Here is a 57034-nt window from a genome sequence, read left to right as displayed (position 1 = left end):
CGAGCGCTGGCCGCTCAGCGTGTCGGTACTGGATGTTCGCGAGGATCACTTGCGCAGCTACCTGCCCGACAGCTTCGCCGGCAGTGTGCTCGGCCAGCTCGGTTTCGTGTGGAACGAGCAGGGCCGCAATGCAAAGGGCGTGTCCATCAAGCTCAGCAGTCGGGAAAGCCTGCCGGTGGTGGATGCCGACGTGTTCTTCGTTTTCGGGCGTGCCGACAGCCCGGGCGTACAGCGTCACTACCAGAGTCTGACCGCGCATCCGCTGTGGCAGCGCATGGCGGCGCCACAGGCAGGGCGGGTCTGGTGGGTGGATGGGGTGGCGTGGATCTTCTCCGGCGGCATCCTTGGCGCCAACCGCATGCTCGACGATATCGAACGCACGATTCTGCAGGGCGACCACTCATGAGTGCCGCCGTCAAACTCGGCATCGCGCTGCTGATGCTGCTGGCCTGCTGTGCGCTGAGCCTGTCCATCGGCGCCACCTGGATCGCGCCACGCACGGTGTTCGCCGCGCTGCTGCATGCCGACCCGCTGAACATCGAGCAACTGCTGGTCAGCACCACACGGCTGTCGCGTACGCTGATGGCGGTGGTGGTCGGAGCCAGCCTGGCGGTGGCCGGTGCACTGATGCAGGCCATGACCCGCAACCCGCTGGCGTCGCCGGGGCTGTTCGGCATCAACGCCGGGGCCACCTTTTCGCTGATTCTCTTCCTGTCGTTGTTTTCCATCAGTTCTCCCGAGCAATGGCTGTGGAGCGCCTTCATCGGTGCGGCGGTGGCCGGGGCGCTGGTGTGGCTGGTGGGCAATAGCGGGCAGGGCGCGCTAAACCCTTTGCGCATGGTGCTCGCCGGTGCGGCGATCACCGCGCTGTTCACCGCCTTCAGCCAGGCACTGCTGGTGATCGATCAGCAGGGCCTGGACACGGTGCTGTTCTGGCTGGCCGGTTCGCTTAGCGAGCGCAGCCTGGAAACCGCTCAGCCGTTGCTGATCTGCGCGCTGCTGGCCTTGCTGGTCGCCTGCCTGCTCGGTGCCCAGGTCAATGTGCTCAACGCCGGTGTACAGATTGCCATCGGCCTGGGCCAGCGTACCGGGCTGATTCGCCTGCAACTGGGCGTGCTGGTGGTGATGCTGGCCGGTAGCGCGGTGGCGCTGGCCGGTAGCATCGGTTTCATCGGCCTGATCGTGCCGCACGTGGTGCGTCGCCTGATCGGCATCGACCACCGGGTGATGCTGCCCGGCTGCGCGCTGCTCGGTGCCACGCTGCTGCTGGTGGCCGACATCCTGGCCCGGGTGGTGATTCTCCCGCAGGAAGTGCCGGTCGGGGTGATGACGGCCCTGTTCGGTGCGCCGTTCTTCATTGCATTGGCCAGGCGCGGAGGTCGTCATGAGTAAGCCAGTCGTGCTGCGCTGGCGCGGTTTCTCCCGCAGCATCGAGCGCAAGGGCTCGTTACGTCTGCTGCTGGCCGTGCTGTTCAGCGTAGCGGTGATGCTGCTGAGCCTGTGTCTGGGCAAGGTCGTGCTGTCGCCGCAGAGCGTTTTGCAGATGTTGGCGGGCGAGGGCAGTGCGGCCTTGTCGTTCATCGTCGAGCAACTGCGCCTGCCGCGCCTGCTGCTCGGTGCGCTGATCGGCGGTGCCCTGGCGGTGTCCGGGTTGATCCTGCAGGCCATCGTGCGCAACCCGCTGGCCTCGCCGGACCTACTCGGGCTGTCCAGCGGTGCCAGTGCGGCGGCGGTGCTTTATCTGTCCGCCTTCGCAGCGACCTGGGGCATGGGCGGCTTGCCGCTGGCCGCAATGCTCGGTGCGGGCTGCGCCGCGCTGGCGGTCTACGGCCTGGCCTGGAAGCAGGGCACCTCGCCGCTGCGACTGGTGCTGATCGGGGTCGGCATCTCGGCGATGCTGGCCGCAGCCACCACCTTCATGCTGGTGTTCAGCCCGTTGACCACCACCTTGTCGGCCTATGTCTGGCTGACCGGCAGCGTGTACGGCGCTGGTTGGCCCGAAGTGCGTGCCCTGGCGACCTGGCTGCTCTGCCTGCTGCCGATCCTGATCCTGCTGTCGCGCCATGTGGTGGTTCAGCAACTGGACGAAGGGCTGGCCCGCGGCATCGGTGTGCGCGTGCAGTGGCTGCGCGCCGCGCTGCTCGCCGTCAGCGTGGCGCTGGCGGGCTCCGCCATCGCCTGGGGAGGTGCCATGGCCTTCGTGGGGCTGATCGCCCCGCATATCGCCCGGCAACTGATCCCCATCGGCTTCGCCGCCCAGGCCTGCATGGCGGCGCTGGTCGGCGCCAACCTGGTGATGCTCGCCGACCTGGCGGGGCGCACCCTGTTTCTGCCGCTGGATCTGCCTGCCGGCATTTTCGTCGCCGTGTTCGGCACCCCGTATTTTCTGTACCTGCTGATCAAGCAGCGGCAGTGAGGAATCATCGACATGACCGCGATCGCGAGCCGTAACCTGACCCTGGCGTATCAACGTCAGACCATCATCGATTGCCTGGACTTGGAATTGCCACGCGGGCAGGTCTCGGTGCTGATCGGCAGCAACGGCTGTGGCAAGAGCACGCTGCTCAAGTCGTTCGCGCGATTGCTCAAGCCCCAGTCGGGAACGGTGATCCTCAATGGCGCCGACATCCAGCGCAAATCGACCGCAGCGGTGGCTCGGGAGCTGGCGATCCTGCCGCAGATGCCGGTGCCGCCCGAGGGCATCAGCGTGCGCCAGCTGGTCGCGTTGGGCCGCTATCCGTACCAGAGCTGGATGCAGCAGTGGTCGCTGAAGACGAGGCCGTGGTGGCCCGCGCTCTGAGCCGCACCGGCCTGAATGAGCTGGCAGAACGTCCGGTGGACGCCCTGTCCGGCGGCCAGCGGCAACGCGCCTGGATCGCCATGACCCTGGCCCAGGAAACCGAGCTGGTGCTACTCGACGAGCCGACCACCTTTCTCGACCTTGCCCATCAGATCGAAGTGCTGGATCTGCTGCGCGAGCTCAACCGTCAGGAGGGCAAGACCATCGTCATGGTTCTCCACGACCTCAATCTGGCCTGCCGCTACGCCGATCACATGGTCGCGGTGCATCAACGCACCGCCTACGCCCAAGGCAAACCGGCGGACATTCTCACCGAGGCGCTGGTGAAAACGGTGTTCGATCTGGATTGCCGGATCATTCCCGATCCGTTCTTTCATACGCCGCTTTGCATCCCATTTGGCCGGGATATTCCGCGATGAGCTTCAGCGACGCCGAATGGGCCAGCCTGTCAGTCGCGCTGCGACTGCGCCGCGAGGAGGAACGCGACCGTGGACGCAGCCTGCCGGCTGCCGAGTTGCTGGACGAAACCACCTGCATCGCGCTGCTGGATCAGCTTGGGCCCGTGATCCTCTCGCCGTCGCGTCGCATCACCGCGTCCCTGCTGGGCAAGCGCCTGTCGTTCCTGCTCACCGGTGCCTGCCTGTACGCTATGTCGGCCTACGACAAAGGGCTGCAGCTTTCACTGGGCAACACCTTCATCGAGTACGGCCATGATGACGGCGTGTGGACGTCGTCGCTGCCGCTGCACAGCCTGGCGGTCAGCCGGCCCGAGCCGGACGCTCGTGATGACTGGCGCGAGGCCGTGGCCACGCAGCTGTTCGCCGGGCTGCTGCAGCCCCTTTGGGATACCTTTTACGGCGTCACGGGCGTATCGCGGCGCATCCTTTGGGAAAACACCGCGGTGCGGGTGTACTCGCTGTACGAGCGGCGCCTGGCCAAGCTCGACTGCGTCGAGACCCGCCAGCGCTGCGCCGAGGACTTCCGTTGGCTGACGGAGCAGGCGCCGGGCAACGTGTTCGGCCTCGACTACAACCCGCTCAAACACTTCAATCGGCCGCTGACGCTGGTCGACGACGGCGCACGCGCCGTGCGCTTTCGCAGAACCTGCTGTTTCTACTACCAGGCCAGCGATCCGGTGGAGTATTGCTCGACCTGCCCATTGATCCGCCCGAGGGCCGCCAGATGACGTTCGCAGCACCAGCTGACAGTATTCCCGCAGCGCTGCTCGATGCCTACCGAGGCATCGCCGCGTCGACCATCGGTCACTTTCTGCGCGAGGGCCACATTCACGGCTTGCCACCGCTGGTGGGCGACGTGCACGTCGTTGGCCGTGTCACCACCGTGCAGATCCACGCGCCAGATGGCAGCATGCTGCGCGACGCCCTGATCGCCAGCCAGCCCGGTGATGTGCTGGTGGTCGCCAACCAGGGCGAGCAGGGCTGCGCCTGCTGGGGGGAACTGCGTACCATCGCCGCGCGCATCAAGGGCCTGGCCGCGGTGGTGATCGACGGGCCGGTGACCGACGTGCGCGCCCTGCGAGCGCTTGGCCTGCCGATCTTCTGCAGCGGCGTCAGTGCCTATACCACGCGCTCCCTCGGTGAGCACGGCGCGGTGAACGTGCCGGTGACCATCCGCGGCGTCGAGGTGCACCCCGGCAATTTGCTGGTGGCCGACGACGATGGCATCTACGTGCTCGCGGCCGAACAGGCCTCTGACTTGCTGGAACGCCTGCAGAACAAGGAAGCCGCCGATGCCGCGCGGCGCGCCGAGTTGCAGGCGCGGCTAGACCAGGTGGTGGGCTGAAGCCCGCCCTAAACACGTCCCGAATGGGGATCGCAATGGTGGATGAAAAAAGCGTCAGCTACGCGCCCCGATCCACCCTACGGCGGGAGAGGGGCACAGGTAGGGTGGGCTTCAGCCCACCAAGTCCGCGACAAGCTAGCAGGACGACGGCTGGACAACGCTCTTTTTGTCCACCATTGCGATATCGGGCCTGCTCCCCTGGCTAATCACCCAGCGAAGCAGGCTGACCAGCGGCACCTTGTGGTCGCGTGTGGCACCCCAGATGGACTGATCTTCGCAATACAGCTCGGTATAGCGGCTAAACACCAGGTGGCGGCCATCGGCGTCGAGGCGTAATTCGAGTTCGCGGCAGTGCAGCGACGCCATGTCCGGCGTTCGTATCCTCCGGTGCAGAACCAGCACGTCGTTGTTCATCATTGCACCCCATTGTCGCAGCCATGAGCCAGGTCCAGCTCGGTGCCGAGTTTTCCTTCGCTCACGAAGTGCGCCCGGCGCTCGGCCACGGCGTTACGCAGCGCCACGTAATAGTCAGGCTCCTTTCTCAGCTCGTCGGTCTGCGGTAGCGCCTCTGCACGGCCATCGACGATGCCGCCGACGGTATTCACCGTGCTAAGGGTTTCCACCGTATCGCTGCTACCGAATGGCGATACCGCGAAGCTCAGCACCTTGCCCGTGGCGTCACGCAGGTTGCCGGTACCCAGCAGCGGCAGCTCGACGATGGGCCCGTTGGCGATATTCCACACGCCAAAGGTCTGGCCGAAGTCGGCGTCGTGGCGCTCCATGCCCAGCCGCCCGGACACATCCACCAAGCCGACGATGCCCACCGTGGTGTTGAGTGCGAAACGGCCCACCGTGGTCACCGAACGCCGCCCGTTGCCCTGCAGCAGGTCGTTGATGAACACCTTGGGCTCGCCGAAGTTGGCCACGAAGTTGTGCACGCCGTTTTGCACGAAACCCGGCAGGTGCCGATAGCCCCGGGCGACCGGCGACAGCACGTAGTCATCCACTGTCCTGTTGAAGGCGAAGATGCCGCGGTTGACCGGCTCGGCAGGGTCACGGGGTTCGTAGGCCGCCGCCTGACAGGCCGCGTTACTGCCGGCTGGTGGTGAGCTCGCGCAGCCACTGGCAAGTGCCACGGCAGCGGTGAGCGAAAGGGTGCGGACGAAGGGGGTAACGACGGTGATGGTCGGCATGCTGAAACCTCGATGGGGACTGCACCCATGTTGCCTCCGAGGTTTTGCCCGAGAATTTCTCCACTGTTGCAAAACGGCAGCTTTATTGCCGGATTGAAATATATGACGCGCCTGCGCCAATGGTTTTAGATAGCCATTCTAGAAACTGCCGGCAGCGAGCTTTGCGTGATCCATTTACTGCTTGTGGACGATGACCTCGAAGTCCTCGCCCTGCTGAAGAAATTCCTCGAACAACACGGCTATTGCGTCGATGTGGCAACCGACGGCGACAGCCTGTGGCAAGCGGTGGAGCGGCAGCTGCCGGATCTGGTCATCCTCGACGTCATGCTGCCTGGCGAGAGCGGCCTGGTGCTGTGCCAGCGCCTGCGCAGCGAGCACGCGGTGGCGGTAATCATGCTCACCGCCATGGGCGAACTCAGCGACCGCGTGGTGGGCCTGGAGCTCGGCGCCGACGACTATCTGACCAAACCCTTCGACGCCCGCGAGCTGCTGGCCCGGGTAAGGGCGGTGCTGCGCCGTACGGGGGAGGTCAAGAGCGTGCTGAACGACAAACCACGGCCAACCCTGGAGTTCGCCGGTTGGCAGCTGGACGTCACCCGCCGGGAGCTGCGCTCGCCGGACAAGGTGATGATTCCGCTTTCCGGCGGCGAATTCGAACTGCTGCTGGTGTTCGCCGAACATCCGCGTCGGGTACTGACCCGCCAGCAGCTGCTCGACATGACCCGTGGCGAAGCCTTCGAGGCCTTCGACCGCAGTATCGATGTGCAGGTCAGCCGCCTGCGCCGCAAGTTGGAGGGCGATGTCAGCGCCTCGCCGATGATTCGTACCGTGCGTAACAGCGGCTACCTGTTCACGCCAAACGTACTGGTGAAACGATGAAACTGCTGGAGAGGCTCAATCGTCCCAGCGATACCGTGGCGCGCTGGATCGCCCTGACCACCATGGCCGCGATGTTGACGGCGCTGGCCCTCACCTGGCTGCTCAGCCAACTGGCTGGCGTGTGGGCACGTCCGCCGCTGCTGGAGACTGGCTTGCTGGAGCGGCTGGCCAGCATCAGCCGCATTATCGACGCAGCGCCACGCGAGCAGCGGCCGGCCATCGCCCGATCCGCCAGCGATGAAACCTACACAACCACTTGGTTGCTGACATACGAAGAGGCCGGTCTGCCACCGGCGGATGAGGATGTCGGGTTTCGCACCGGTGAGGACTATTTACGCAGTCAGTTGCGAAATACCAACGCGAGGATAGAAGGTTACGAGCCTGCCGACTGGCCATCGGATCAGCCGGGAGCGGGTTATGCCCTGATGGTTGAAATGCACGATGGCAGCTGGGTGAAATTCTCGGCACTGACGCGCATCTGGGGTCTGAATGAGTTGCCTCGCGGCCTCATCATCGTTGCTCTGGTATTGCTGTCCACCATCATCGTCGCGCTGGTTGCCACCCGCCATCTGGCCAGCCCCCTGGAGCGCTTCGCCCGCGGGGCACGACGCTTCGGCAGTGACTTTCGCGCGCCGCCGATTGCCGTGGAAGGGCCACAGGAAATCCGCCAGGCCATTGTCGCCTTCAACGCCATGCAGGCCCAGCTGCAGCACTTCATCAACGACCGGACGCAGATGCTCGCAGCGATCTCCCACGACCTGCGTGCGCCGCTGACGCGTATGCGCCTGCGTGGCGAGTTCATCGAAGACGCCGACCAGCAGGCCAAGCTGTTCCGCGACGTCGACGAAATGCAGGTGATGGTCAATAGTGCCCTGGAATTCTTCCGCGACGACGCTCGCCTCGAACCGGCGACCGCCTTCGACCTCGCCGAGCTGCTGCACACCATCGTCGACGACTACAAGGATGCTGGCATCGAGGTACAACTGAGCGGCCCGAGCCGGGTGGTTTACGTTGGTCGCCCCATCGGCATCAAACGCATGCTGACCAACCTGCTGGACAACGCCATCCGCTACGGCCAGGAACCGGCCATCGAGCTAGGGGAGGGCGCACACATAATCGATATCCGCGTGCTGGATCGTGGGCCAGGCATCGCTGAAGAACTTCAGGATGAGGTCTTCAAACCCTTCTTCCGCATCGAAGGCTCGCGTAACAAACACACGGGCGGCGTTGGCCTGGGCCTGTCGGCCGCCCGTGCCACGGTGCTGGAACACGGCGGCACACTGACGCTGCGCAATCGAAAGCAGGGCGGCCTGGAAGTGCGTGTGGGGCTGCCGTTTGCCTGAGGTAACCCTAAGGAATTCTGCATCTGAACGACTATAACCAGACGCTAAGCAAGCGCAGTGGGAAGTTGAACCATCCCCTGTATCGCTGCGCTACTGGAGCTTACGGCGATATAAGGGCAGGCCGAGACCAGCACGCGGACTTCTTATCTCTTCTAGGACTAAGCAAATAGCTTTTGGATATTTGCAGCGCTTTCCCTGGGTAAGGAAAATGCCCGGTGGTAAAAAATTCTTGATGTAGCTCAAAGCCTTACTTTTAAAGGTGCCTTTTGAACACTTCCCTTAACGGCCAGTTGGCCAAGGCGCTTTTCGACATCCACCCAGGTGAACGTGAACGTCAGCATGCCCGTGAAGGGCTGATGGATTACTTCGCGTGCCTGCTGCCAGTGCAGCTTGGTCTGCTTGCCGATTCCGGGCTGGTGCCTGTTCGCGACGTATTCCCCGCGGCGGGCAGTACCGAGAACCAGGCGCTGCAGCTGGGTTACATGAGCCATGCGCTGGATTTCGACGACTACCACGCGACGTTTCGTGGGCATCCCACCACGGTGGTGCTCTCCACGCTGTTGGCGTTGAGCGGACGTTATCCGGGCCAGGCGGCTGACGACTTTCTCGATGCCTATGTGGTCGGCGTGGAACTGGCCGGCCGCTTGGGCAAGGCCATTGGCACCCGTCACTACGCGGCCGGCTTGCACAGTACTGCGACCCTGGGCGTGATTGCCGCCGTCGGTGCTGCCAGTCGCCTGCTGCGCCTGACCCTGGAGCAGACCGAAGTCGCCATTGGCCTTGCCGCTACCCAGGCTTCGGGCCTGCGCGCCCAGTTCGGTTCTGCCGCCAAGGCACTGCATGCCGGCTATGCGGCGCGCAGCGCGGTCAACAGTATCGAGCTGGCCCGTAGCGGGTTCGCGGCGCAGCGCCAAGGGGTGCTGGAGGCGTTTCTGAGCACGCTCGGTTTCGGCGTTGCCCAGCCGGATGACCTGCTGGCGGGGTGGGGCGAGCCGTGGCGGATCATCGCGCCGGGGCTGGAGTTCAAGCGTTACCCCACCTGCGGCGGCACCCACAGCGCTGCCGAAGCTGCGTTCGTGCTGCGCGAGCTTCTCGGCGGCGAGCTGGATGCTGTGCAGCGCATCGAGGTGAGCTTTCCGCCGGGGGCCGATACCGCGCCGAACATCATCGCGCCGGTCAATGGTGTGGAAGCGCGCTTCAGCCTGGAGTATGTGATCGCCGATGCACTGAGCAACGGTGCAGTGTCCCTCGAGCGCTACGGCGAGGCACCGGTCGAGCCGACCATTGCCGCCCTGGCTGCACGGGTGCGCCGCGTGCCGGACCTGAATGCGCCGGCGGACGAGCTCGACCCTGACCTGCGTTTTCACCGGGTCACCCTGTTCATGGCCGATGGGTCTTCCCACAGCCATTGCGTGACCCGCAAGGAGACCGCCGCACTGCCCACCGACGTGCAGGCCAAACTGCACAAGAATCTTCAATCGCTGCCTGATGAGCGAGTATTCGCAATCAGCCAGGATCTACGCCTTGCAGACGATGCCGCGCTGCATCGCCTGATCTCACTCGTTGGCTTTCAATAAGGATTGGTTATGTCCGTGCAACAAACGTCGCCCCGTCAGCTACGCCTTGGTCTGTTCGTGCAGGCGCTGGGGCACCACGTGGGTGGCTGGCGTGCCGAGGGCGCGAAAGGTTCGCCCACCGATGTCGAGTGGTTCACGTGGATCGCCAAGACCGCGGAAGCGGGCAAGTTCGACATGTTCTTCGTCGGCGATGCGCTGGCCACCAGCGTGCATCGTCTGCCGTCCACCATGTCGCGCCTCGAACCGCTGACCCTGCTGTCTGCGCTGGCCGTGCAAACCAAGCACATCGGCCTGGCCGCCACCGCGTCCACGACCTTCGATGAGCCGTTCCACCTGGCGCGCGCGCTTTGCTCGGTGGATCACATCAGCCACGGGCGTGGCGCCTGGAACGTAGTCACTTCGTTCTCCCTCGACGCGGCCCGCAACTTCAGCCGTGAAGACCTGCCGTCCCACGCCGACCGCTATGAAATGGCCCGCGAGTTCCTCGATGTGGCCTTCAAACTGTGGGATGGCTGGGAGGAGGGTGCCATCGTCCGTGAGAAGGACACTGGCCGTTACTCCGACGAAAGCAAGATTCACGCAGCCAACCACAAGGGCAAGCACTTCCAGGTGCAGGGCCCGCTGAACATCGCGCGTTCTCCCCAGGGCCGTCCGGTGATCATCGAGGCGGGCTCCTCGCCTGCCGGGCAGCAGCTGGCGGCGCAAACCGCCGAGGTGGTGTTCACCGCTGCGTCTTCGCTGGAAGAAGGTCAGGCGTTCTACAAGAGCCAGAAGCAGTTCGTGCGTGACGCCGGTCGCCATGCCGATCACCTGTTGATTCTGCCGGGGGTGATGCCGATTGTCGGGCGTACCCGCGAACAGGCGCAGGAAGTCTGGAACCAGCTCAATGAACTGGTGGATATCGACAACGGTATCGAGCAGCTGTCCGCCCGTTTCGGCGTGGACATGACGGCGTACCCGCTCGATGGCCCGGTGCCGGAGATTCCCGCGACCGAAGGCAGCCAGAGCCGCGTCAAGCTGCTCACCGAGCTGGCGGCCCGGGAAAACCTGACCCTGCGCCAACTGGCTGCGGTTGCTGCTGGCTCGCGCGGCCACCGTGTGGTGGTTGGTACTGCGGAAGATATCGCCGATGACTTCCAGCTCTGGCTGGAGCAGGGCGGTGCCGATGGTTTCAACATCATGCCGGCCGTGCTGCCTGACCAACTGGAACTGTTCGTCGAGCTGGTGATTCCCGAATTGCAACGCCGCGGCCTGTTCCGCAGCGAATACCTATACAGCACGCTGCGTGAAAACCTCGGCCTGCCCTCCGTTGACGAAAATTTTGCCGCCGTTGCCCCGCTGGCAACCGAGAAGGAATAACCCATGAAACGCCTTGCACTGACCGCTGCTGCCTTCGCACTGCTGCCACTTTCCAGCGCCTTCGCCGCCGACAAGGGCGTGCCTTTCGACGCCACCGCCAAACCCGAGGCCGATGCTGCGCTACACGACAGCCTGCCGGAAGCGATCAAGAAACGTGGCAGCATCATCGCCGGCACCAACCCGAACACGCCGCCGACCACCTTCTACCAGGCCGACAACAAGACCCTTGCAGGGCGTGAAATCGACATCATCAGCGCCGTTGCCGATCGCCTCGGCGTGAAGCTGGAGCTGCGCGATACCGGTGGTTTCGACAACATCATTCCGGGCCTGAAGTCCGGGCGTTACGATGCGGCGATCTCCAATATCGACGCCAATGCCAAGCGTCTCGAGCAGGTGGATTTCGTCGGTTACTACAACGCCTCCAAGCTGGCGCTGATCGGCCGTAGCGATGCCACCAATGGGCCGTTCAATACCTTCCCGGAACTCTGCGGGCAGACCGTCGGCGCCGGCGCCGGCACTTCCCAGGTGACCCGTCTGCAGCAAGCCAGCGAAGCCTGCGTGGCCGATGGTAAGCCTGCCATCAACGTGCCGATCTTTCCGGATCGCCCGGCTGGCGTGCAGGCAGTGATCAGTGGCCGCGTGCCGATGTTCTTCGGCCCCTACGAAGGCCTGCGCTATCAAGCCAGCCAGGTGAAGGCGCTGAAGCTGGCGGGTGAGATCACCATCGAGGACACCATCGTTTCCATCGCCCTGGCCAAGGACTCTCCGCTGGGTAAACCGATCCAGGCAGCGGTCAACTCGCTGATCAAGGACGGCACCTACCAGCAGATTCTCGACAAGTGGGAAATCGGCTTCGGCGCAGTCGAGTCCGCTGGCCTCAACGAAGAAAACATCAAATGAGCCCACGGCCTGACGACGACATCGCCGGGCTGCGCATCGTCAAACACCGTCACTGGGGGCGCTGGTTCAGCGCCCTGATTGTCTTGCTGCTGCTGTCGCTGGTGGCCACTTCGATGGTCAACAACCCGCGTTTCGAATGGGACGTGGTGGCACAGAACCTGACAGAGGAATCGATCCTCAACGGCGTGCTGATGACCATCGAGCTGACGGTCATCTCGGTGGTCTTCGGCTTCGCCGGCGGTACGCTGCTGGCCTTGATGCGCCTGTCTTCCAACCCGGTGCTGGTCAGTGTCAGCTGGGGTTACACTTGGTTCTTCCGGGCCGTGCCGATGCTGGTGCAGCTGTTCCTCTGGTACAACGTCGCCGCACTCTATCCGCAGCTGTCACTGAGCCTGCCGTTCGTTGGCGAGGTGTGGAGCGCTGCCACCAACGAGGTGATCAGCCCGTTCAGCGCGGCGGTTCTGGCACTGGTCATTCACCAGTCCGCCTATGCGGCAGAAATCATCCGCGCCGGCATCCAGAGCGTCGGCCAGGGCCAGCTTGAAGCCGCCAAGGCACTCGGCTATCGCCCAGGGCAGATATTCCGGCAGACGGTGCTGCCACAGGCCATGCGCACCATTCTGCCGCCAGCAGGCAACGAAGTGATCGGTCAGCTGAAAACCACCGCGGTGGTGTCGGTGATCGCGCTGCAGGACGTGCTCTATTCGGCGCAGATCATCTATCAGCGCACCTATGAAGTGATTCCACTGCTGCTGGTGGCCACGGCCTGGTACCTGGTGATGACCTCGGTGCTGTCGGTGCTGCAGCATTACGTGGAAGTGTGGTTCAGCCGCGGCAATGGCCCGGCACGCAGCAGTTGGTTGCGCCGCAACAAGGGCACGCAGGAGTCCGAAGCATGAGTGAGTCCATCCGCCTGCGTGGCGTGCACAAGCAGTTCTCCGGCAACACCGTGCTGCACGGTATCGATCTGGACATCGCCGCCGGCTCGGTAACGGTGATTCTCGGGCCGTCCGGTTCCGGCAAATCGACCCTGCTGCGCTGCATCAACCACCTGGAAAAGCTCGACGGCGGCACCATACATGTCGGCGAGACCCTGATCGGCTACCAGCGCAAGGGCCAGGCCCTGTACGAGCTGCCGGAAAAGGTCGTGGCCCAGCAGCGCCAGCGTATCGGCATGGTGTTCCAGCAGTTCAACCTGTTCCCGCATCGCACCGTGTTGCAGAACATCGTCGATGCACCGATGCGCATCCTTCGTCAGAAGCGTGCCGAGGTGGAAGCGCGAGCCATGCAACTGCTCGAACAGGTGGGCCTGGCACATCGCGCGCAAGCCTGGCCGCGCGAGCTGTCCGGCGGCCAGCAGCAGCGTGTGGCAATCGCCCGCGCGCTGGCCATGCAGCCCGACGTGATGCTGTTCGACGAACCGACTTCCGCCCTCGACCCCGAACTGGTCGGCGAGGTGCTGCAGGCGATGAAGCAACTGGCGCACTCGGGCATCACCATGGTGGTGGTGACCCATGAAATCGGTTTTGCCCGGGAAGTGGCGGACAATATCGTGTTCATGGACAACGGCAGGGTGGTGGAGGGCGGTGACGCTCGCACGCTGCTCGACAATCCGCAGCATCCGCGCCTGCGCGAGTTTTTAGCCAGCGTGTTGTGAAGCCGGGGCGACTGTTGAAAATCCTCTCCGGCTCATCGATCCGGCTATTCGGCGTGGTGGGCGGAGAGGGCAGTCGTGCAGCACATCTGTGCTATTGAGCCCTGTTAGAGCTGCTGATAATTTCCATGGTTTGTCTTTACCCTGACGCAGCCGAGCGATTCGCGCAGCGAGTGCCAGGCGAAGGACGTTCATTGCTGCCAGACAAGAGGCGCTTCATGGGTGAAATCAGTTCGCAACGTCGTTCTCTCAAGCGAACGACGCGCGTTACGGCTGTGATAGTAGTGGCGTGGAGCGGGGCATTCGCGGGCTCATCGGCTGCAAGTGATGCGTCATCGGGCGCCTGCATTGCCGAGTCAGACTTCCGACAGGGCAGTGTGGTCGAAACGCAGGCTCGGATCAGCAACGCGCCCGACGTGTTAGGCCACAACAAAACCGAAACCCTGGGCCGTCAGTCATTCGCAGATGCCAATCCGCTGGTTCAGGCACAAACGACGCTGATCAATAACGCCCCGGCCTTCACGGGTTACGTCTTCGTTGACCTCGTGGATGGCAAGATCATCCGATATGGCAACCAACACGGCAGCGGTGCATCACTGGTCACTACCTACAACATCCCGCCACCGGCTGTTCCGATCGATTTTCAGCCGGGGCAAAGCGTTACGGTCAGCTATCTCAGTAAAACCGTCACGGCCGGCCCGGGCGTAGAGTCGGAGATTACAGAGAAGCACACCTATATTGGTCGAGAGACGATCACGAGCCCGCTGGGTACTTTCGATACCTGCAAGTTCACCAATGAGATTTCCTCGGGGTCGCATCCAGCAAGGATGGAAGAAATCTGGCCGTCATCGAGAGCTGGTTTGCGTCCGAGGGGCCTTATAGCGGCCGCCTCCTGAAAACCTTCGTTCCTGCCCAGGGCGGATTACCGGACGTGACCAACGAAATGGTCAAGATCACCAGCACCTCGCCGTAATCCACGAAGGTTTACGGCTTCCGGATGCTGTCCTGACATATTCTGATGTAGAGGCGCCGAATAGGCCTTAGGGTGCCGTGCCACGGAGAAGCTCGATGTATTTTGTTCAAGCTTCTACGTGGCAGAGTAGAGCTTGGTTAATTCAGCATCTGATACGAACGACTTCAGATAGCCGGATACGCAATTTAACATAATATACATTATGCGAACTGATGCTTTGGGATGTGTGGAAGTCACATCTCGCTTTTCTACTGAATATCTCATTCCCAACCGTCATTCCTGACCATGATCGAACCAGGCGTTTGCTCTAGTGATCACTGCTTTGCGTGCGCTGCCAGATTCGCTGAATGGGCCTGGCACGGTGAGACGTTTGATTGGCTTACCTGCGTCGTCGTGAAATGTAGCGATGACCGCTTGTGCGACGCCGCCCGATTCGTTTGCCCAGATGAATTCGAGCTGCACGTTATGTGTGCCGCTTTTGCTGGTGTGAGTGAATTCCGGGGCTTTGCTGGTGACTGTCGGCATGGGGAACGCTCCGTAGATAATGGCGCCTGGCGGCTTCCTGTCGCAGGTTGCTGGCCGTTTCAGGCGGCCTCTTGATCCTCACTGTAGGTTATTGAGCGAATACGTCTAGGCAGTCTGTCCATAAAGCATCGAGGCCTTGCCGGCAACCGTTGCGGTCATCGGCAAGGCCTCGAGGGCGGCAACCTTTACAGGATCAGGCTACCTATCACGGCCAGCATGAATGCGATGCTGCCCAGCAGGGTTTCCATCACCGTCCAGGTTTTGAGGGTGGTTTTTTCGTCCATTTCCAGGAAACGGCTGACCAGCCAGAAGCCGGAGTCGTTGACGTGGGACAGCACCGTTGCACCGCCAGCAATGGCAACGACGATAAAGCACAGGTCGAACTGACTGAGCCCTGGTGTAGCCGCAACCATTGGGGCTACCAGTGCTGCCGTGGTAGTCAGCGCGACGGTCGCTGAGCCTTGTGCCACCCGCAGCGCGGCGGAGATTACGAAGGCCGCGAGAATTACCGGCATGCCTGTATCCGAAAGCGTATCCGCCAGTGCATCGCCGATACCGCTGGTGCGCAGCACGCCACCGAACATGCCCCCTGCTCCTGTTACCAGGATGATCGAGCAGATCGGTCCAAGCGCGCCTTCACAGACCTTTTCGAGATGTTGGCGGGTGTGTCGGCCACTGAAGGCGATCAGCGCGAACAGTACGGTGATCAGCAGTGCCACTGGAGTCTTACCAATCATGCGCAAGAACTGCACCCACGTGCTATTGCCGTCGACCGTGCCCATTACGCTGAGGGTATTGAGGCCGGTGTCCAGGAAGATCAGCACCAGGGGCATCAGCAGAATGGTCAGCACCAGCCCGAATCGCGGCGGTGCCACGCTGGCATCGCGTTCCACATCGGTCAGAAAGCTGGCCGGCAGTTTGAGATTGAAGCGTTTGCCCGCCCACAGGCCGAACAGATAGGCACCGAAGTACCAGGTCGGCAGTGCGATGATTGTCCCGACGATGACCAGCAAACCGATGTTCGCGCCCAGCAACTCGGCGGCTGCCACAGGGCCGGGATGCGGCGGCACCAGCGCATGCATCGCAGCAAAAGCACCTGCGGCCGGCAATGCGTACGTCAGCGTCGAGCCGCCGAAGCGCTTGGCCACGCTGAAGATGATCGGCAGCATGACGATCAAGCCGGCGTCGAAGAAGATCGGGAAGCCGAACAGCAATGAAGCGACACCCAGGGCAAACGGTGCCCGGTGTTCGCCGAACTTGTTGATCAGCGTGTCTGCCAGCACCTGGGCGCCGCCGGTTATTTCCAGCAATCGGCCGATCATGGCGCCGAGGCCGACCAGCAAGGCCACGGCCGCTAGCGTGGTGCCGAAACCACCGAGTAACGTCGGGACAATCTTGTCGAAGGGAATCTGCGTGGCCAGCGCGGTGAAAATACTCACCACCACGAGCGCCAGGAATGCATGCAGACGGAAGCGGATGATCATCAATAGCAGCAGAAGCACGGCGCCTGCTGCGATGGACAGAAGCGCCCCTGCGCCGAGGGTGGTGGTCACCTCATTCATGATGAGCGCCCTCCTCTGCAGCTACAGCTACTCGGCAAGGCCGAGCATGATCATCTTGCGGTGAAAGGTAACGGTGAGCTTGATGGATGGTTTTCATATCGTCTCCACTTGTCTTTGTTATGGGAGAAGCTGGGTTGTTGCGTTATCTGCGGGTGTTATCGATCGGACGCGCGCCACCAGTCAGCGGCCTGCTGACCGAGCGTATCGATAGATTGCGTGGCATCGAGGGTCAGCGTTGCGGGCTCGCCATTGGGCGACTCAAGCGTGGCGAACTGGCTGTCGATAAGGCTGGCTGGCATGAAATGACCAGGGCGGTCGCCCACACGCCTGGCAGCCTCCTCACGAGTCAATTCGAGAAAGACGAAGCCCAGACCAGGCACGGCTTCGCGCAGCCGATCACGGTATTTGCGTTTGAGTGAGGAGCAGGCCAGTAGTGGCCTGTCATGGGTTTCGAGTGCGCTGGCCAGTTCCTGGCCCAGGCGAGTCAGCCAGTCAGCACGATCCTCATCGGTAAGAGGCGTGCCGGCGCTCATCTTCTCGATGTTCGCGGGTGGGTGAAACTGGTCACCTTCGATCAGGTAACCGCCGATCTTTTCGGCGATAGATTCTCCGACACAGCTCTTGCCACAGCCGGATACGCCCATGACTACCAAGGCGGTTATTGGGTTATGCATACGCAACTCCAGCGGAAGACAGCGCTATCTTTGGAGATTGTGAATATCTGCAAGACGGCGGCTTCGAATGTTGTAAATGTTATTCGCCAGGTACTGCTGCTCTAGGCCAGATGAGCAATCCACAAGATTGCCAAGCCTTCGAGACAGCGCTACCTTAAACATCAATTACTGCCGATGACAAGCCCTTGCAATGAAATCTCCGACGCAAAGCAGTTCCCGCACCCTTGGTATGCCCACGCTTGCAGAGGTCGCCGAGCGTGCAGGTGTTTCCACCATCACTGCATCACGCGCATTGCGTGGCGTGGCGACTGTGGGGGCTGATCTGGCTGAGCGCGTACGCAAGGCTGCCGACGAGCTGGGCTACGTGGCGAACCCTGCCGCGCGCACCCTGGCATCGGCGCGCAGTACGTCGGTGGTGGTGCTGATCCCTTCCCTGTCCAACCAGTTGTTCATCGAGCCGCTAGATGCGATTCACGAAGTGATGCGCCCACGCGGTATCGAGGTATTGATTGGCGATTACCACTACTGCCGCGATGAGGAAGAACGGCTGGTGCGTAACTATCTGCCATATCGGCCGATGGGCATGCTGCTGACCGGTTTCGACCGCACCGAGGGCACGCGACACCTGCTGAGTGCCAGCCGCATACCCTGCGTGCACATGATGGAATTGAGCAGTGCACCCGGTATCGCTAGCGTCGGATTTTCTCAGCAGGCAGCCGGTGAAGCCGTTGCACAGCACCTACTGCAGCAGGGACGCAAACGCCTCGCTTACATCGCTGCCCAGCTCGATCCGCGGGTGATGCAGCGTGGTGAAGGGTTTCGACGCACGCTTCAGGCGGCCGGCGTCTATGACCCGGCGCTGGAACTGCTGCATCCCCTGCCCTCATCCATCGGTTTAGGCGGCCAGCTGTTTCGTGAGCTGATGCAACGCCATCCGGATATCGACGGCATCTTCTTCTGCAATGACGACCTTGCCCAAGGCGCACTGTTCGAAGCACAGCGTTGCGGCATTGCGGTTCCAGGGCGTGTAGCGCTGGTCGGCTTCAACGACCTGCCGGCTTCAGCCCATACGGTGCCAAGGCTGTCGTCCATCCACACACCGCGCACCGAAGTCGGCCGCGAAGCCGCCAATCTGCTGCTGAAAATGCTCGATGGCCGCCCTGCCGCGTCAAGCGTCGACCTCGGCTTCGAACTGCGGGTGCGTGAAAGTAGTTAGTGGATCAGCCCCCGGCTTCCGTCATCAAACCGCAATCGATTTGCGACATGCTTCAGGCCTGACACAGGGATGTGTCGCCCCAGAAAAAAGCCCGGTCAAATGCCGGGCTTCTTTCGTTCAGGGTTGGATCATTCCAGTGTCAGTGCGACGCGGCCGCGATCCGGGCAGGCTTCCATGTAGCGATGTGCTTCGACAAACTCCTCGAACGGGAAGGTCTTGTCGATACGCGGCTTGAGCACGCCTTCCGCGGTGAGCTTGTTGATGTGATCGAGCGCCCGCTGTACTGCTGCGCAATCCTGTTCGATCCCCAGCTCCGAGTGCCCAGTGAAATCCAGCACGCAGTGACGGAAGAACTGCAGGTGTTTCTTGAACGCGGCGCAGGCCGGGAATGCGGCATCGTTACCGCCGTTGAGACCGTACAGAATCAGCTTGCCCCGGGTGGCCGCAACATCACCGAGCAGTTTGAGCTGCTGACCAGCGCAATGGTCGAGGATCACTTCGGCGCCCTTGCCTTCTGTATAACGTTCGACCTCGAGAACCAGATCCTGCTCTTCGGTGAAGATGATCTTGTCGGCGCCTAGTTCACGCAGGAACTCACGGCTGCCCGGCACGCTGGTCGATACGATGACATTGGCGCCAAGCGCCTTGGCCAGCTGAACCGACTGCGGAGCCAGGCAATGGCAAGCCTCGGTGATCAGCACGTGCTGGCCCGCCTTGAGCTTGGCCAGGTCGACCATCGCGAAGTAGGCGAACAGCAGGCCGGTGTAGTGCACGCTGGCTTCCTGCGGGCTGAGCACATCCGGAAAACGGGTCAGTGCAAAACGCGGTACGACCACGCGGTCGCCCCAGGTCGGATAGCGATTGGGGGTGCTGGCCGGGAAGGCGGCAACCTGTGCGCCGACCTCGAGGTCATCAACGCCCTCGCCCACGGCTTCTACGATACCGGCCAATTCTGAGCCGACACCTGATGGTAATTTGGCTTCTTCCGACGCCAGATTCTGGCGCCACAGTACGTCACCCCAGCTAACCCCAAGGGCCTGGACGCGTACCAGTACCTCCCCCGCTGCGGGGGTAGGTGTCGGCATTTCTTCGCACTGCAATACGCTGGCGTCGCCGAACTTGTGGAAACGGATCATGCGGGACATCGTCAACCTCAACTGATCGCGGATTGGTTATTCACTGGAATCGACTTTATCTGCTGACCTTCACGTACACCACCCGGCCCGATTGATAGTCGTCATGCCTGGCAGTGATATAGGCCACTAGAACGTGTGGATATATCGATGATACCGGTGTCTTTCCCAATTCGCTCAAGTGCTCGTACTATTGGCGGACAAGGCTCTCACTAGCGTCCCGCTCTGGCAAGCCCGCACATTGGTACTTGGATGAACCGCAACGACCTGCGCCGTCTCGATCTCAACCTGCTGATCGTTTTCGAAACACTCATGCACGAACGCAGCGTGACCCGCGCGGCAGAGAAACTGTTTCTCGGCCAGCCGGCGATTAGCGCCGCGTTGTCGCGGTTGCGTACGCTATTCGACGACCCCTTGTTCGTGCGTACCGGGCGCAGCATGGAGCCCACGGCCCGCGCCCAGGAAATCTTCGGCCTGCTATCGCCTGCACTGGATTCGATCTCTACAGCTGTCAGCCGTGCTTCGGAATTCGACCCGGCCACCAGCACGGCGGTATTTCGCGTCGGCCTCTCCGACGATGTCGAATTCGCCCTGCTTCCCGCCCTGCTCCGCCGTTTGCGCTCCGAAGCGCCCAACGTGGTGCTGGTGGTGCGTCGTGCCAATTACCTGCTGATGCCCAACCTGCTGGCTTCCGGAGAGATTTCGGTGGGTGTCAGCTACACCGAGGAGCTGCCGGCCAACGCCAAGCGCAAGACCCTGCGTCGCAGCAAGCCAAAGCTGTTGCGTGCCGATGTCGTGCCCGGTCCGCTGAGCCTGGACGACTACTGCGCTCGCCCGCATGCCATGGTGTCCTTCGCGGGCGACCTCAATGGTTTCGTCGATGAAAAACTGGCGCGCCTGAACCGCAGCCGTAAGGTGGTGCTGGCCGTACCGCAGTTCAATGGCCTGGGCACCCTGCTGGCGGGTACCGACCTGATCGCTGTGGTGCCCGATTACACCGCCGCTACTCTCACTGCTGCTGGCGGCCTGCGTGCCGAAGATCCACCGTTCGAGAGCGACACGTTCGAGATGTCCATGGCCTGGCGCGGCGCCCAGGACAACGACCCGGCCGAGCGCTGGCTGCGCTCGCGAATCCAGATGTTCTTCGGTGATCCGGATAGCCTCGAATAGGTACAGCAACCAAGCTAATCAATCTATGCAATAGAGATAGGTAGCTTGCTATTAATATTCCAAATCGTAATATCATCATTCACAGTGATAGTTATCTTCGGGGCGTTCGATTCGTTCCTTGATGTTGCTGAGACCAGACTCCGCCTCCATCACTACTAACACCTTGGCGGATCGCAATCATGGAACAGCCCACTACCCGGCTCTGGCCCTTTCCTCTGGCACTCGCCGCAACGCTGGTGCTCGCCGCCTGCGGCAAGAGTGAGGATGTGGCGCAACAACAGATGCCTGCGGCGAAAGTCACTGTGGCCGAAGTCATCGAACAGCCACTCAATGAGTGGGATGAATTCACCGGTCGCCTCGAGGCCCCTGAGTCCGTACAGATCCGCCCACGTGTATCGGGCTTTGTCGACAAGGTGAGTTTCAACGAAGGCGCCCTGGTGAAGAAAGGCGACCTGCTGTTTCAGATCGACCCGCGCCCCTTCCAGGCCGAGGTGAAACGCCTCGAAGCGCAACTGCAACAATCCCGTGCCAATCAGGCCCGTACCGTCAGTGAATCGCGCCGTGGTGAGCGCCTGCGTGAGGGCAACGCAATCTCGGCCGAACTGGCCGATGCGCGTAAGACCGCCGCCCAGGAAGCCCAGGCCGCCGTAGCCGGTATTCAGGCTGAGCTCGACAACGCCCGCCTCAACCTCAGCTTCACCCGCGTGACCGCACCTATCGACGGTCGTGTAAGCCGCGCCGAAGTCACCGCCGGCAACCTGGTGACCGCCAGCGAATCGCTGCTGACCTCGCTGGTGTCCACCGACAAGGTGTATGCCTACTTCGACGCTGATGAGCGCGCCTTCCTCAAGTACACCGAGCTGGCCCGCCAGTCCGGCCAGGACAGCCGCGGCAAGAGCCCGGTTTATCTGGGGCTGTCCAACGAAGACGGCAACCCGCATCTGGGCCAGCTGGACTTCCTCGATAACCAGGTCAATCCACGTACCGGCACCATCCGTGGCCGCGCAGTGTTCGACAACGCGGACGGGCGCTTCACTCCGGGCCTGTATGCGCGTTTGAAACTGGTCGGCAGCGATACCTACGACGCCACCTTGATTCAGGATGTCGCCGTCGGTACCGATCTCGGCAAGAAGTTCGTGCTAGTTCTAGGCACTGACAACAAGGTCGTCTATCGCTCCGTGCAGTTGGGGCCGAAGCTCGAAGGTCTGCGCATCGTCCGTGACGGCCTGGCCAAGGGCGAACGAATCGTGGTCAACGGTCTGCAGCGGGCGATTCCGGGCAGTACGGTGGATCCGCAGGCAGTGCCGATGGCCGACGAGAAAACCCTTGCGGCCCTGGAACGTCAGCGTCGAGCGGTGGCTTCGGCCCGTGCCGAACGCAATGACGAGCCGCTGAAGGTCAGCCTCAAGTAACACCCTGCTTCACCCGCTTCTCTCTTACCTGAAATCCTGCTCGCGCCATTGATGGCGTGGGCAGGCTGTGCTGTGCCCGTCATTCCAAGGACACTCAGATGAACTTTTCCCAGTTCTTCATCCAGCGGCCGATCTTCGCCGCCGTGCTGTCGCTGATCATTCTGATCGGCGGCGCCATCTCGCTGTTCCAGCTGCCGATCAGCGAATACCCGGAAGTAGTACCGCCTACCGTGGTGGTTACCGCCAACTTCCCGGGCGCCAACCCCAAGGTCATCGGCGAAACCGTGGCCTCGCCGCTGGAACAGGCCATCGTCGGTGTCGAGGGCATGCTGTACATGTCCTCCCAGGCCAACAATGACGGGCGCATGACGCTGACCATCACCTTTGCCCTGGGTACCAATCTGGATACCGCCCAGGTGCAGGTGCAGAACCGGGTGACGCGCACCATGCCGACCTTGCCCACCGAGGTGCAGCGCCTCGGTGTGACGGTCGACAAGGCCTCGCCGGACATGACCATGGTGGTCCACCTGACGTCGCCGGATAACAGCTACGACATGCTCTACCTGTCCAACTACGCCGCGCTGAACATCAAGGACGAGCTGTCGCGTCTTGACGGTGTCGGTGATGTGCGTTTGTTCGGGCTTGGTGACTACTCGATGCGCGTCTGGCTCGACCCGGACAAGGTCGCTTCCCGCGGGCTGACTGCCACCGACGTGGTCAACGCCATCCGCGAGCAGAACCGTCAGGTCGCCGCCGGCTCCCTGGGCGCACCGCCAGCGGCCGGTGACACCAGCTTCCAGTTGTCGATCAATGCCCAGGGCCGTCTGGTTACCGAGGAAGAGTTCGAAAACATCGTCATTCGTGCCGGCGAAAACGGTGAGATCACTCGCCTCAAGGACATCGCGCGGATCGAACTGGGCTCCGAGCAGTACGCACTGCGCTCGCTGCTCAACAATCAGCCGGCTGTAGCCATGCCGGTCTTCCAGCGTCCGGGCTCCAACGCCATCGCCATTTCCGATGCGGTGCGTCAGCGCATGGCCGAACTGAAAGAGAGCTTCCCGCAGGGCGTGGACTACGAAATCGTCTACGACCCGACCATCTTCGTACGCGGCTCCATCGAGGCGGTGGTACACACCCTGCTCGAGGCTATCGTGCTGGTGGTACTGGTGGTGATCCTGTTCCTGCAGACCTGGCGCGCGTCGATCATTCCCCTGGCCGCCGTGCCGGTGTCGCTGATCGGCACCTTCGCGGTGATGCACATGTTCGGCTTCTCGCTCAACGCCCTGTCGCTGTTCGGCCTGGTGCTGGCTATCGGTATCGTGGTGGACGACGCCATCGTGGTGGTGGAGAACGTCGAGCGTAATATCGGCCTCGGCAAAACGCCGGTCGAAGCCACCAAGCAGGCGATGAAGGAAGTCACCGGGCCCATCGTCGCTACGGCACTGGTGCTGTGTGCGGTGTTCATCCCTACCGCGTTCATTTCCGGGCTTACCGGACAGTTTTATCAGCAGTTCGCGCTGACCATCGCCATCTCCACGGTGATCTCGGCCTTCAACTCCCTGACCCTGTCGCCGGCCCTGGCTGCCGTGCTGCTCAAAGGCCATAACGAGCCGAAGGATCGCTTCTCGCGCGTTCTCGACCGTATGTTCGGCCGCTGGTTGTTCAACCCCTTCAACCGGGTATTCGACCGTGCCAGCAATGGCTACGTCGGTACCGTGCGCCGGGTACTGCGCGGCAGCGGCATCGCTCTGGTGGTCTACGCCGGCTTGATGGGCCTGACCTACCTGGGCTTTGCCAGCACGCCCACCGGCTTTGTGCCGCCGCAGGATAAGCAGTACCTGGTCGCCTTCGCCCAGCTACCGGACGCTGCCAGCCTGGATCGCAGCGAAGCGGTGATCAAGCGCATGTCCGACATCGCCTCCAAGCACCCAGGTGTGGCCAACACTGTGGCGTTCCCTGGCTTGTCGATCAACGGCTTCACCAACAGCCCTAACAGCGGCATCGTGTTCGTCACCCTGAAAGACTTCGACGAGCGCAAGGATGCATCGCTGAGCGCCAATGCCATCGCGGCCGAACTCAACGGCAAGTTCGCCGATATTCAAGAGGCTTACATCGCCATCTTCCCACCACCACCAGTGATGGGCCTCGGCACCATTGGCGGCTTCCGTGTGCAGGTTCAGGACCGCGCCAACCTGGGCTACGACGAGCTGTACAAACAGACTCAGAACATCATCGCCAAGAGCCAGCAGGTGCCGGAACTGGCCGGCTTGTTCACCAGCTATCAGGTCAACGTGCCGCAGGTGGAAGCCAGCATCGACCGTGAGAAGGCCAAGACCCACGGCGTGGATATCGATCAGATCTTCGACACCATGCAGGTCTACCTGGGCTCGCTGTACGCCAACGACTTCAACCGTTTCGGGCGTACCTATCAGGTCAACGTCCAAGCCGATCAGCAGTTCCGTCTGGAGGCCGATCAGATCGGTCAGCTGAAGGTGCGCAACAACCGTGGCGAGATGATCCCGCTGTCGACCTTCGTGAAGGTCAGCGACAGTGCCGGCCCTGACCGGGTGATGCACTACAACGGCTTCATCACCGCGGAAATCAACGGTGCAGCGGCGCCCGGCTACAGCTCCGGCCAGGCCGAAGCGGCGATGGCCAAGCTGTTGAAGGAAGAACTGCCCAACGGCATGAGCTTCGAGTGGACCGAGCTGACCTATCAGCAGATCCTCGCCGGCAACACCGCGCTGTTCGTGTTCCCGCTCTGCGTATTGCTGGCCTTCCTGGTGCTGGCTGCTCAGTACGAAAGCTGGAGCCTGCCGCTGGCGGTCATCCTGATCGTGCCGATGACGCTGCTGTCGGCCATCACCGGGGTGATCCTGGCGGGGGGTGACAACAACATCTTCACTCAGATCGGATTGATCGTACTGGTGGGGTTGGCGTGCAAGAACGCCATCCTCATCGTCGAATTCGCCAAGGAGCAACAGGAGCATGGCCTCGATCGCGTAGCCGCGGTGCTGGAAGCCTGCCGCCTGCGGTTGCGGCCCATCCTGATGACCAGCTTCGCCTTCATCATGGGCGTGGTGCCCCTGGTGTTGTCGAGCGGCGCCGGTGCGGAAATGCGTCATGCCATGGGTGTTGCGGTGTTCAGCGGCATGCTCGGGGTGACCTTCTTCGGCCTGCTGCTGACGCCAGTGTTCTATGTGCTAATCCGCGCTTTCGTGGAAAAACGCGAAGCTCGCAAGGCCGCCCGTCTGCAGGAGGTGCAGGCATGAATTCCCTGACCAAGATGGTACCCCGAAGCCTGCTGCTAAGTGCCCTGACGCTTGCCTTGACGGCCTGTGCAGTCGGACCTGATTACAAGGCGCCGGACACCGCCACCGTGACCTCGGCGCAAAGCGCCGGGGGAGGCTACGACACCAGCCGTTTCGAAACCCAGTGGTGGCAGCAGTTCGAAGATCCGACCCTGAGCCAGCTGGTGCAGCAGTCGCAGCAGGATAACCGCGAACTGCGCGTGGCCTATGCCCGCCTGCGTGCTGCCCGCTCGATCCGCGACGATGTCGCCAATGACCGCTTGCCCACCGTAACCACCCGGGCCAGCAGCGAAATCGGCAAGGCCCAGCAACCTGGGGTGACTGAAGAACGGATCAATGCCGAGCGTTATGACCTGGGCCTGGACATGGCCTGGGAACTCGACCTGTTCGGGCGTATTCAGCGGCAGCTAGAAGCCAGCGAAGCGCAGATCGATGTCGCCCAGGCCGACTATCAGCAACTGCAGGTCAGCCTGATCGCCGAGCTGGTGGATGCCTACGGCACGCTACGCGGCGCGCAGTTGCGTGAGCGTATTGCCCGTGACGATCTGGACAACCAGCGCTCGTCGCGGGACATCATCGAGCGACGCCGCGAAGTGGGCATGGGCAGCGAGCTGGACGTACTGCGTTCCGACGCCCGTCTGGCGGCCACCGAGGCTACAGTGCCACGTCTGCAGGCCGAACAGGTGCGGGCTCGCAACCGTATCGCCACCCTGCTCGGTCAGCGTCCGGATCAACTCAGTGTGGACCTGGCACCACGGCCGCTACCCGCCATATCCAAGGCGCTGCCTATTGGTGACCCGGGTGAGTTACTGCGTCGCCGCCCGGATATTCGTGCAGCCGAACGTGAGCTGGCCGCAGCCACCGCTCAGATTGGCGTGGCCACGGCTGATCTGTTCCCACGGGTCAGCCTGTCCGGCTTCCTTGGTTTCACCGCAGGCCGTGGCTCGCAACTGGGCTCATCGGCGGCGCGCGCCTGGGGCGTAGCACCGACCATCACCTGGGCGGCATTCGATCTGGGCAGCGTCCGTGCCCGTCTGCGCGGTGCCGAGGCGGATGCCGATGGCGCACTGGCGGGTTACGAGCAGCAAGTATTGCTGGCTCTGGAAGAGTCCGAAAACGCCTTCAGCGATTACGGCAAACGCCAAGAGCGTCTGCTTGCATTGGTACGTCAGTCCGAGGCCAGCCGTGGTGCTGCGGCTCAGGCCGGCTTGCAGTACCGCGAAGGCACGGCCGATTTTCTGGTGTTGCTCGACGCCGAACGTGAGCGTCTGGCCGCCGAAGACAGCCAGGCCCAAGCCGAGGTCGAGCTGTACCAAGGCATCGTCGCCATCTACAAGGCGCTGGGTGGCGGTTGGCAGCCAGCGTCCTGAATCGCTTTTCCCTCCCTGGCCAGCGCAGCTGGCCCTTGATGCCCCTCGGTTCGTGCTCCTGACCGAGGGGCTTTTTTATGGGCGCCGGTTTCGTATTCAGGCAGGCACATGCTTCCTGGGTATCGCTGCGCTCGACGCCGGGCTACAGGAGCAGCCCCGTGGCCCGGCTTCGCCAAGCAGCGGAAGCCTGCGGCGCGGTCATGCGTCATTGAAAATGATGGTTTTCATCGGAATCCTCGATTGCCGCGCACGCCACCTTCGGGTACAAACGGCAGCTTGTCGCCGTGGCCCGGCCGTCCCGTCTCGTTGGAGAAGTTCATGTCCCGCTCTACCACGCCCGCCCCGCTGCTGCTCGTGATCGCTCTGGCCAGCGCCGCCATGCTCGCGGGTGCGCTGATCGCGCAGCACGTCTTTGGCTGGGAGCCTTGCACGCTGTGTGTGCAGATCCGTCTGTGGCTGGTCTTGGTCACTGTTATCGCCCTGCTGCTCAGCGCTGCCGCAGCGGCCCGGCAGACCTGGTTGGCGGTGCTGCTGTGGCCACTGCTGCTCGCCGCCAGTGGCATGGCGCTGATCGACAACGCCCACGTCACTCTCATCGAGCTGGGCATCATGGAAAGCTTCAGCTGCTCGCCCTTCCCGTTCTATTACCAGACCCTGCCGCTACACGAATACTGGCCGGGCGTGTTCATGAGCGGTGGCATCTGCGGGCAGAACGATTACAAGATTCTCGGCCTGCCCTTCACCGTCTGGACCCTGGCAAGCATCGCCGCGTTGTTTGCACTGGTGCTGTTCACGTTGTGGCGCAGCATCCGCGGCAAGCGCTGAGCCCGGTATGCGCAAGGTATTGGTCATCGGCTACGTCTGGCCGGAACCCCGCTCGTCCGCTGCGGGCAGCCGCATGCTCGAACTGCTCGGCGTGTTTCGCGGCCAGGGCTGGCAGGTCACCTTCGCCAGCGCGGCGGCGCTGTCTTCGCATCGCGCGGATTTGAGCGAATTGCAGATCGCCGAAGTGCCCGTTGCCCTGAACTGCGACAGTTTCGACGCGTTGGTTGCGCAGCTGCAGCCGGATCTGGCGCTGTTCGACCGATTCTTCACCGAAGAGCAGTTCGCCTGGCGTGTCGAGCGCGCCTGGCCACAGGCCCTGCGAGTGCTCGATACCAGCGACCTGCACTGCCTGCGCGATGCCCGCCACGCCTTGCTCAAGGCCAGCCAGCAGGCCTGTTCGAACGAAACAGAGCGGCAGCAGGTCGGCCCGGTGCATGCCACTGCACAGGTTCTGTACGAGGCCATGGCTGATGGCGACATGGCGCAGCGTGAGATCGCCTCGATCTATCGTTGCGACCTGACGCTGATGATTTCCGAATTCGAGATGAGCCTGCTGCAGGAACAATTCAAGGTGCCGGCAGCGCTGCTGCATGACTGTGCGCTGATGCTGATTCCGCCTGCGCTCGAGAGTCTGCCGTTTGCCGAGCGACAGCACTTCCTGAGCATCGGCAACTTTCGCCATGCGCCGAACTGGGATGCCGTGCTGTGGCTCAAGCATGCGCTGTGGCCGCTGATCCGCGCGCGCCTGCCCCAGGCGCAACTGCATGTTTACGGCGCCTACCCGCCACCCAAGGCCACGGCACTGCACAATCCCAAACAAGGCTTCCATGTACTCGGCTGGGTCGACGACGCTCATCGAGTGATGGCGCAGGCGCGGATCTGTCTGGCCCCCCTGCGCTTCGGCGCCGGCATCAAAGGCAAACTGGCCGACGCCATGGCCTGCGGCACACCCAGCGTGACCACGCTGATCGGCAGCGAAGGCATGCACGGCGAGCTGCCATGGCCCGGCAGCATCGCTGCTGATGCCACTGCATTCGCCGATGCTGCGGTGCAGCTGTATGAGAACGAAGCTCGCTGGCTCGACGCGCAGCGACAAGGCCATGCCCTGCTCGCTGCCCGTTTCGATCGCCAGCGACTCGGCGAAGCGCTGGTGGCCCGCCTGGATCTGCTATTAGCGACGCGAGAGCAACATCGTCAAGCCAATTTCGTGGGCGCCATGCTGCGTCACCATCAGCACAAGAGCACCCAGTACATGTCGCAGTGGATCGCGGCCAAGAATGCAGCTATACCGGTAAAAGCAAGCATTTGAGGGCAATCTGCCAGGTTTCCTGCAGCTCCTCAGACGGATGTCACAAATATGGCGTCATGATTGCAGTAGACTTCGCAAATAACCGTAACCGGTTCCAGCACGGACGTTTCTGCCAACCAGCGTCCGACCTAAAAATAGTCGATAAGAATAAGGTCACCCGCATGTTCAAAAAGATCGCCGTTGCGGCCGCCTGCGCCCTGACGCTCAGCTCGTACACTGCCCACGCCCAAGAAGCCACATTGGTGATCAAGCTTTCCCATGTGGTGGCTGATGACACGCCAAAAGGTCAGGGAGCGCTGATGTTCCAGCGCTTGGTCGATCAGCGTCTGGAAGGCAAGGTCAAGGTTGAGGTCTACCCCAACTCGTCCCTTTATGGCGACGCCAACGAGCTGGAAGCGCTGCGCAACAACGAAGTGCAGATGCTGGCCCCGTCGCTGGCCAAGTTCGACAAGTACACCAAACAGCTTCAGGTGTTCGACCTGCCGTTCATGTTCGACGACCTGGAAGCGGTCAACCGCTTCCAGAAGCGCGCCAAGGGCCGTCAGTTGCTGCGCTCGATGGAAGATCAGAACATCGTGGGGCTGGCTTATTGGCACAACGGCATGAAACAGATGTCGGCGACCAAGGCCCTGCGTGTGCCTGCCGATGCCGCAGGTCTGAGCTTTCGCATCCAGAACTCCAACGTGCTCGATGCCCAGTTCGCCCAGTTGAGCGCGAAGTCTGTGAAGATGCCATTCGCCGAAGTCTACAAGGGGCTGCAGAGTGGCCAAGTGCAGGGGGCGGAGAACCCTTGGTCAAACCTTTACAGCCAGCGTCTGCACGAGGTTCAGCCCTATATCACCGAAACCAACCACGGCGTGCTCGATTACATGCTGATCAGCAACGCGCGTTTCTGGTACGGCATTCCTCACCAGATTCGCACCGAGCTCGAGGCCATCATCGACGAGGTTACTTACACGGTGAATCGCCAGGCCGAAGAGGCCAATCAGGCTGATCGTCGCCGCATTGAGGCTTCGGGCAAGAGCCAGATCATTACCCTCACGCCGGAACAGCGCAACGCCTGGCGTGACGCCATGCGCCCAGTGTGGCAGCAGTTCGAAGCGGAGATTGGTGCCGACGTGATCAAGGCAGCGCAGACGGTCAATCGCAAGCATTGATCCCTTTGCCTGTGTCTGCGTGATTGCAGCTACCCCCGGAAAACATCACTCCAGGGTAGCTCGCTCTTGTAGCCCGGCGTTGAGCGTAGCGCTACCCGGGAATGGCTGCCCTGGCTCAACCACAGGCTACGGGTAAGCGGCACACGACTCTATCGAGCCGTCTCCTGGGCACCTTCGAACCAGGCCAGTTTGTCACGCAGTTGCACCACTTCCCCAATGATCACCAACGTCGGTGCATGCACCTCATGTTGCGCGACTAGATCCGGCAGGTTGGCCAGGGTGCCGGTAAATACCCGCTGATTCTCCGTGGTGCCCTGCTGCACCAGCGCTGCCGGGGTGCTCGCGGCACGGCCGTGAGCAACCAGTTGCTGGCAGATGGTCGGCAAACCAACCAAACCCATGTAGAACACCAGCGTCTGGCTGGGGGCGATCAGCTCCGACCATGGCAGGTCGGTACTGCCGTCCTTGAGGTGGCCGGTGACGAAACGTACCGATTGCGCATGATCACGATGAGTCAGCGGAATACCCGCGTAGGCCGAACAGCCACTGGCCGCAGTGATCCCCGGCACTACCTGGAAAGGAATGCCATGGGATGCCAGTTGCTCGATCTCTTCCCCACCACGGCCAAAGATGAACGGATCACCGCCCTTCAATCGCAGCACGCGCTTGCCGGCCTTGGCCAGGTCGATCAGACGCTGGTTGATCTGTTCCTGAGGGACGGCATGATCGGCGCGACGCTTGCCGACGTAGATGCGTTCGGCATCGCGGCGGCAAAGTTCGATGATCGCAGGAGCGACCAGGCGATCGTAGAGCACCACATCGGCCTGCTGCATCAGGCGCAGAGCGCGGAAGGTCAGCAGGTCGGGATCGCCCGGGCCGGCACCGACCAGATAGACCTCACCCAGAGCGCGAGGCGCAGCGCCACTGACCTTTTCCTCCAGCAGGCGGCGGGCTTCGCCTAGCTTGCCGGCGAATACGCTTTCCGCAATTTGCCCCTGGAATACGTCTTCCCAGAACACCCGGCGCTGCTGCACGTCAGGAAACAGGCTCTTGACCTGTGCCCGGAAGACTTTCGCCAGACCGGCCAACTGACCGTAGGTGGCGGGAATCCAGGTTTCGATCTTGGCGCGGATCAGCCGGGCCAGCACTGGCGCATCACCGCCACTGCTGACTGCGACGATCAACGGCGAGCGGTCGACGATGGCGGGAAAGATCACGCTGCACTGTGCCGGCGCATCCACCACGTTGACCGGCAAGCCGATGGCCTGAGCCTGCTGGGATACCTGGGCATTCAGCGCTTCGTCATCAGTCGCGGCGATCACCAGCGACACGCCGCTCAGATCGTCTGGCTGGTAATTGCGCAGGCGCAACTCACCAGTGCCCTGCTCCACCAGTTCGCGCAGCTCGCTGCCCACCTCGGGCGAGACGACGCGCAGGCGGGCTCCGGCATCGGCCAGCAGGCGCGCCTTGCGCAGGGCGATCTCTCCGCCGCCGATCACCAGAACGCGGCGATCCTGCAGTTTGTGGAACAGGGGAAGAAAGTCCATGTCGGTGCCCATTACGGTCGCTCGCGAGCGACGTGGTGAAAATGACGACCCCGAGACTCAGCTCGGGGCCTGAAAATGCTGCGGCAAGCGACACCCTGAGGTGCCGCTGTTACGCGTGGATCAGCCGATCACTTCGATACCGCCCATGTAGGGCTTGAGCACCTCGGGAACACGGACGCTGCCGTCGGCCTGCTGGTAGTTTTCCAGTACCGCCACCAGAGTGCGGCCCACCGCCAGGCCGGAGCCGTTGAGGGTGTGCAGCAGTTCCGGCTTGCCGGTTTCCGGGTTGCGATAGCGCGCCTGCATGCGGCGGGCCTGGAAGTCGCCACAGTTCGAGCAGGACGATATCTCGCGGTACTTGTCCTGGCTCGGTACCCAGACTTCCAGGTCGTAGGTCTTGGTTGCGCTGAAGCCCATGTCGCCTGTGCACAGGGACAGCACGCGGTACGGCAGTTCGAGCAGTTGCAGAACCTTCTCGGCATGGCCGGTCAGTTCCTCGAGCGCCTCGAAGGATTTGCCTGGTTCGACCACGTGAACCATTTCGACCTTGTCGAACTGGTGCTGGCGGATCATGCCGCGGGTATCACGGCCCGATGCACCGGCCTCGCTGCGGAAGCACGGCGTGTGCGCGACGAACTTCAACGGCAGTTGCTTGGCATCGACGATCTCGCCGGCCACGATATTGGTCAGCGACACTTCGGCGGTCGGGATCAGATAAAAATCGGCCTCGCCTTCGCGGCTGATCTTGAACAGGTCTTCCTCGAACTTCGGCAGCTGACCTGTACCTTGCAGCGCCGGAGCCTGTACCAGATAAGGCGTATAGGCCTCTTCGTAACCGTGCTCGGCGGTGTGCAGGTTGATCATGAACTGCGCCAGGGCGCGGTGCAGGCGGGCAATCGGGCCGCGCAGCAGGGCAAAACGCGCGCCGGACAGCTTGGCGGCGGTTTCGAAATCCAGCCAGCCGTGCTGCTCGCCGAGGCTGACGTGATCCTGCACGGTGAAGTCGAAGGTCTTCGGCGTGCCCCAGCGGCGTACTTCGACGTTGCCGTCTTCGTCGGCACCGACCGGCACCGACTCGTCCGGCAGGTTGGGAATGCTCAGCAGCAGGTTGTCCAACTCGACCTGGATGGCGTCCAGTTCGCGCTTGCCCTCCTCCAGATCGCTGCCCATGCGGTCGACTTCGGCCAGCAACGGCGCGATGTCTTCACCGCGTTGCTTGGCCTGGCCGATGGACTTGGATCGACTGTTGCGCTCTGCCTGCAATTGCTCGGTGCGGGTCTGAACGGACTTGCGCTGAGCCTCGAGGGCTTCGACGCGGGTCACGTCCAGTTCATAGCCACGGGTGGCCAGACGCTGGGCAATTTCGTGCAGTTGGCTGCGCACCAGTTTGGAATCGAGCATTTCAGGTTCTCGTCGATCAGATTTTGGTTAGCGAAAGGCCTGCCCAGGTAGCAAGCAGGCCGCCCAGTACACTTACCGCCACATAGCCGATGGCCAGTGGCGCCTGGCTGCTTTCCAGCAGGCGCAGGGTGTCCAGGGAAAATGAAGAAAATGTCGTGAAGCCGCCCAGCACGCCGACGATCAATCCTGCCCGGATTGGCAGCGGCACTTCAGGGCGCAACATGAACAGGCCGTAGAGTACCCCGATCAGCAGGCAGCCGACGAGGTTCACCAGCAAGGTTGCCGTATAGAAATGCTGTGGCCAGTGGGCATTGACCCAGTTACCCGCGGCAAAACGCGCCAGGGTGCCGAGCGCGCCGCCAACGGCGACGGCGAAAATGGTAACCATCATGGCTTTCTACGCTGCCGCGGGCTGTTGGCGTCCTGATCGGCCAGATGGGCGAGCTTGTCGCGAATCTTCAGTTCCAGGCCGCGTGGCACCGGCTGGTAATAGTGGCGCGGTTCGATGTCTTCGGGAAAGTAGTCTTCGCCAGCGGCGTAGGCATCGGGCTCGTCATGGGCGTAGCGGTATTCGTCGCCATAGCCGAGCTGCTTCATCAGTTTGGTCGGCGCATTGCGCAAGTGCAGCGGCACTTCCCGCGAGCCGTTTTCCGCGACATCACGCATGGCGGCCTTGAAGGCGCTGTACACGGCGTTGCTCTTGGGGGCGCAGGCCAGGTAGACGATGGCCTGCGCCACGGCCAACTCACCTTCAGGGCTGCCGAGGCGCTCCTGGACGTCCCAGGCATTCAGACACAGCGTCAGGGCGCGGGGGTCGGCATTACCGATATCCTCGCTGGCCATGCGCACCACTCGGCGGGCGATGTACAAGGGATCGCAGCCGCCATCGAGCATGCGTGCGAACCAGTACAGGGCACCGTCCGGGCTGGAGCCGCGCACCGACTTGTGCAGCGCGGAAATCTGGTCGTAGAAGGCTTCGCCGCCCTTGTCGAAACGACGCCGGGTATCACCGAGCAGGTCGAGCAGCAGTTCGGTGCTGATCTCGGCGCCGTCTTCGGCCAGGTCGGCGGCGTTCTCGAGAAAATTGAGGAAACGTCGACCGTCACCGTCTGCAGCACTCTTGAGAATGTCGAAGCTGTCGTCCGGCAGTGTCAGTTGGCGCTCGCCTAGGCCCTTGGCTTCGCTCAGTGCGCGGTCGACCAGCTTGCGCAGCGCAGCGTCATCCAGGCTCTTGAGCACGTAGACGCGAGCGCGGGACAGCAAGGCGTTGTTGAGTTCGAACGAAGGGTTTTCAGTGGTCGCGCCGATGAAAATCAGCGTGCCATCTTCGACGTAAGGCAGGAAGGCGTCCTGCTGCGACTTGTTGAAACGATGCACTTCGTCGACGAACAGAATGGTGCGGCGTCCATACTGGGCGGCATGCTGCTGGGCGACCTCGACGGCCTGGCGGATTTCCTTGACCCCGGACAGCACCGCGGAAATGGTCTCGAAATGCGCATCGGTAACCTGGGCCAGCAAGCGCGCCAGGGTGGTCTTGCCAACACCTGGCGGGCCCCAGAAGATCATCGAGTGCAAGGCGCCCTGTTCCAGCGCTTCGCGCAGTGGCTTGCCACGGGCCAGCAGGTGCTCCTGGCCGACGTATTCGTCCAGCGTGGTCGCCCTCAAACGGGCGGCCAGCGGCTGAGCGACGGGCGCGCTGCGAAACAGATCCACGACTTACCTACTCTTGGATGACGTCCGCACCCTCAGGGATTTCGAAGCTGAACTGCTTGTCATCCAGGGGCTCGTTCATCTTCACGTTCATGAACAGAATGTTGGTGCGTTGGCCGATGCTGTCGATCAACTGCATATCGTTCAACACGCCGTTACGGAACGACAGGCGCAGGCTGTCGAACAGGGTGTCCTTGGACTTCGGCTTGAGAATGAAATCGACCACGTTGCCACCTTCCTTGAAGGTGATTTCGAAGTTCTCACGGATCTGCGAAACATCGCCAGAGAGCAGCAAGGCCGGAGTGTGGGTCAAGCGCTGGTCGAGCGTTTGGATGGTCACTTGCTCAAGATCCGGGTCGTACAGCCATACCTGCTTGCCATCGGAAACCAGCAACTGCTCCATCGGCGCATCGGTGTGCCAGCGGAACAGGCCTGGGCGCTTGAGCGCCAACTCACCCGCAGTTTCCTGCAGCTGGGTGCCGCTGCCATCGAGGGACAGCTGGGAGAAGCGCGCTGTGATGGTCTGCGCCTGGTTGAGCAACTCGGTCAGCCGTTTTACGGCTGCCTCATCGTCGGCGTGGGCGAACAGGCTCACGGTGGTGAGGACGGCGAGCAACATCAAACGTATCAGGCGCATGTGAATCCTCTGTCAGGGTTAATCGCGGCTCGAACCAGGTGCAATGACCTCGCGCGAACCGTTGGTATTCATCGGTGTGACGACGCCAGCCATTTCCATGGCTTCGATCATACGGGCGGCGCGGTTGTAGCCGATCTTCAGTTTGCGCTGCACCGAGGAGATGGACGCGCGGCGACTTTCCAATACGAAGTTGACCGCTTCGTCGTACAGCGGATCCGACTCGCTGTCGTCGCCACCGTCTGAACCGCCGCTGCCACCATCGAAGCCACCACCGCCCTCTTCGGAGCCGGCCAGGATGTCTTCGTTGTAGTCCGGTGCGCCACGCAGCTTCCAGGCTTCGACCACGCGATGCACTTCATCGTCGGAGACGAACGCACCGTGCACACGAATCGGCAGGCTGGTACCAGGCGGCATGTAGAGCATGTCACCGTGGCCGAGCAGCTGTTCGGCGCCGCCTTGGTCGATGATGGTGCGCGAGTCGATCTTGCTCGATACCTGGAAGGCCATTCGGGTCGGAATGTTAGCTTTGATCAGACCGGTGATCACGTCCACCGACGGCCGCTGGGTAGCGAGAATAAGGTGGATACCCGCCGCTCGCGCCTTTTGGGCAATACGGGCGATCAGCTCTTCGACCTTCTTGCCGACGATCATCATCATATCGGCGAATTCGTCCACGACGACGACGATGGTCGGCAACGTTTTCAGCAGCGGCGCTTCGTCTTCCATGCTCTCGCGGCGATACAGCGGATCGGACAGCGGCTCGCCAGCCTCGATGGCATCCTTCACCTTGCGGTTGAAGCCCGCCAGGTTACGCACGCCCATCTTCGACATCAGCTTGTAGCGGCGCTCCATCTCGGCGACGCTCCAGCGCAGCGCGTTGGCCGCTTCCTTCATGTCGGTGACGACCGGGCAGAGCAGATGAGGAATGCCTTCGTAGATCGACAACTCGAGCATTTTCGGGTCGATCATGATCATCTTGGCGTCTTCCGGCCCCGACTTGAACAGGATGGAAAGAATCATCGCGTTCACGCCCACCGACTTACCGGAACCGGTAGTACCGGCGACCAGCAGGTGAGGCATTTTCGCCAGGTCGGTGATCACCGGCTTGCCGCCGATGTCGTGACCCAGGGCCAGGGTGACCGGTGATTTGGCGTCGTCGTACTCAGGGGTCGACAGCACCTCGGAGAAACGCACGATCTGGCGGTTCTCGTTAGGGATTTCGATACCGACGGTGGTCTTGCCGGGAATCACTTCAACCACACGGACGCTGGTCACTGCCAGCGAGCGCGCCAAGTCCTTGGCTAGGTTGGAGATCCGGCTGACCTTGACGCCAGCGGCAGGTTGAATTTCGTAGCGGGTGATCACCGGGCCAGGATGGATCGAGTCAACCGATACTTCGACACCGAACTCCTTGAGTTTGATCTCCAGCAGATGACCGACGCCCGCCAGGGACTCGGGCGAGTACTCGATCTTCTTGGCTTCTGCCGGGTCGAGCAGCGAGATTGGCGGTAGCGTGCCCTCCACCGCGCTGTCGACGAACAGCGGCGCCTGTTTCTCTTTCTGCACGCGCTTGCTCGGCTCGGGCGCCTTGGGCGCACTCGGAGCGGTGATGACCGGAGCGGGACGGCTTTCGCGCTCGCTCATGTGCTTGTTGAGCGACTCTTCGCGCTCGATCAGGCGCTCTTTGACCTTGGCCTGCTCACGACGGTCACGCACCATCGGCGCCGCCACGTCATGAACACGCTCATCCACTTCGCGTAACTGGGCGACCAGTTGCTTACGATCCTGACGCGAACTCCACCAGCGGTTGACCAAGCTCTGTACCAGCTCCAGCAGATCCAGAGTGATCTTGCCGGTGATGTCCATCACCTTGAACCAGGACAGGTCGGTGAATACCGTCAAACCGAACAGAAACAGGGCAATGAAAAGCAGTGTACTGCCCTGCACGTTCAGGGCCGCTACGGTCAGTTGCCCCAGACTCTCACCTAATGCGCCGCCTGCAGATGCCGGTAGGCCTGCACCACCCTGAAAGTGGATATAGGCCAGTGCCGAGCCTGAAAGCACCAGAAAAACCAGGCCGATCAAACGCCAGGAAAATAGCCAACCGCTCCAGTGCCAGGGTTCGTGACGGGCACGGAACACCTGCAGCGCCTTGATACCGAGCAGTAGCGGGAAGAGATAGGCGAAATAGCCCAGCGCCATGAACAGCACATCGGCGAACCAGGCGCCGGCACGACCAGCAGCATTGTGTACCTGCTCGACGTTGCTGGTATGGGTCCAGCCCGGGTCTGCCGGATCATAGGTGAGCAGCGCCATCCACACATAGAGGCACAAGGCCCCAAGGGCGATCAGCGCACCCTCCTTGAGGCGGTACGGCAGTTGCTGACGCCAAGCTGGTGTCGGTGCTGTAGAGCTAGAATTCTTCAAAACGCATCTGTTCCTGCGCCGGTAGCGCGCCGCATGATCGGTAGAGGACGAAACGTCGCCATTGTACGGCATGCCGCTCCGCTGATGGGGAGCTGATCTCCCGCTTGCTTCCTGCTTCGGTGTAGCATAGCGGCCACTATTCGTCCGTGCGGCTCAATTTGAGCACGCATTCTCTTTTGTGACAAAGGCTTATGAGGTGTTTTTATGAGCGAAGTCAAGCATTCCCGCCTGATAATCCTGGGCTCCGGACCGCCGGCTACAGTGCCGCTGTGTACGCCGCTCGTGCCAATCTGAAGCCTGTCGTGATCACCGGCATTCAACCGGGCGGCCAGCTCACCACTACCACCGAAGTGGACAACTGGCCAGGTGACGTAGAAGGCCTGACAGGCCCGGGCTTGATGGAGCGCATGCAGAAACACGCCGAGCGTTTCGAAACCGAGATCATCTACGACCACATCCACACTGCCGAGTTGCAGAGCCGTCCGTTCACCCTCAAGGGCGACAGCGGTACCTACACCTGCGACGCGCTGATCATCGCCACCGGGGCATCGGCTCAATACCTGGGCCTGCCGTCCGAGGAAGCGTTTGCGGGCAAGGGTGTTTCCGCCTGCGCGACCTGCGACGGCTTCTTCTATCGCAACCAGGTAGTTGCCGTCATCGGCGGCGGCAACACGGCTGTCGAAGAGGCTCTCTACCTCTCCAATATTGCCAAGGAAGTGCACCTGGTGCACCGCCGCGACAAGCTGCGCTCCGAGAAGATCCTGCAGGACAAACTGTTCGACAAGGCAGCCAACGGCAACATGCGCCTGCACTGGAACCATACTCTGGAAGAAGTGCTCGGCGACGCCACTGGCGTGACCGGCGCCCGCCTGCGCAATACCCAGGACGGCAGCACCAGCGATCTGCCGCTGGCCGGCGTATTCATCGCCATTGGCCATAAGCCAAACACCGATCTGTTCCAAGGCCAATTGGAAATGCGCGATGGCTACCTGCTGATCAAGGGTGGCAACGAAGGCAACGCCACCGCCACCAGCATCGAAGGTGTTTTCGCCGCTGGTGATGTGGCCGACCACGTCTACCGCCAGGCCATTACCTCGGCCGGTGCCGGCTGCATGGCTGCCCTCGACGTCGAAAAATTCCTCGACGACAACTGATCACCCGGGGCGGGATAAACCCGCCCTCCCCTGCCGCGGTTTCGCCAATGCTCACCTGGTTGCAACGCGACTCTCTGATCTTCCCACCCCTCGACAAGGCTCTGCGCGAGCCCAACGGGCTGCTGGCAGCTGGCGGCGATCTACGCGCTGAGCGGCTGATCGCCGCTTACCGGCACGGCTGCTTTCCCTGGTATCAGGATGGCCAGCCTTTGCTGTGGTGGTCACCTGATCCGCGCACCGTACTGTTTCCCGACGAAGTGCATGTCTCGCGCAGCCTGCGCAAGGTAATCCGTCAGGGGTATTACCGGGTCACCTTCGATCAGGCCTTCGCGGACGTCATCCAGGCCTGTGCTGCGCCGCGCGACTACGCAGACGGCACCTGGATCACCACACCCATGCAGCAGGCCTACATCGAGCTGCACGGGCGCGGCCTGGCCCATAGCGTGGAGGTCTGGCAAGACGAACAACTGGTCGGCGGGCTATACGGTCTGGCCATGGGCAAACTGTTCTTTGGTGAGTCGATGTTCAGTCGGGCCGACAATGCCTCCAAGGTGGGTTTCATAACGCTAATCGAGCACCTCAACGCCTGGGGGTTCGAGTTGGTCGACTGCCAGATGCCAACCCAGCATCTTAACAGCCTCGGCGCACGCGCCATTACCAGAACCGTATTCGCTGACTACCTGCAGCGTTTCCTGGATCAGCCCAGCACCGCCACTTGATCCCGCAATGCGATGCAGGCCGACAGATGACCCGCTCTTTCTGGTCGACTCTTGCCAGCTGGCATACACTGATTCAAGGCTAATCCCGGAAGCCGACCATGACCGAGCTGGCTCGCCTGAAGTTCTACGCCACCCAACCGCATCCCTGCAGCTACCTGTCCGAAGAACAGGCCACCACCCTGTTTCTCGATCCCAGTCAGCCAATGGACGTGCACGTTTACGCCGAGCTTTCCGAGCTTGGCTTCCGGCGTAGCGGCGATCACCTTTACCGCCCTCACTGCCAGCGCTGCACCGCCTGCGTGCCCGCGCGGATTCCGGTTGCCCAGTTCACGGCCAATCGACAGCAGCGGCGAATCATCAAGCGCAACGAGTCGGTTCAAGTTCGCGCGGTCAGGCCGGTATTCAGCGAAGAGTACTACGACCTCTATGTGCGCTATATCGAGCAGCGCCACGCCGATGGCGATATGTACCCGCCCAGCCGCGAACAGTTCTCCACTTTCTTGATACGCGACCTGCCCTTCGCGCGCTTTTACGAGTTTCGAGACGATGGCCGACTGCTGGCCATTGCCGTGACAGACGTATTGCCCAATGGGCTTTCAGCGGTCTACACCTTCTACGACCCTGACGAAGAACGGCGCAGCCTCGGCCGCTTCGCGATCCTCTGGCAGATAGGCGAGGCTCATCGACTGGATCTCCAGGCCGTCTACCTGGGTTATTGGATCAAGAATTGCCGAAAGATGAATTACAAGACGCAATACCGCCCCATCGAGCTGTTCGTCAATCAACATTGGGTCACCCTCACCTGAATCTCTTGGCGTCAACCCTGGTTTTCGGGCACAATGCATGCCGCTTTTGCCTGGGGCCAGTTGCGCCGGGCCATTCATTGGATACCGAGGGCTTTACTGCATGTCGAAAGAAGACAGCTTCGAAATGGAAGGCACTGTCGTCGACACCCTGCCCAACACCATGTTTCGTGTGGAGTTGGAAAATGGGCACGTCGTTACCGCGCATATCTCCGGAAAGATGCGCAAAAATTACATCCGCATTCTGACTGGTGACAAGGTGCGCGTAGAGCTGACGCCTTACGACCTGAGCAAGGGTCGTATCACCTACCGCGCCCGCTAACAGGCAGGAAGCAACGCTTCCCAGTCTGCCAAGCGCAGCGGCAACGAAAACGCCCGGCATATGCCGGGCGTTTTCGTTTTCATCATTATGCAATTACGAGCGACTGGCGGGCTCGGTGAGCCCGCCGAATCGCCTTAGGCCATTTCCGCAGTTGTCTCGTAATCGAACGTCAGTTCGCCATTGTCGAGATCCACGTGGACCGTGCCACCATGCTCAGCCAACTCACCAAAGAGAATTTCTTCGGCCAATGGGCGTTTGATTCGATCCTGAATCAAGCGTGACATCGGTCGTGCTCCCATCTGCACGTCATAGCCCTGCTCCGCCAGCCAGTCACGCGCAGCGTTGCTGACTTCGAGCATGACGCGTTTGTCCTCGAGCTGCGCCTGCAGCTCGATGAGAAACTTGTCGACGATGCTCTTGATCGTTTCGTGGCTGAGGCGGCCGAACTGGATGATGGTGTCCAGGCGGTTGCGGAACTCCGGCGTGAAGCTCTTCTTGATGACTTCCATGGCGTCGGAAGAGTGATCCTGATACGTGAAGCCAATCGACGCACGCGCGGCTGTCTCTGCACCGGCGTTGGTGGTCATGATCAGGATGACATTGCGGAAATCCGCTTTGCGCCCATTGTTGTCGGTCAGGGTGCCGTGATCCATCACCTGCAGCAGCAGGTTGAAGACTTCCGGATGCGCCTTCTCGATTTCGTCGAGCAGCAGCACACAATGCGGCTGCTTGGTGATTGCCTCGGTGAGCAAGCCGCCCTGATCGAAACCGACATAACCAGGAGGCGCGCCAATCAGGCGAGAAACGGTATGCCGCTCCATGTACTCAGACATGTCGAAGCGCACCAGCTCGACACCCAGGGCCTTGGACAGCTGGCGAGCCGCCTCGGTCTTGCCGACGCCGGTCGGGCCGGCGAACAGGAACGAGCCCACCGGCTTGTCCGGCGCCTTGAGACCTGCGCGTGACAGCTTGATGGCAGTGGCCAGCGAATCGATGGCAGCGTCCTGACCGAATACGGTCAGTTTCAAGTCGCGTTCCAGATTACGCAGCAATTCCTTGTCGGAGCTGCTGACGTGCTTTGGCGGAATCCGCGCGATCTTGGCAACGATGTCTTCGACCTGCGGGACGTCGATGCGTTTGAGGCGCTTGTCCTGCGGCTGCAGGCGCTGATAGGCACCCGCCTCGTCGATCACGTCGATCGCCTTGTCGGGCATATGCCGATCGTTGATGTAGCGCGAGGCCAGCTCGGCAGCGGCGCGCAAAGCCTCATCGCTGTACTCGATGTCATGGTGCTGCTCGAAGCGCCCCTTGAGACCCCTGAGGATACCGATGGTGTCTTCCACCGAGGGCTCGACCACGTCGACCTTCTGGAAGCGCCGCGCCAGGGCGCGATCCTTCTCGAAGATGCCGCGGAACTCCTGGAAGGTGGTGGAGCCGATGCAACGGATCTCGCCCGACGACAGCGCCGGCTTGAGCAGATTGGACGCGTCCATGACGCCACCCGATGCTGCGCCGGCACCGATGATGGTGTGGATCTCGTCGATGAACAGAATCGCATGCGGGCGCTTACGCAGCTCGGTGAGCAGTGCCTTGAGGCGCTTCTCGAAATCGCCACGGTACTTGGTGCCTGCCAGCAGTGCACCCAGGTCGAGGGAGTAGACCACCGCGTCGGCGAGCAGATCAGGTACCTGATTGTCGACGATGCGCTTGGCCAGCCCTTCGGCGATGGCCGTCTTGCCGACGCCCGCCTCACCGACCAGTAGTGGGTTGTTCTTGCGACGCCGGGCGAGAATCTGCGCCACACGCTCGACTTCATTCTCACGGCCGACCAGCGGATCGATACGGCCCTGACGCGCCAGTTCGTTCAGGTTGCTGGCGTAGGCATCCAGCGGGTTGCTGGAAGACGAGGACTCACCGCCCTCTTCGTCCTGCATTTCCTGCTCGGCGTCCGGCGATGCTCCTTGGCCTGGCACCTTGGAAATGCCGTGGGCAATGAAATTGACCACATCGATGCGCGCCACGCTCTGCTGCTTGAGCAGGAACACGGCCTGGCTTTCCTGCTCACTGAAGATCGCGACCAGTACGTTGGCGCCAGTCACTTCACGCTTGCCGGAGCTTTGCACATGGAACACCGCACGCTGCAGAACGCGCTGGAAGCCCAGTGTCGGCTGGGTTTCACGTTCTTCATCATGCTGTGCAATCAGCGGGGTCGTAGAGTCGATGAATTCCTGCAGATCGTTGCGCAGCTTGTCCAGGTTTGCACCGCAAGCGCGCAACACACTGGCTGCTGCTTCGTTATCCAAAAGAGCCAGCAGAAGGTGCTCAACCGTCATGAATTCATGACGGTTGGCTCGCGCCTCCTTGAAGGCAAGGTTGAGGGTGACTTCGAGCTCTCGATTTAACATAGCTTCACCTCATGCCCAAATGGCCGGCGTTAACCGTCCTTCTCGATTTCACAGAGTAATGGATGCTGACTTTCCCGCGCGTATTGATTGACCTGTGTGGCCTTGGTCTCAGCGATATCGCGGGTATAGAGACCGCAAACGGCGCGACCTTCGGTATGCACGGTCAACATGATTCTGGTCGCCACCTCCCGATTGAGGCTGAAGAAGGTCTCGAGTATCTCGACCACGAAATCCATGGGGGTGTAGTCATCATTGAACAAGATCACCTTATAAAGCGGAGGCGCCTGCAATGCCGGCTTGGATTCCTCGACGGCCAGGCCTGAAGAGTCGTCCTCATGCGGTGCGGGTCGATCCTGATTGAATGTTAGTCGAATCTGGCTACTTGCATGCATGCTGGATAAAAGGTTCGTGGGTGAATGGATACGGGTAACAAAAATAAGACCCGTTTATCGGTGCTTCGTGCGTTGCCTTGACTATCGGCAAAAGGGTGTTACAACCAATGGATACCCCTACGGGGTGAAAGGGCTTGCGCTCGTACGAGTAATCTAACGGACGCGGGATCTAATGTGGATGATACTCCAGCAATGGAGTTCCTTGCAGAGGGATATCAGCATGCTAAGTGGTAAGGTCAAGTGGTTCAACAACGCCAAGGGCTATGGGTTCATCCTGGCCGATGGCCGAGATGAGGACCTGTTCGCCCATTATTCGGCCATCCAGATGGACGGGTACAAGACCCTGAAAGCCGGACAAGCCGTGAGCTTCGATATTATTCAAGGCCCCAAGGGCCTCCACGCCGTGAATATCAGCGCTGCCCAGGCGGCTTCTGAAGTTACTACCACCACCGCCACCAGTAGAGTGCGCGGGGAGACGGTCGAGGTTTGATTTCTTAAGCTGCTTAGCTGCACGAAAAAGCCGGCCCCAGGGTCGGCTTTTTCGTGCAGCCAGGAAGACTTTGTCAGCCCAATCTTGGGCAAGCATGATCCGACCTTGGTCGTATTGACCGCGACAGGCCGCGAAACAATTGAGCCCGGCCGGAAAACATACCGTTCATTCTTGCCCATCCCGGATCTAGAAAAGGCCCCTTCGCACCGGCTTCGGCAGCTGGAAACGCCCATCCTCTCCGCACTGCCAGCAACTTGGTCACTGCCATCGCCCTCTGGTTTGATATACTCGGGCGCTGACTGAGTAGTCATAAAGGCGCATTAGCCTGGAGTACGGCTTCCAGCACTCGTCGTGCCGACCGTCAGAGGCGATCCGCTATCGCCGTCGGTCGATTGCGACACCCAACATCATCGGGATGGAACTTCGAATTCACATCATTGATGCCGAGCTGTGGTCAGAAGCCACCTCACCCGGATCAGTGCTTTGTGCAAGTTCAGCAAAAAGAGAGTTAAATCAAATATGACCACACGCTCGAAGATTATCTACACCCTCACCGACGAAGCCCCTGCGCTTGCGACCTACTCCCTGCTCCCCGTCGTCAAAGCGTTCACTGCCTCTTCGGATATCGCCGTCGAAACCCGCGACATCTCGCTGGCCGGCCGTATCCTGGCACTTTTCCCCGAGTTTCTGACCGATGCTCAGAAACAGGGTGATCACCTGGCCGAGCTGGGCGCACTGGCTACCACGCCAGAAGCCAACATCATCAAGCTGCCGAACATCAGCGCCTCTGTTCCACAGTTGAAGGCCGCAATCAAAGAATTGCAGAGCCAGGGTTACGCCCTGCCGGATTACCCGGACACTGGCGACAGCGACGAAGCGCGCGACATTCGCAGCCGTTACGACAAGGTCAAGGGCAGCGCCGTTAACCCGGTACTGCGTGAAGGCAACTCCGACCGTCGCGCCCCGCTGTCGGTCAAGAACTACGCCCGCAAGCACCCGCACAAGATGGGCGCCTGGAGCGCTGACTCCAAGTCCCACGTGGCACACATGGAGAGCGGCGATTTCTACGGCAGCGAAAAGGCTACCCTGATCGATGCCAAAGGCAGCGTGAAGATCGAACTGATCGGCACCGATGGCACCGCCACCGTGCTGAAAGAGAAAACCTCGGTTCTGGCCAACGAAGTCCTGGATTGCTCGGTGCTGAGCAAGAAGGCACTGCGCAGCTTCATCGCCGCAGAGATCGAAGACGCCAAGAAACAGGGCGTACTGTTCTCGGTTCACCTGAAGGCCACCATGATGAAGGTCTCCGACCCGATCATCTTCGGCCAGATCGTTGCCGAGTTCTACAAGGCCGCCCTCGAGAAGCACGCTGCTGCCCTGCAGGAAGTCGGTTTCAACCTGAACAACGGTATCGGCGACCTGTACTCCAGCATCAAGAAGCTGCCCGCTGACAAGCAGGCCGAGATCGAAGCCGACATCAACGCTGTTTACGCCGATCGTCCGGCGCTGGCGATGGTCAACTCCGACAAGGGCATCACCAACCTGCACGTGCCGAGCGACGTGATCGTCGACGCCTCGATGCCAGCCATGATTCGCGACTCGGGCCGCATGTGGAACACCGCAGGCGAGCTGCAAGACGCCAAGGCTGTGATTCCGGATCGTTGCTACGCCGGCATCTACCAAGTGGTCATCGAGGACTGCAAGGCCAATGGTGCCTTCAACCCGACCACCATGGGCAGCGTGCCGAACGTTGGCCTGATGGCGCAGAAAGCCGAAGAGTACGGTTCCCACGACAAGACGTTCCAGATCCAGGCCAATGGCGTGGTTCGCGTCAGCGATGCCAATGGCAAAGTGCTGATGGAACAGTCGGTCGAGGAAGGCGATATCTTCCGTATGTGCCAGACCAAGGACGAGCCGATCCAGGATTGGGTCAAGCTGGCCGTCAACCGTGCACGCCTGAGCGACACCCCTGCGGTGTTCTGGCTGGATCCGGCACGTGCGCATGACGCCGAAATGATCAAGAAGGTCGAGCAGTACCTGAAGGATCACGACACCAGCGGCCTGGACATCCGCGTCCTCGCACCCGTCGAAGCCATCAAGTTCTCCCTGGCACGCATCCGCGAAGGCAAGGACACCATCTCAGTGACCGGCAACGTGCTGCGCGACTACCTGACCGACTTGTTCCCGATCATGGAGCTGGGCACCAGCGCCAAGATGCTGTCGATCGTGCCGCTGATGAATGGCGGTGGTTTGTTCGAAACCGGCGCTGGCGGTTCCGCGCCGAAGCACGTACAGCAACTGGTCGAGGAAAACTTCCTGCGCTGGGATTCGTTGGGTGAGTTCCTGGCTCTGGCTGCTTCCCTGGAGCACCTGGGCAACACCTACGACAATCCGAAGGCACTGGTACTGAGCAAGACCCTTGACCAGGCCACCGGCCAGTTCCTCGACACCGACAAGTCGCCAGCGCGCAAGGTCGGCGGTATCGACAACCGTGGCAGCCACTTCTACCTGGCGCTGTACTGGGCTCAGGCTCTGGCAGCACAGAGCGAAGACGCCGCACTGCAAGCGCAGTTCGCGCCACTGGCCAAGACCCTGAGCGACAACGAAGCCAAGATCGTTGCCGAACTGGGTGCGGTACAGGGCAAGCCGGCTGAAATCGGCGGCTACTACGCGCCGAACAAGGAGCTGACCGAAAAAGTCATGCGTCCAAGCGCGACCCTCAACGCAGCACTGGCCTCTCTGGTCTGAATGATTCGTTGAGGTAAAAGACCCCGGCCCAGTGCCGGGGTTTTTTATTTTCATATCCGCTACAAGGAGGCTCCATGGCCTGGCATGCACACGTCACCGTTGCGACGATAGTCGAGCACAACGGGCGCTTTCTGTTCGTCGAAGAACTCAAGGGCGGGCGCCTGGTACTCAACCAGCCCGCCGGCCATCTGGAACCACGGGAAAGCCTGCTGCAGGCCGCAGTACGCGAAACCCTGGAAGAGACCGGCTGCGATGTCGAGCTGACCGGTGTTACTGGTATCTACCTGTACACCGCACCGAGTAATGGCGTGACCTATCAACGCATCTGCTTCACCGCCAACCTGCTCGAGCATCATCCCGAGCGTGCGCTGGACAGCGACATCAGCGGCATTCGCTGGCTCAACCATGAAGAGCTGAAGGCTGAGTCCGATCATCTGCGCAGTGAGCTGGTGATGCGTTGCCTGGATGATTACCTGGCGGGTGCCCGCTTTCCCCTCAGCCTCATTCACGAACCGATGTAACCACAATCGGCAGAACTGAAACGTCCTGCGCATCCTGTTAGAATCTCGCCCCTTTGAAGCCTGTATTGATCCCGACCATGCAAGATCCAGCCACTCAGCGCGTAATCGTCGGCATGTCCGGCGGCGTCGACTCCTCCGTATCGGCCCTGCTGTTGCTCGAGCAGGGTTATCAGGTCGAAGGCCTGTTCATGAAGAACTGGGACGAGGACGACGGCACCGAATACTGTACCGCCATGGACGACCTGGCAGACGCCCAGGCCGTTTGCGACCGCATCGGCATCAAACTGCATACCGCCAACTTCGCGGCCGAGTACTGGGACAACGTGTTCGAACACTTCCTGGCCGAGTACAAGGCTGGACGCACGCCGAACCCGGACATCCTCTGCAACCGTGAAATCAAGTTCAAGGCGTTCCTCGACTACGCCCTGATGCTTGGTGCCGACCTGATCGCTACCGGCCACTATGTGCGTCGCCGTGATATCGACGGGCGCAGCGAGCTGCTCAAGGGCCTCGACCCGAACAAGGATCAGAGCTACTTCCTGCACGCCGTTGGCGGTGAGCAGATCGGCAGGACGCTATTCCCCGTCGGCGAGCTGGAAAAGCCTCAAGTACGCGCTATCGCCGAAAAATACGAGCTGGCCACTGCCAAAAAGAAAGACTCCACCGGCATCTGCTTCATCGGAGAGCGGCGCTTCAGCGACTTCCTCAAGCAGTACCTACCGGCGCAGCCGGGTAATATCGAAACCACCGAGGGCGAGGTTATCGGCAAGCACCACGGCCTCATGTACCACACCATTGGCCAGCGCCAAGGCCTGGGCATTGGTGGGCTGAAAGATGCCAGCGATGAGCCTTGGTATGTACTGCACAAGGATCTGACCCGCAATGTGCTGGTGGTCGGTCAGGGCAACGAACACCCATGGCTGTTTTCCCGCGCCCTCAATGCCTCGCAGATCTATTGGGTCAACCCGATTGAGCTGGATGCACCGCGTCAGCTGACGGCCAAGGTGCGCTACCGCCAGGCAGACCAGACCTGCACGCTGGAGCGCAGCGCAGCGGGTTACCGGGCCACGTTCGAGCAGCCGCAGCGCGCGGTTACGCCCGGACAGTCCGTGGTTTTTTACGATGGTGATATCTGTCTTGGCGGTGGCGTGATCGAAAGCGCCGAGCCCTGGAGCGAGGGCGCCCCACGATGAACCCGACACAAGAACAACTGATCGCGCTCGGTGCGGTGTTTCAGGCCGCTGTGATGGTCGACAAGATCGCCAAGACCGGCCAGGCCGCCGAAAGCGAAGTGACCTGCCTGATTGGTAGCCTGCTGGTACGTGACGCCAAGGGCACTCTGGATGTTTTTGGCGGTGACGACCTCAACCTTCGAGAAGGTTACCGCGCCATGGTCAGCGCGCTGGAACGCGACCCCACCAGCCTGCAGCGCGAGCCGCTGCGCTATGCCCTCGCCCTGCTGGGACTGGAACGCCAGCTCGACAAACGTGGCGACCTCCTGCAATTGATGGGCGGGCGCCTGGATCAGATCCAGAATCAAGCCGAACACTTCGGCATTGGCCATGAGAACGTGATCTCCTCATGCGGTGCGCTGTATCAGGACACCATCAGCACCTTCAAGCAGCGCATTCAGGTGCAAGGCGACAGCCGCTTTCTGCAGCAGCCTGCCAATGCCTCGAAAATCCGCGCCCTGCTGCTCGCCGGCATCCGCGCAGGCCGCTTGTGGCGACAGCTCGGCGGTCATCGCTGGCAACTGGTGTTTAGCCGCCGCAAATTGCTGAGAGAGCTGTACCCAATGCTGCGCAACTAAGCGCAGCACTTTTTCTGATGTGCATCTCGTTCATCGAATGACTCAGGGCCGCCGCCGATAGCCGCCCTACTTCATGTATGATATGCGCCCTTTTCAACGCCCGACTGTCCGAGAACGCCTCCCATGCTGCTTTCCTCGCTCACCGCGGTTTCGCCCGTAGATGGCCGCTATGCCGGCAAAACCAGCGCTCTGCGCCCCATTTTCAGCGAATACGGTCTGATTCGTTTCCGCGTTCAGGTCGAAGTCCGCTGGCTGCAGCGCCTCGCTGCTCATGAAGGTGTTAGCGAAGTCGCGCCCTTCTCCGCCGAAGCCAACGCGCTGCTCAATGAGCTGGCCGAGAACTTCGCCGTCGAGCACGCCGAACGCGTCAAAGAGATCGAGCGCACCACCAACCACGACGTCAAAGCCGTGGAATACCTGCTCAAGGAACAGGCTGCCAAGCTGCCGGAGCTGGACAAGGTCAGCGAGTTCATTCACTTCGCCTGCACCAGCGAGGACATCAACAACCTGTCCCACGCCCTGATGCTGCGCGAAGGCCGTGACAACGTGCTGCTGCCGCTGATGCGCCAGATCACCACTGCCATCCGCGATCTGTCGGTCAAGTTCGCCGACGTGCCGATGCTGTCGCGCACCCACGGCCAACCGGCCTCGCCCACCACCTTGGGTAAAGAGCTGGCCAACGTCGTCTATCGCCTCGAGCGTCAGATCGTACAGATCGCCGCCGTGCCGCTGCTGGGCAAGATCAATGGCGCCGTGGGTAACTACAACGCCCACCTGTCCGCCTACCCGCAGATCGACTGGGAAGCCAACGCCCGCCAGTTCATCGAGAACGATCTGGGCCTGCAGTGGAACCCCTACACCACGCAGATCGAACCGCACGACTACATCGCCGAGCTGTTCGACGCCATCGCCCGCTTCAATACCATCCTCATCGACTTCGATCGCGATGTCTGGGGCTACATCTCCCTGGGTTACTTCAAGCAGAAGACCATCGCCGGCGAGATCGGCTCGTCGACCATGCCGCACAAGGTCAACCCTATCGACTTCGAGAACTCCGAAGGCAACCTGGGCATCGCCAACGCGCTGTTCCAGCACCTGGCCAGCAAGCTGCCGATTTCCCGCTGGCAGCGTGACCTGACCGACTCCACCGTACTGCGCAACCTCGGTGTCGGCTTCGCCCACAGCGTGATCGCCTACGAAGCAAGCCTCAAGGGCATCAGTAAGTTGGAGCTCAATGCTCAACGTATTGCTGAAGACCTGAACGCCTGCTGGGAAGTTCTCGCCGAGCCGATTCAGACCGTCATGCGCCGCTATGCCATCGAGAACCCCTACGAGAAGCTCAAGGAGCTCACTCGTGGCAAGGGCATCACGCCGGAAGCGCTGCTGGCCTTCATCGATGGCCTGGATATGCCGCAGCAGGCCAAGGAGGAGCTCAAGCAGCTCACTCCAGCCAACTACATCGGCAACGCGGTGGCTCAGGCCAAACGCATCTAAGCTGTAGCTCGTCTCAAGGACGCCCGGCTGAAGCCGGGCGTTTCTTTTTATACGCTTTAATAAATATCAAGGACTTACAGATGAATCCTGATGCTCCTCTTCAGCTATTGGGTGGCCTGAGCGCACGTGAATTCCTGCGCGATTACTGGCAGAAGAAGCCCCTGCTGGTGCGCCAGGCCATCCCTGATTTCGAAAGCCCGATCTCGCCGGACGAATTGGCCGGCCTCGCCCTCGAAGAAGAAGTCGAATCGCGCCTGGTGATCGAGCACGGTGAAACGCCGTGGGAAGTGCGCCGCGGCCCGTTCGCCGAAGACGCCTTCTCGCAGCTGCCGGAGCGTGAATGGACGCTGCTGGTGCAGGCTGTCGACCAGTTCGTTCCCGAGGTTGCCGAGCTGCTGGAAGAATTCAAGTTCCTGCCCAAGTGGCGTATCGATGACGTGATGATCAGCTTCGCCGCGCCTGGCGGCGGCGTTGGCCCGCACTACGATAACTACGATGTATTTCTCCTGCAGGCTCATGGCCGCCGCCGCTGGCAGATCGGCCAGATGTGCGATTCGCAAAGCCCCCTGCTGCCGGATCTCGAAATGAAGATCCTGGCTCAATTTGATCAAACCGAAGAATGGGTACTCGAGCCCGGCGATATGCTCTATCTGCCGCCGCTCCTGGCCCACAGTGGCACCGCCGAGGACGACTGCATGACTTATTCCGTGGGTTTCCGCGCACCCAGCGCGGCCGAAGTACTGACCCATTTCACTGATTTTCTCGGCCAGTTCCTGCCCGACGAAACGCGCTATAGCGATGCCGGCACCGCGCCGGTCAGTGACCCCAACGAAATTCAGCGCGACGCTCTGGATCGCCTCAAGGCGCTGCTCGCCGAACACATGAGCGACGAGCGCCTGCTGATGACTTGGTTCGGCCAGTTCATGACCGAACCGCGCTACCCGGAACTGATCGCCGGTATCGAGATTGACGAAGACGGCTTCCTCGACCAGTTGGAAGACGGCGCCGTGATGATCCGTAACCCCAGTGCGCGTATGGCGTGGTCGGAAGTCGGTGAAGACCTGGTGTTGTTCGCCAGCGGGCAGAGCCGCCTGGTTTCCGCTAGCCTGCGTGAACTGCTGAAACTGATCTGCTCGGCCGACGCCCTGCACCTGGAAAATATTGGCCCATGGATAGCCAACGACGAAGCTCGGGAATTGGTTCTCGAACTGACCAAACAAGGAAGTCTGGAGTTTGCTGCCGATGAATGACCTGCACGTGCGCATCGCCGATTGGCACAGGGATTACGAAGAACTGCGACGCATCCGTGAAACGGTATTCGTCGCTGAGCAGGCGGTGCCGCCTGAACTGGAATGGGACGCCGAAGACAGTGATGCCGTGCATTTTCTCGCCTGCGAAGGCGACTACCCGATCGGCACCGCACGCCTGCTGGCGGACGGTGAGATCGGTCGGGTATCGGTGCTCAAGGACTGGCGCGGCCTGAAGGTCGGTGAAGCGCTGCTGCACGCAGTGATCGCCGAAGCGGAGAAACGTGGGCTGAGTCAGCAAATGCTCAGTGCCCAGGTGCAGGCAACGCCGTTCTATGAAAAGCTGGGCTTCACTGTAGTGAGTGATGAATACCTGGAAGCAGGTATTCCCCACGTCGACATGGTGCGCAGCAGCGGCTGATGATCAGCTGTGGCCTGTGCGACATTACGCCGGTGCCACAGAGGTCTGCATGAGCGATGAACACACGCCCGATGGCGAAGAGCTCGACTTGATCAAATTCGAGTCGCCAGGGCGTTTTACCCTGCACAACCCCGAAAGCGAATTGCCGACACCAGCGACCTGGGAGCCTGCTCCCTTTGTGCTTGGCGTTGAGCAGGCGCTGCAGCGTTTCAGCCTTGCAGATCAGGCGCGCGCCCATGCCCTCGCCTTGATGCAGCAAGCCAGCCTTACGCTGTGCTTATACAGCCCGGATCTCGAACCCTGGCTCTACCATCACAGCAGCATTCAGCAGGCGTGCACGCAATTTCTGCTGGGCAATCGCAACCGTCGGCTACGCATACTGCTGCGTGACAGTAACCGTGCGGTTCGTGACGGGCATCGGCTGATTGCGCTATCGCGCAAACTGTCCAGTTACGTCCAGATCCGCCGCTGCCACCCGAATTATCCCGCCCCCGAAAGTGCGTTTCTGCTGGCTGACGATCAGGGCTTGTTGATGCGGCCCGAGCCGGATCAATTTGCCGGGTACGCGAAATACCAGGATCCGGCTCATGTTCGCCAATTGCGGCGACTGTTCGACCAGACCTGGGATACCAGCATCACCGATCCTGATTTGCGGAGTTTTCTGTTATGAAACGACATTTTCTTGGTGCTGCCCTGCTCGCTTTGAGCCTGTCGGCAGTGGCTGCCACTGAAGTCATTCCGCTCAATTACCGAACAGCCGGCGACCTGCTACCCGTGGTGCAGTCGGCATTAGGCAACGAGGGGCGCGTCAGCGCCTACGGTAACCAACTTATCGTCAATGCACCGGCGGAAAAAATCGAGGAAGTCCGTGCCCTCCTCGGCCAGCTCGATACTCAACCGCGGCGCTTGCTGATCAGCGTTGACACCAGTGAATCCACCTACAGAGACGACCGGGGTTACAGCGTTGATGGCAGCATCAGCGCCGGTAATGGCCGCGTGGAGATTGGCCGCGGCGAAGTCAACGGTCGCGACCAGGCGCGTGTCATCCGACGCAGCACCGACAGCCGTGAAGGTGGCACTCAGCAGGTGCAGACCAGTGAAGGCTATCCGGCGCTGATCCAGGTCGGCCAGAGCGTGCCGGTAAACACCAGCAGTCGTGGGCCTTATGGCCAGGTCTATAACAACACCGAGTACCGCAACGTCACCCAGGGCTTTTACGTCACCGCCAGCCTCGCCGGCGATGTCGTGCACCTGGACATCAGCAGCAACCGTGATCGAGTCAGCCAGACACAGCCTGGCGTGATCGACATCCAGCAGGCCGATACCCGCGTCAGCGGCCGAGTCGGCGAATGGATCAGCATAGGTGGCAGCAGCGAGCAGAGCCAGGCTGATCGCAACGGCGTATTGCGCCGCTACTCCACCGAAGGCCGTGAAGATATGAGCATGCGCGTTAAGGTCGACGTAATCGACTGAGAGCCCCGTAAAACGTGACCATACGGTCGATCTAAGACTTATGTAGTAGATCTAAAAAAACACTACAAAAACGATTGACGAACATTTTCGTCGGTCGCATGATGGCCTCGCTCCCGCTAATCAGGGGCTCCGGAAACGGAGCCTCCGGGTCGCATCCTCGCTTACCGGAGGATCGATTCGTGTTGTTAAGCCCACAAGGCAGTTCTACGAGATGGCGACTGGAACGAGGTTGTCCTGAGGGACGGGGAAGCGTTTCACGTATCGATCAGCACAGTGCCGCGGGCGTCCACGGGCCCATACGCACAATGACTCGCCTACCCGGCGGGTGGTGTCTGCCGATGCGTTTCGTCCACCCGGCCCAAAGTGCCCTCCTTCCAGTTTCCTCTCAACGTCTGCGGTGAGCTCGCTCCGAGCCCTGCGCCTGGACTGTGCGCGACGTTCGGTGCTCGACCAAACACACACTTGAAGGATTGACCATGTCAGCTTACGAAAACGACATCAAAGCCGTTGCCGCCCTGAAAGAAGCCGCTGGCAGCAGCTGGAGCGCCATCAACCCGGAATCCGTCGCTCGCATGCGCGCCCAGAACCGCTTCAAGACCGGTCTGGACGTCGCCAAGTACACGGCAGCCATCATGCGCAAGGACATGGCCGAGTACGACGCCGACTCTTCCGTCTATACCCAGTCGCTCGGCTGCTGGCACGGCTTCATCGGCCAGCAGAAGCTGATCTCCATCAAGAAGCACCTGAAGACCACCAACAAGCGCTACCTCTACCTGTCCGGCTGGATGATCGCCGCGCTGCGTTCCGATTTCGGCCCGCTGCCCGATCAGTCGATGCACGAGAAGACCGCCGTCGCTGCGCTGATCGAAGAGCTCTACACCTTCCTGCGCCAGGCCGATGCCCGTGAGCTGGATCTGCTGTTCAACGCCCTGGACGCGGCACGCGGCGCCGGTGACAAAGCCAAGCAGAGCGAAATTCAGGCGCAGATCGACAATTTCGAAACCCACGTGGTACCGATCATCGCCGACATCGACGCCGGCTTCGGCAACCCGGAGGCCACTTACCTGCTGGCCAAGAAAATGATCGAGGCAGGCGCCTGCTGCATCCAGATCGAGAACCAGGTGTCCGACGAGAAGCAGTGCGGCCACCAGGATGGCAAGGTCACCGTTCCCCATGTCGACTTCCTGGCCAAGATCAACGCCGTGCGCTACGCCTTCCTTGAGCTGGGCGTGGACGACGGCGTGATCGTCGCTCGTACCGACTCCCTGGGCGCCGGCTTGACCAAGCAGATCGCCGTGACCAACCAGCCAGGTGACCTGGGCGACCAGTACAACTCGTTCCTCGACTGCGATGAAATCAGTGCAGCCGAGCTGAAGAACGGCGACGTGGTGATCAACCGCGAAGGCAAGCTGCTGCGACCCAAGCGCCTGCCGTCCAACCTGTTCCAGTTCCGCAAGGGCACCGGCGAAGACCGCTGTGTACTGGACAGCATCACCTCGCTGCAGAACGGCGCCGACATGATCTGGATCGAAACCGAGAAGCCTCACGTCGGGCAGATCAAGGCCATGGTCGATCGCGTTCGCGAAGTCGTCCCCAATGCCAAGCTGGTCTACAACAACAGCCCATCGTTCAACTGGACGCTGAGCTTCCGTCAGCAGGTATTCGATGCGTTCGTCGCCGACGGCAAGGACGTTTCCGGCTACGACCGTGCCAAGCTGATGAGCGTCGAGTACGACGAGACTGAACTCGCCCAGGTCGCCGACGAGAAGATCCGTACCTTCCAGCGCGATGGCTCGGCCAACGCCGGCATCTTCCATCACCTCATTACCCTGCCGACTTACCACACGGCGGCGCTGTCCACCGACAACCTCGCCAAGGGCTACTTCGCCGATCAGGGCATGCTGGCTTACGTCAAAGGTGTGCAGCGTCAGGAGATCCGTCAGGGCATCGCCTGCGTCAAGCACCAGAACATGGCGGGCTCAGACCTCGGTGATAACCATAAGGAGTACTTTGCCGGCGAAGCTGCGCTGAAAGCAGGCGGCAAAGACAACACCATGAATCAATTCCACTGACAGCCGTGCGTGCCGTCAGGCGCACGCTGTAACCCTTGAGCCCTGGCAGTGATGCCGGGGCTTTTTTATTGCAGGAACTAATACAGAAGAAAGTTCAATGGCTAATGTTTGTTTGAGTGCGCCATGGATGGACAACTAAGCGACAACTTAAAGCTTAAAAGAATAGATTCTCAAATGATAAATATTCCCATTGAAGTAGGCTTAGTTATTCACTACATGCATTTAACTAAGGCGCCCATAAAACCATAGCGTTTTTATAGGTCATTGATTGAAAAGGGCCAATGCTCTTTTCTGGATCTCAGGCAAGCGACTTAATATTAATTTTTTGCGCTGAAAAATTTACTTACACCAAATACAGGCATAACATTATGCAAATAGATGCGAGGCGACCTGCGTTGTCTTGCCATAACTTTAATTACGCGTGAAGCCGTTCCTTGCCTGAGGAGTCCCGGCATGTTGGAAGCAAGCAGTACCCTTTCCCATAACTGGGCGTTGGCCGTTTTTCTGCTGGGGGTCGTTGGCCTCTGTGCATTCATGTTGGGCCTATCCAGCCTGCTAGGTAGCAAGGCATGGGGCCGCAGCAAAAACGAGCCGTTCGAATCGGGCATGCTTCCCACTGGCAGCGCACGCCTGCGTCTGTCGGCAAAATTCTATCTGGTCGCGATGCTCTTCGTGATCTTCGACGTCGAAGCCCTCTTTCTCTTCGCCTGGGCTGTCTCTGTTCGCGAAAGCGGCTGGGCCGGCTTTATCGAAGCAGCCGTTTTCATAAACATTCTGTTGGCAGGTCTTGTCTACCTTTGGCGTATCGGTGCGCTCGATTGGGCACCCGAGAGTCGTAAGGCTCGGCAGGCGAAGCTGAAACAATGAGGCTTTGGCGATGCAATACAAACTTACTCGGATCGATCCGGATGCTCCCAACGAGCAATACCCGATCGGCAAACGGGAGGTCGTTTCCGACCCGCTGCTAGAAGACGAAGTCCACAAAAACATCTATCTGGGCAAGCTCGAAGATGTTCTCAACGGTGCTGTCAACTGGGGTCGCAAGAACTCCCTGTGGCCGTACAACTTCGGCTTGTCGTGCTGCTACGTGGAAATG

Annotated in this window: 51 protein-coding genes and 2 pseudogenes (2 of these 53 only partly in view); 39 read left to right on the top strand and 14 right to left on the bottom strand. The window is 61.2% G+C overall.

Translation table 11 applies throughout. The features are described from left to right. The 6 genes and pseudogenes from K5Q02_RS16565 to K5Q02_RS16540 all read left to right on the top strand — a co-directional run. Positions 1–406, top strand: partial view of an ABC transporter substrate-binding protein gene (locus K5Q02_RS16565; protein WP_225832312.1) — the 3' end only. The gene continues 470 nt to the left of window position 1, outside the view; only the last 406 of its 876 coding nucleotides appear in the window; its start codon lies beyond the left edge, outside the window; it ends in the stop codon at positions 404–406. Continuing rightward, entirely contained in the window at positions 403–1392 is a 990-nt protein-coding gene (locus K5Q02_RS16560; RefSeq protein WP_225832310.1) for a FecCD family ABC transporter permease, read from the top strand. The genes K5Q02_RS16565 and K5Q02_RS16560 overlap by 4 nt, the downstream gene beginning before the upstream one ends. Then, complete coding sequence (locus K5Q02_RS16555) at positions 1385–2416, top strand: FecCD family ABC transporter permease (protein ID WP_225832309.1); 1032 nt, start codon at positions 1385–1387, stop codon at positions 2414–2416. Before K5Q02_RS16560 ends, K5Q02_RS16555 begins: the two co-directional genes overlap by 8 nt. Before the next feature lie 12 nt (positions 2417–2428). After that, a pseudogene (locus K5Q02_RS16550) lies at positions 2429–3219 on the top strand (ABC transporter ATP-binding protein). Then, positions 3216–3986, top strand: coding sequence for an IucA/IucC family C-terminal-domain containing protein (locus K5Q02_RS16545; RefSeq protein ID WP_225832307.1), 771 nt, complete (start codon positions 3216–3218; stop codon positions 3984–3986). The pseudogene K5Q02_RS16550 and the gene K5Q02_RS16545 overlap by 4 nt, the downstream one beginning before the upstream one ends. Continuing rightward, the gene (locus tag K5Q02_RS16540; protein ID WP_225832305.1) at positions 3983–4603 is read left to right on the top strand and encodes an RraA family protein; all 621 of its coding nucleotides are present in this window, start codon (positions 3983–3985) and stop codon (positions 4601–4603) included. Before K5Q02_RS16545 ends, K5Q02_RS16540 begins: the two co-directional genes overlap by 4 nt. Before the next feature lie 135 nt (positions 4604–4738). Here the strand turns inward: K5Q02_RS16540 and K5Q02_RS16535 are convergent, their stop codons facing one another. Next, positions 4739–5017, bottom strand: a complete 279-nt coding sequence (locus tag K5Q02_RS16535) for a hypothetical protein (protein ID WP_225832304.1) — start codon at positions 5015–5017, stop codon at positions 4739–4741. Further along, entirely contained in the window at positions 5017–5796 is a 780-nt protein-coding gene (locus K5Q02_RS16530) for an MlaA family lipoprotein (protein WP_225832302.1), read from the bottom strand. Before K5Q02_RS16530 ends, K5Q02_RS16535 begins: the two co-directional genes overlap by 1 nt. A gap of 165 nt (positions 5797–5961) precedes the next feature. Here K5Q02_RS16530 and K5Q02_RS16525 point away from each other — a divergent pair, with 165 nt between their 5' ends. The 8 genes from K5Q02_RS16525 (at position 5962) to K5Q02_RS16490 (ending at position 14404) form a co-directional block, all read left to right on the top strand. Beyond that, complete coding sequence (locus K5Q02_RS16525) at positions 5962–6675, top strand: response regulator (protein WP_084303148.1); 714 nt, start codon at positions 5962–5964, stop codon at positions 6673–6675. Beyond that, positions 6672–8018: an ATP-binding protein gene (locus K5Q02_RS16520; RefSeq protein WP_225832301.1), complete on the top strand. Its 1347-nt coding sequence runs from the start codon at positions 6672–6674 to the stop codon at positions 8016–8018. Before K5Q02_RS16525 ends, K5Q02_RS16520 begins: the two co-directional genes overlap by 4 nt. Before the next feature lie 266 nt (positions 8019–8284). Beyond that, positions 8285–9595, top strand: a complete 1311-nt coding sequence (locus tag K5Q02_RS16515; RefSeq protein ID WP_225832299.1) for an MmgE/PrpD family protein — start codon at positions 8285–8287, stop codon at positions 9593–9595. 9 nt (positions 9596–9604) lie between these two features. After that, on the top strand, positions 9605–10954 hold the full coding sequence (locus tag K5Q02_RS16510; RefSeq protein WP_225832298.1) for an LLM class flavin-dependent oxidoreductase: 1350 nt from the start codon (positions 9605–9607) through the stop codon (positions 10952–10954). 3 nt (positions 10955–10957) lie between these two features. After that, positions 10958–11854 carry an ABC transporter substrate-binding protein gene (locus K5Q02_RS16505; protein ID WP_225832296.1) on the top strand — a complete coding sequence of 299 codons (897 nt, stop codon included), beginning with the start codon at positions 10958–10960 and terminating at the stop codon, positions 11852–11854. After that, complete coding sequence (locus tag K5Q02_RS16500) at positions 11851–12753, top strand: amino acid ABC transporter permease (RefSeq protein ID WP_225832295.1); 903 nt, start codon at positions 11851–11853, stop codon at positions 12751–12753. The genes K5Q02_RS16505 and K5Q02_RS16500 overlap by 4 nt, the downstream gene beginning before the upstream one ends. After that, complete coding sequence (locus K5Q02_RS16495; RefSeq protein ID WP_225832293.1) at positions 12750–13511, top strand: amino acid ABC transporter ATP-binding protein; 762 nt, start codon at positions 12750–12752, stop codon at positions 13509–13511. The genes K5Q02_RS16500 and K5Q02_RS16495 overlap by 4 nt, the downstream gene beginning before the upstream one ends. Positions 13512–13726: 215 nt before the next feature. After that, positions 13727–14404 (top strand): hypothetical protein, encoded by a 678-nt coding sequence (locus K5Q02_RS16490; protein WP_225832291.1) that lies wholly within the window; start codon positions 13727–13729, stop codon positions 14402–14404. Between the two features lie 350 nt (positions 14405–14754). Here the strand turns inward: K5Q02_RS16490 and K5Q02_RS16485 are convergent, their stop codons facing one another. From K5Q02_RS16485 to K5Q02_RS16475, 3 genes are all read right to left on the bottom strand, one after another. Further along, entirely contained in the window at positions 14755–15006 is a 252-nt protein-coding gene (locus K5Q02_RS16485; protein WP_225832290.1) for a hypothetical protein, read from the bottom strand. 185 nt (positions 15007–15191) lie between these two features. After that, the gene (locus tag K5Q02_RS16480) at positions 15192–16568 is read right to left on the bottom strand and encodes a GntP family permease (protein WP_225832288.1); all 1377 of its coding nucleotides are present in this window, start codon (positions 16566–16568) and stop codon (positions 15192–15194) included. Between the two features lie 155 nt (positions 16569–16723). Then, positions 16724–17212: a gluconokinase gene (locus K5Q02_RS16475; RefSeq protein WP_225839708.1), complete on the bottom strand. Its 489-nt coding sequence runs from the start codon at positions 17210–17212 to the stop codon at positions 16724–16726. Between the two features lie 220 nt (positions 17213–17432). Between K5Q02_RS16475 and K5Q02_RS16470 the strand changes: the two genes are divergently transcribed. Further along, entirely contained in the window at positions 17433–18458 is a 1026-nt protein-coding gene (locus tag K5Q02_RS16470; RefSeq protein ID WP_225832286.1) for a LacI family DNA-binding transcriptional regulator, read from the top strand. Between the two features lie 128 nt (positions 18459–18586). On the opposite strand, the gene K5Q02_RS16465 is transcribed toward K5Q02_RS16470, so the two are convergent. Next, positions 18587–19603, bottom strand: a complete 1017-nt coding sequence (locus tag K5Q02_RS16465) for a zinc-dependent alcohol dehydrogenase family protein (protein WP_225832285.1) — start codon at positions 19601–19603, stop codon at positions 18587–18589. Positions 19604–19843: 240 nt separating this feature from the next. On the opposite strand from K5Q02_RS16465, the gene K5Q02_RS16460 reads away from it, so the two are divergent. From K5Q02_RS16460 to K5Q02_RS16430, 7 genes are all read left to right on the top strand, one after another. Then, positions 19844–20761: a LysR family transcriptional regulator gene (locus tag K5Q02_RS16460; RefSeq protein WP_225832284.1), complete on the top strand. Its 918-nt coding sequence runs from the start codon at positions 19844–19846 to the stop codon at positions 20759–20761. Positions 20762–20940: 179 nt separating this feature from the next. Next, a complete protein-coding gene (gene mexE / locus K5Q02_RS16455; RefSeq protein WP_225832283.1) occupies positions 20941–22173 on the top strand; it encodes a multidrug efflux RND transporter periplasmic adaptor subunit MexE in 1233 nt (410 codons plus the stop codon). Between the two features lie 98 nt (positions 22174–22271). After that, positions 22272–25445, top strand: coding sequence for an efflux RND transporter permease subunit (locus K5Q02_RS16450; protein ID WP_225832282.1), 3174 nt, complete (start codon positions 22272–22274; stop codon positions 25443–25445). 14 nt (positions 25446–25459) lie between these two features. Next, positions 25460–26854 carry an efflux transporter outer membrane subunit gene (locus K5Q02_RS16445; protein WP_442964013.1) on the top strand — a complete coding sequence of 465 codons (1395 nt, stop codon included), beginning with the start codon at positions 25460–25462 and terminating at the stop codon, positions 26852–26854. Between the two features lie 318 nt (positions 26855–27172). Beyond that, the gene (locus K5Q02_RS16440) at positions 27173–27679 is read left to right on the top strand and encodes a disulfide bond formation protein B (RefSeq protein WP_225832280.1); all 507 of its coding nucleotides are present in this window, start codon (positions 27173–27175) and stop codon (positions 27677–27679) included. A 7-nt stretch (positions 27680–27686) separates the two neighbouring features. Next, positions 27687–28988, top strand: a complete 1302-nt coding sequence (locus tag K5Q02_RS16435) for a glycosyltransferase family 4 protein (protein ID WP_225832278.1) — start codon at positions 27687–27689, stop codon at positions 28986–28988. Between the two features lie 161 nt (positions 28989–29149). Further along, entirely contained in the window at positions 29150–30145 is a 996-nt protein-coding gene (locus K5Q02_RS16430; protein ID WP_225832277.1) for a TRAP transporter substrate-binding protein, read from the top strand. Positions 30146–30294: 149 nt separating this feature from the next. On the opposite strand, the gene cysG is transcribed toward K5Q02_RS16430, so the two are convergent. From cysG to ftsK, 6 genes are all read right to left on the bottom strand, one after another. After that, complete coding sequence (gene cysG, locus K5Q02_RS16425; RefSeq protein ID WP_225832275.1) at positions 30295–31692, bottom strand: siroheme synthase CysG; 1398 nt, start codon at positions 31690–31692, stop codon at positions 30295–30297. A gap of 120 nt (positions 31693–31812) precedes the next feature. Then, entirely contained in the window at positions 31813–33093 is a 1281-nt protein-coding gene (gene serS, locus K5Q02_RS16420) for a serine--tRNA ligase (RefSeq protein ID WP_225832273.1), read from the bottom strand. 16 nt (positions 33094–33109) lie between these two features. Beyond that, positions 33110–33484 carry a fluoride efflux transporter CrcB gene (crcB, locus tag K5Q02_RS16415; RefSeq protein ID WP_225832271.1) on the bottom strand — a complete coding sequence of 125 codons (375 nt, stop codon included), beginning with the start codon at positions 33482–33484 and terminating at the stop codon, positions 33110–33112. Continuing rightward, positions 33481–34806 (bottom strand): replication-associated recombination protein A, encoded by a 1326-nt coding sequence (locus K5Q02_RS16410; protein ID WP_225832269.1) that lies wholly within the window; start codon positions 34804–34806, stop codon positions 33481–33483. The genes crcB and K5Q02_RS16410 overlap by 4 nt, the downstream gene beginning before the upstream one ends. A 7-nt stretch (positions 34807–34813) precedes the next feature. Next, a complete protein-coding gene (gene lolA / locus K5Q02_RS16405; RefSeq protein ID WP_225832267.1) occupies positions 34814–35440 on the bottom strand; it encodes an outer membrane lipoprotein chaperone LolA in 627 nt (208 codons plus the stop codon). 18 nt (positions 35441–35458) lie between these two features. Further along, positions 35459–37867: a DNA translocase FtsK gene (gene ftsK, locus K5Q02_RS16400; protein ID WP_225832265.1), complete on the bottom strand. Its 2409-nt coding sequence runs from the start codon at positions 37865–37867 to the stop codon at positions 35459–35461. A 204-nt stretch (positions 37868–38071) separates the two neighbouring features. Here ftsK and trxB point away from each other — a divergent pair. The 4 genes and pseudogenes from trxB (at position 38072) to infA (ending at position 40865) form a co-directional block, all read left to right on the top strand. Next, positions 38072–39021: pseudogene (gene trxB, locus K5Q02_RS16395) on the top strand (thioredoxin-disulfide reductase). Between the two features lie 47 nt (positions 39022–39068). After that, the gene (gene aat / locus K5Q02_RS16390) at positions 39069–39740 is read left to right on the top strand and encodes a leucyl/phenylalanyl-tRNA--protein transferase (RefSeq protein WP_225832263.1); all 672 of its coding nucleotides are present in this window, start codon (positions 39069–39071) and stop codon (positions 39738–39740) included. A gap of 98 nt (positions 39741–39838) precedes the next feature. Next, positions 39839–40546 carry an arginyltransferase gene (locus tag K5Q02_RS16385; protein WP_225832261.1) on the top strand — a complete coding sequence of 236 codons (708 nt, stop codon included), beginning with the start codon at positions 39839–39841 and terminating at the stop codon, positions 40544–40546. 100 nt (positions 40547–40646) lie between these two features. Then, complete coding sequence (gene infA / locus K5Q02_RS16380; protein ID WP_002553999.1) at positions 40647–40865, top strand: translation initiation factor IF-1; 219 nt, start codon at positions 40647–40649, stop codon at positions 40863–40865. 134 nt (positions 40866–40999) lie between these two features. Here the strand turns inward: infA and clpA are convergent, their stop codons facing one another. Beyond that, positions 41000–43270, bottom strand: a complete 2271-nt coding sequence (gene clpA, locus K5Q02_RS16375) for an ATP-dependent Clp protease ATP-binding subunit ClpA (RefSeq protein ID WP_225832259.1) — start codon at positions 43268–43270, stop codon at positions 41000–41002. A 29-nt stretch (positions 43271–43299) separates the two neighbouring features. After that, positions 43300–43662, bottom strand: coding sequence for an ATP-dependent Clp protease adapter ClpS (gene clpS / locus K5Q02_RS16370; RefSeq protein WP_225832257.1), 363 nt, complete (start codon positions 43660–43662; stop codon positions 43300–43302). Between the two features lie 220 nt (positions 43663–43882). On the opposite strand from clpS, the gene cspD reads away from it, so the two are divergent. The 13 genes from cspD to K5Q02_RS16305 all read left to right on the top strand — a co-directional run. Then, positions 43883–44152 carry a cold shock domain-containing protein CspD gene (gene cspD, locus K5Q02_RS16365; RefSeq protein ID WP_225832255.1) on the top strand — a complete coding sequence of 90 codons (270 nt, stop codon included), beginning with the start codon at positions 43883–43885 and terminating at the stop codon, positions 44150–44152. Between the two features lie 519 nt (positions 44153–44671). Then, positions 44672–46900, top strand: coding sequence for an NADP-dependent isocitrate dehydrogenase (locus K5Q02_RS16360; protein ID WP_225832253.1), 2229 nt, complete (start codon positions 44672–44674; stop codon positions 46898–46900). Positions 46901–46974: 74 nt separating this feature from the next. Further along, positions 46975–47421, top strand: a complete 447-nt coding sequence (locus K5Q02_RS16355; protein WP_225832251.1) for an NUDIX hydrolase — start codon at positions 46975–46977, stop codon at positions 47419–47421. A 77-nt stretch (positions 47422–47498) separates the two neighbouring features. Next, complete coding sequence (mnmA, locus tag K5Q02_RS16350) at positions 47499–48614, top strand: tRNA 2-thiouridine(34) synthase MnmA (RefSeq protein WP_225832249.1); 1116 nt, start codon at positions 47499–47501, stop codon at positions 48612–48614. Beyond that, a complete protein-coding gene (gene hflD, locus K5Q02_RS16345) occupies positions 48611–49231 on the top strand; it encodes a high frequency lysogenization protein HflD (protein WP_225832247.1) in 621 nt (206 codons plus the stop codon). The genes mnmA and hflD overlap by 4 nt, the downstream gene beginning before the upstream one ends. Before the next feature lie 123 nt (positions 49232–49354). Next, positions 49355–50725: an adenylosuccinate lyase gene (gene purB / locus K5Q02_RS16340; protein ID WP_225832246.1), complete on the top strand. Its 1371-nt coding sequence runs from the start codon at positions 49355–49357 to the stop codon at positions 50723–50725. A gap of 80 nt (positions 50726–50805) precedes the next feature. Then, a complete protein-coding gene (locus tag K5Q02_RS16335; RefSeq protein ID WP_225832244.1) occupies positions 50806–51975 on the top strand; it encodes a ribosomal protein uL16 3-hydroxylase in 1170 nt (389 codons plus the stop codon). Further along, positions 51968–52393: a GNAT family N-acetyltransferase gene (locus K5Q02_RS16330; RefSeq protein ID WP_225832242.1), complete on the top strand. Its 426-nt coding sequence runs from the start codon at positions 51968–51970 to the stop codon at positions 52391–52393. Before K5Q02_RS16335 ends, K5Q02_RS16330 begins: the two co-directional genes overlap by 8 nt. Positions 52394–52442: 49 nt before the next feature. Continuing rightward, positions 52443–53063 carry a DUF7931 domain-containing protein gene (locus K5Q02_RS16325; protein WP_225832240.1) on the top strand — a complete coding sequence of 207 codons (621 nt, stop codon included), beginning with the start codon at positions 52443–52445 and terminating at the stop codon, positions 53061–53063. Beyond that, positions 53060–53866 carry a secretin N-terminal domain-containing protein gene (locus K5Q02_RS16320; RefSeq protein WP_225832239.1) on the top strand — a complete coding sequence of 269 codons (807 nt, stop codon included), beginning with the start codon at positions 53060–53062 and terminating at the stop codon, positions 53864–53866. Before K5Q02_RS16325 ends, K5Q02_RS16320 begins: the two co-directional genes overlap by 4 nt. A gap of 476 nt (positions 53867–54342) precedes the next feature. Then, a complete protein-coding gene (locus K5Q02_RS16315; RefSeq protein ID WP_225832237.1) occupies positions 54343–55938 on the top strand; it encodes an isocitrate lyase in 1596 nt (531 codons plus the stop codon). 453 nt (positions 55939–56391) lie between these two features. After that, positions 56392–56805 carry an NADH-quinone oxidoreductase subunit A gene (locus K5Q02_RS16310; RefSeq protein ID WP_225832236.1) on the top strand — a complete coding sequence of 138 codons (414 nt, stop codon included), beginning with the start codon at positions 56392–56394 and terminating at the stop codon, positions 56803–56805. 10 nt (positions 56806–56815) lie between these two features. Then, on the top strand, positions 56816–57034 hold the 5' portion of the coding sequence (locus tag K5Q02_RS16305; protein WP_131182461.1) for a NuoB/complex I 20 kDa subunit family protein. It continues 459 nt past the right edge of the window; 219 of the gene's 678 nt are visible here — the first part of the coding sequence; the start codon lies at positions 56816–56818; its stop codon lies off the right edge, out of view.

Origin of the sequence: Pseudomonas sp. MM211, from assembly GCF_020386635.1 — a bacterium.
GTDB lineage: Bacteria > Pseudomonadota > Gammaproteobacteria > Pseudomonadales > Pseudomonadaceae > Aquipseudomonas.
Note: the sequence above shows the minus strand (reverse complement) of the source record. Positions and strands in the feature narration are given on the sequence as shown.

What these genes read in the sequence shown, in the direction of transcription:
- K5Q02_RS16355 (WP_225832251.1), top strand. Translation starts at nt 46,975, where the DNA reads ATGGCCTGGCATGCACACGTCACCGTTGCGACGATAGTCGAGCACAAC.
- K5Q02_RS16470 (WP_225832286.1), top strand. Translation starts at nt 17,433, where the DNA reads ATGAAATCTCCGACGCAAAGCAGTTCCCGCACCCTTGGTATGCCCACG.
- K5Q02_RS16435 (WP_225832278.1), top strand. Translation starts at nt 27,687, where the DNA reads ATGCGCAAGGTATTGGTCATCGGCTACGTCTGGCCGGAACCCCGCTCG.
- hflD (WP_225832247.1), top strand. Translation starts at nt 48,611, where the DNA reads ATGAACCCGACACAAGAACAACTGATCGCGCTCGGTGCGGTGTTTCAG.
- crcB (WP_225832271.1), bottom strand. Translation starts at nt 33,484, where the DNA reads ATGATGGTTACCATTTTCGCCGTCGCCGTTGGCGGCGCGCTCGGCACC.
- K5Q02_RS16325 (WP_225832240.1), top strand. Translation starts at nt 52,443, where the DNA reads ATGAGCGATGAACACACGCCCGATGGCGAAGAGCTCGACTTGATCAAA.
- clpA (WP_225832259.1), bottom strand. Translation starts at nt 43,270, where the DNA reads ATGTTAAATCGAGAGCTCGAAGTCACCCTCAACCTTGCCTTCAAGGAG.
- infA (WP_002553999.1), top strand. Translation starts at nt 40,647, where the DNA reads ATGTCGAAAGAAGACAGCTTCGAAATGGAAGGCACTGTCGTCGACACC.
- K5Q02_RS16430 (WP_225832277.1), top strand. Translation starts at nt 29,150, where the DNA reads ATGTTCAAAAAGATCGCCGTTGCGGCCGCCTGCGCCCTGACGCTCAGC.
- cspD (WP_225832255.1), top strand. Translation starts at nt 43,883, where the DNA reads ATGCTAAGTGGTAAGGTCAAGTGGTTCAACAACGCCAAGGGCTATGGG.
- K5Q02_RS16450 (WP_225832282.1), top strand. Translation starts at nt 22,272, where the DNA reads ATGAACTTTTCCCAGTTCTTCATCCAGCGGCCGATCTTCGCCGCCGTG.
- K5Q02_RS16530 (WP_225832302.1), bottom strand. Translation starts at nt 5,796, where the DNA reads ATGCCGACCATCACCGTCGTTACCCCCTTCGTCCGCACCCTTTCGCTC.
- K5Q02_RS16330 (WP_225832242.1), top strand. Translation starts at nt 51,968, where the DNA reads ATGAATGACCTGCACGTGCGCATCGCCGATTGGCACAGGGATTACGAA.
- K5Q02_RS16385 (WP_225832261.1), top strand. Translation starts at nt 39,839, where the DNA reads ATGACCGAGCTGGCTCGCCTGAAGTTCTACGCCACCCAACCGCATCCC.
- K5Q02_RS16500 (WP_225832295.1), top strand. Translation starts at nt 11,851, where the DNA reads ATGAGCCCACGGCCTGACGACGACATCGCCGGGCTGCGCATCGTCAAA.
- K5Q02_RS16495 (WP_225832293.1), top strand. Translation starts at nt 12,750, where the DNA reads ATGAGTGAGTCCATCCGCCTGCGTGGCGTGCACAAGCAGTTCTCCGGC.
- K5Q02_RS16445 (WP_442964013.1), top strand. Translation starts at nt 25,460, where the DNA reads ATGGTACCCCGAAGCCTGCTGCTAAGTGCCCTGACGCTTGCCTTGACG.
- K5Q02_RS16540 (WP_225832305.1), top strand. Translation starts at nt 3,983, where the DNA reads ATGACGTTCGCAGCACCAGCTGACAGTATTCCCGCAGCGCTGCTCGAT.
- mnmA (WP_225832249.1), top strand. Translation starts at nt 47,499, where the DNA reads ATGCAAGATCCAGCCACTCAGCGCGTAATCGTCGGCATGTCCGGCGGC.
- K5Q02_RS16490 (WP_225832291.1), top strand. Translation starts at nt 13,727, where the DNA reads ATGGGTGAAATCAGTTCGCAACGTCGTTCTCTCAAGCGAACGACGCGC.
- K5Q02_RS16545 (WP_225832307.1), top strand. Translation starts at nt 3,216, where the DNA reads ATGAGCTTCAGCGACGCCGAATGGGCCAGCCTGTCAGTCGCGCTGCGA.
- K5Q02_RS16360 (WP_225832253.1), top strand. Translation starts at nt 44,672, where the DNA reads ATGACCACACGCTCGAAGATTATCTACACCCTCACCGACGAAGCCCCT.
- K5Q02_RS16460 (WP_225832284.1), top strand. Translation starts at nt 19,844, where the DNA reads ATGAACCGCAACGACCTGCGCCGTCTCGATCTCAACCTGCTGATCGTT.
- K5Q02_RS16465 (WP_225832285.1), bottom strand. Translation starts at nt 19,603, where the DNA reads ATGTCCCGCATGATCCGTTTCCACAAGTTCGGCGACGCCAGCGTATTG.
- K5Q02_RS16315 (WP_225832237.1), top strand. Translation starts at nt 54,343, where the DNA reads ATGTCAGCTTACGAAAACGACATCAAAGCCGTTGCCGCCCTGAAAGAA.
- mexE (WP_225832283.1), top strand. Translation starts at nt 20,941, where the DNA reads ATGGAACAGCCCACTACCCGGCTCTGGCCCTTTCCTCTGGCACTCGCC.
- K5Q02_RS16335 (WP_225832244.1), top strand. Translation starts at nt 50,806, where the DNA reads ATGAATCCTGATGCTCCTCTTCAGCTATTGGGTGGCCTGAGCGCACGT.
- K5Q02_RS16440 (WP_225832280.1), top strand. Translation starts at nt 27,173, where the DNA reads ATGTCCCGCTCTACCACGCCCGCCCCGCTGCTGCTCGTGATCGCTCTG.
- K5Q02_RS16560 (WP_225832310.1), top strand. Translation starts at nt 403, where the DNA reads ATGAGTGCCGCCGTCAAACTCGGCATCGCGCTGCTGATGCTGCTGGCC.
- K5Q02_RS16320 (WP_225832239.1), top strand. Translation starts at nt 53,060, where the DNA reads ATGAAACGACATTTTCTTGGTGCTGCCCTGCTCGCTTTGAGCCTGTCG.
- K5Q02_RS16485 (WP_225832290.1), bottom strand. Translation starts at nt 15,006, where the DNA reads ATGCCGACAGTCACCAGCAAAGCCCCGGAATTCACTCACACCAGCAAA.
- K5Q02_RS16310 (WP_225832236.1), top strand. Translation starts at nt 56,392, where the DNA reads ATGTTGGAAGCAAGCAGTACCCTTTCCCATAACTGGGCGTTGGCCGTT.
- K5Q02_RS16505 (WP_225832296.1), top strand. Translation starts at nt 10,958, where the DNA reads ATGAAACGCCTTGCACTGACCGCTGCTGCCTTCGCACTGCTGCCACTT.
- clpS (WP_225832257.1), bottom strand. Translation starts at nt 43,662, where the DNA reads ATGCATGCAAGTAGCCAGATTCGACTAACATTCAATCAGGATCGACCC.
- purB (WP_225832246.1), top strand. Translation starts at nt 49,355, where the DNA reads ATGCTGCTTTCCTCGCTCACCGCGGTTTCGCCCGTAGATGGCCGCTAT.
- K5Q02_RS16555 (WP_225832309.1), top strand. Translation starts at nt 1,385, where the DNA reads ATGAGTAAGCCAGTCGTGCTGCGCTGGCGCGGTTTCTCCCGCAGCATC.
- K5Q02_RS16510 (WP_225832298.1), top strand. Translation starts at nt 9,605, where the DNA reads ATGTCCGTGCAACAAACGTCGCCCCGTCAGCTACGCCTTGGTCTGTTC.
- K5Q02_RS16535 (WP_225832304.1), bottom strand. Translation starts at nt 5,017, where the DNA reads ATGAACAACGACGTGCTGGTTCTGCACCGGAGGATACGAACGCCGGAC.
- serS (WP_225832273.1), bottom strand. Translation starts at nt 33,093, where the DNA reads ATGCTCGATTCCAAACTGGTGCGCAGCCAACTGCACGAAATTGCCCAG.
- K5Q02_RS16520 (WP_225832301.1), top strand. Translation starts at nt 6,672, where the DNA reads ATGAAACTGCTGGAGAGGCTCAATCGTCCCAGCGATACCGTGGCGCGC.
- lolA (WP_225832267.1), bottom strand. Translation starts at nt 35,440, where the DNA reads ATGCGCCTGATACGTTTGATGTTGCTCGCCGTCCTCACCACCGTGAGC.
- aat (WP_225832263.1), top strand. Translation starts at nt 39,069, where the DNA reads ATGCTCACCTGGTTGCAACGCGACTCTCTGATCTTCCCACCCCTCGAC.
- K5Q02_RS16480 (WP_225832288.1), bottom strand. Translation starts at nt 16,568, where the DNA reads ATGAATGAGGTGACCACCACCCTCGGCGCAGGGGCGCTTCTGTCCATC.
- cysG (WP_225832275.1), bottom strand. Translation starts at nt 31,692, where the DNA reads ATGGACTTTCTTCCCCTGTTCCACAAACTGCAGGATCGCCGCGTTCTG.
- K5Q02_RS16475 (WP_225839708.1), bottom strand. Translation starts at nt 17,212, where the DNA reads ATGGGCGTATCCGGCTGTGGCAAGAGCTGTGTCGGAGAATCTATCGCC.